A 54,611-nucleotide genomic window follows, 5' to 3' on the forward strand; every position below is an offset into this window, starting at 1 on the left:
GTCCCCCCTGTCCTGGGCGTGCTGGCGGTGTTCGCGGGGGGCCTCCCGGGCCTCTCCGCGGGGGCCGGGGCCGGGGCGCGGGGGGGGCGGGCCCCCCCGGGGGGGGGGGGCGGGGGGGCCCGGCCGGCGGGGGATCAGCGGGTGAAGGTCACCCGGTGTTCCTTCAGGGCGCCGCAGTTGGAGCCGTACACCTGTACGTAGGTGTTGGCGATGCTGCCGCCCCAGTCGACGCAGTGGCCCTTGCCGTAGACGTAGGTCGGCCCGGCGTACGACGTGAACACGCCCTCGTCGTAGTGGCTCTCCTCGGTGTCCGGGACGAAGATCCAGGCCGACATGTTCACGGCCGTGCCCGGGTTGTTGCGGATGGTCGCGACGCAGTTCTGGCCGTTGGCGGCGTTGTAGGTCAGGTAGACCGTCCCCAGTGAGCCGACGGCCGCCGAGTTGACCGTCTTGTAGCCGCTGCCACAGACCTTCTGCGGCGTGGTGTTGGGTGCGGCGGAGGCCGGCGCGGCCAGGGCGGTCATGGTCCCCAGTGACAACGCCGCCACGGCGGACGCGGACAGGATGGAACGGGCGAATCTCATATTTCCCCCTTGCAACTCTTCGAGGTGGTTGCTCCTGCCTGGTGTGACCCGCCGGGGGTGCAAAGGGTTGTGCCCCATGTGCCGGGAAAAACAAGCCAGTTGGTGTCCTGGCATCGGGCGCGCCGGTGCCGGGCGGCCGAGGATGCCCGGATTCCGCCCGGTTCACTCACCGGTCACCCGCACCACACGGGAGATCCAGAGGATCTGTGCAGGGGCGACACACAGGCTGCACACGGACCGTTCGAAGTCTCGTTAGCGTTACGGCTCGATCCCACGTGCGAACGTGACCAGGCGCGGCTCGCGAGCCGCAGGAACAGCCAGATCGGGAACACCACACATGGACTACTGCTCCTCGTGCCGCCGGCACCTCAACGGCGCCCTGGTCTGCCCGGGGTGCGGCGCCTACGCCCCGGACATCGACCCCACCGCCGGCGGCGGCCGCACCGGCCCGGCCTCCGCGACCGCGGGCGCACCGGCCGTACGGGAGTACCCCGCCGCCACCGGCACCTGGCACGACGGCACCCTGTGGGACGAGACCCCGGCGGGCACCCCGGAGGTTCCCCGCGCCGGGAACGGCAGCGACGAGTCCCCCGGCACCGGCCCGGCCGACGCGCGCGAGACCCCGGACCCCGCCCTGCCCGACGGGTACGCGGCACTCCCGCAGGGGCGCGCGGCCCGGCGGCGCCGGCTGGCCCGCTGGAAGAAGAACCAGCGCCGGGCCGTGATCGCCACCGCCGTCGCGCTCGTCGGCGGCGGCCTCACCGTCACCGCCATGAACGGCAACGCGACGCCCGGAGTGCGGGCGGCCACCGCCCCCGAGGACACCCCCATGGGCGGCGCCGAGGGCGAGGCGCCGGCGGACACCGGGCCCGCGGCGGGCCGGCACACCGCCCCGCGCACCTCGCCCACCACCCCGCCGCACACCGGCCGCGTCTCGCGCCACCAGCAGCCCCGTGCGGCCGATCCCCGCACCACGCCGGCGGGCACCCGGGCGGACACGGCCGCCACGCCGCGCGAGCTGCCGCTGACGACCCCGCCGCGCCGCACCACCGCCCCGAGCGCCGCCGACCCGGCCGGCGGCTCCACGGGCTCCTCCGGCTCCGCCGGGCCGGGCGCCACCGAGCCGACGGCACCCCCCGCCGCCGGCTCCGGCGCCCAGCAGCCGGCGCCCCCGGCGAGCGACCCGCCCGCGACGAGCCCCGCCTCGCCCACGGCACCGCCGTCCGACCCGCAGCCGGACGAGCTGTGCCTCCTCGTCATCTGCCTCGGCTGACTCCCCGCCACCCGCCGCTCTCGGGCGCCCAACTCGCCTTGCGCGTAAGCTGATTGGAGTCCGTGCGGGATGCGTCCCGACGGATCACGGCGGGAACTCGCGTGCGGCGCGGGGCGTCCCCGGCGCGGGCCGCGCCGCCTCCGCACGAAGCGGAATCCGCCCGTACAATCCTGGCGACCAAATCGGGGGCGTCATCAGCGGGGGAGTCCGCGTGGAAACCATCATCGTGCAGTTGCCCGGTCCGTCGCAGTGGGGCGAGGACGACCCGGGCAGTCCCGAACTGATCCACCTGGGACCGGGGGACGTCGCGGACTTCGGCCGCGGGGGATCGGGGGTGCGCATCGTGCTGACCGACCCCGGCATCTCGCGCCGGGCCGGGCAACTGGAAGCGGCCGGGGACTACTGGCGGCTGTCCAACTTCAGCCGCAGCGTGTCCTACGTGGTGGAGAACCTGGAGGGTGCCGGTGAGTACATCACCGTCGCGCCGGGGCGGCTCGGCGCACCCGTGCCCTTCGAGTTCTCCCGGGTGGTGCTCCCGGCCCTGTCCGGCACCGCCACCTTCAAGGTGTTCGCGCCCCAGCACGCCTACCTCGGGGAGCAGTCGATGCCGGGCGGCGGCGAACAGACCGTCCACCCCTTCGCCCTGGACCCCACGTCGAAGTACTTCCTCGTCCTGGTGGCTCTGTGCGAGCCCCGGCTGCGCGACCCCTCCGACTCGGCGCTGCCCGGCGTGGGGCAGATCGTGGAGCGGCTGCGGCCCCTGGAGTCCTGCCGGGACCTGACCCGCTCCGCCGTCAACTACCACATCGACTACCTCGCCTTCGCCAAACTCCGCCTCGACCTCGGCGAGGACACCGCGACCGGCGCCAAGCGCACCCGGCTCGCCTCCGTCGCCCTGCGCTTCGGCCTGGTCCGCGAAGAGCACCTCGCCCTGCTGCCGCCGCGCAACGCCGGCCGCCTCACCCCGCAGGAGGCCGGCACATGACCTCCGGACGGGACACCCACGAGGACGACCTGGAGACACCCCGGCCCCGCCTTCCGGAGGGCTTTTGCATCCAGGACTGGACCGTGGGCGCGGTCATCGGCTCCGGCGGCTGGGGAACCGTCTACGAGGCCCGTGCGGTCGCCGACGGCACGCCCGTGGCGGTGAAGGTGCTGCCGACCGGTTCGCTCGGCCCCGGGCAGCGCGCCGCGCTCGGCGAACTGGTGGCCCGCGAGGTCCGCTTCAGCGCGGAGGCCGACCACCCGCACCTGGTGCGCACCCACGCCGTGTGCACCGTGGAGGCACCGGAACTGCCCGCCCTGGACGGGGCGATCGCGCTCGTCATGGACCGGGCCGAGGCCAGCCTCAAGGACGTCCTCGACGCGGCCGTCACGGGCGGGCCCATCGACGACGCCGCCCGCGTCCTGCGCGGCGTCGCCGCCGGACTCGCCCACATGCACGCCGCCGGCTGGGTGCACGGAGACCTCAAACCCGCCAACGTCCTGCTGGGCGCGGACGGCCAGGTGTGGCTGGCGGACTTCGGGCTGGCCGCCGAACTCGACGGCACCCACGCCCACCTGCCGCCGCTCGGCACGCTGGACCACCTGCCGCCCGAGTGGTGGTCCCAGCGCACCGGCACCGAGGGCGCCGTCGTCAGGCCCACCGCCGACATCTGGGCCTTCGGCGTGCTCGCCCACCAGGTCCTCACCGGCGGCCTGCACCCCTTCCCGGGCGCCACCGCCCGGGCCCGCTCCCTCGCCGCCCAGAGCTACGCCCGCGGCACCGCGCCCCTGCGGCTCGACGCCGGTCTCGACGAGGACCTGCGGCGGCTGATCGCCGACTGCCTGGCCCCCGACCACACCGCCCGCCTCCCGCACACGGCTCCCAGCGTCGCCGGCCGCGTCGAGCAGATCACCGGCGGCCCGGCGCGCCGCCGAAGACGCCTGGTGCCGGCCGTCGCGGCCGGGCTCGCGATCGCGACCGCCGCCGCACTGGGCGCGGTCGCCCTGCTGGGCGCGGACGGCGAGGACCGCGCCGGCGGCACCCCCGCCCCCACCCCCACGGCCACCGGCCCGAGCACCCTTCCGCCCGGGGAGATCCCCGCGGACTCCGACGTGCCCGAGGCGCTGCGGCCCGTCATCACCCGCGCCGCGCACCGCTGCACCGACGAGGAGATCACCCCCGTCCTGCTCGCCGCGATGATCAAGGCCGAGAGCGGCTTCGACCCGAAGGCCTCCCGTCCGGAGAGCGACGAGTACGGCATCGCCATGTGGACGCCGGGGGTGTTCAACGCGTGGGCCGTGGACGGGGACGAGGACGGCGACAAGGACCACATGTCGCCGCCGGACGCGATCTCCACCATGAGCGGCTACGTGTGCTGGCTCGACCAGCGCTTCAAGCAGGCCGGGCTGCCGAAGAAGGACCTGCCCGCCCTGGTCGCGGCCGGCTACCGCACCAGCGACCGCACCGTCATCGAGGAGGGCGGCGTCCCCGAGCGGGTCCGGCCGCACGTCGACAAGGTGCTCGGCTACCTCGCCGAGTACCAGCGCTGAGACACGAAGACGCGAGCGGGGGGCGGAGCCTCGGCCCCGCCCCCCGCTCGTCCCCCGTTCCCGTCGCGGACCGCTACTCGGCACACTCCGGGACGTTCGGCAGCCGGTTGTCCGGCGAACTGATGTAGATGTTGGAGATGTAGCCCTTGTACTGGGGAAGGTAGGCCCACCAGTCGTTGGAGTAGGGCGGCACGTTGACCACCTGGCCGCGCACCTGGCAGCCCACCAGCACCTCGACCCCGGCCGGCAACTGGGTGATCCGGTCGTGACCGGTGGTCGGGCCCTTGCGGACGTTCACGAACTCGCTCCAGGTGCCGAACCACGTCCCCGCGGGCCGCACCCCGCCCGGCACGTTCAGCGAGCGGGTCAGCCGTCCGATGTCGGTGTACGCCTTCCCGTAGGACGTGCCGACCGGGTGGGTGGTCAGCACGGCCACGATCGACCGGTCGTCGGCTCCCACCGTGCCGGTGCTGTGCAGGGCGGGACGGCTGAGATCCAGCTCCGCCGCACCCCGCGCGGCGGGCCTCGCGGCCTCCCCGGCCCCCTCGCCCGTCGCGGCCCGGGCGGCGCCCGCCGCGCCCTGCGGACCGCAGGTGCCGTCCGCGTACTTGCCGGCCCAGCCCTGCTTCACCGCCCACGGCCGGTCGAACGCCCCGGCGATGCCGAAGTGCTGGTCGAACTTGTCGGAGGCGCAGCGCGTGGAGGCCCGCAGGTTGTCCATGATGAAGGTGCGCACGGGCGCGGGCGCCTTCTCCAGGATGTACCGGTAGATCGTCACCGTGTCCCGGGCCGACACGGCGGTGTAGCCCCAGTAGCCCGGGTAGCCGGCGGGCGGCCCCTGGGTGTCGCGCAGGTCGAGCCGGTCGGGGTGGGCCATCCGGTCGATGATCGCCGAGCCGCCGTAGGTCGACCAGTAGTAGTTCGCGGCGGCGTCGTTGCTGCTGCGCAGCATCGGCTCCAGGCGGGCCCGGTCGGCCGCCGGGATGGTGTAGTCGGGCCCGCGGTCCCACAGGAAGTCCAGGGCCAGCAGCAGTTTCACCACCGAGGCCGACCGGAACTGCGCGCTCTCGTTGACCTGTTCGGTGAAGGCGCCGGCGTGACGGTCGTAGACGGCGACGCCGGCCGTGACGCCCGGCGGGATCTGGGCGGCCGCCGCCCGGGTGGTGCCGGCGGGCTTCTCCGGTCGTGGCTGTGCCGTCGCGCCGCTCGTGAGCGACGCGACCGAGACGACGGCCGCGAGTGCGGCGCCGCCGCGCAGGAGCATGCGCATGGTTGCCCTTCCTGGTCTGCCGGTGGTCTGCCGGTGGTCCGCGGGGAACCTCGGCCCCGTGGCCGACACAGTAGGAGCCGCGGCGGCGGGGCGGTCCTGACGGATGTCAGGGGCCCTGCGACCCGCAGCGGCCCGCGGGACCGGGCAGCCGTGGCGTCCGCCCACCACTGCGAACGGGTCGCGAGACGGGCGGAGTTGGTCGTGGGCTCCCGGCGCAGGCTCACGTCGGTGGCCCAGACGCAGACGTCGGTCAGCGTCGGGTCGCCGCCGTCGGCGACGGCCGGGGCCGCCTGCGCGGAGGTGGCCAGACCGCCCACGGCGAGCGCGGTCGCGGCGAGGCCGAGCGCGGTGCGGCTGATCAGCCGCTTCATGTGTTGTCCCCCGCAGGACCAGTGGTTGACGGTGCGGGCGGTGCGCGTGGTGCGGGCGGCGTGCTCCGTGCGGTCCGTGCGGTCCGGCGTGGTCACGCGTGATGCCGTAGCCGGTGCCCGGGCCCCGGCGTCCGAGCACGGCGAGCGCTCCGGCGCCGACGAGCGCGGCCTCGGCGAAGAGACGAACGGACGTGACGAGAGCCCCCTGATGGTGTGTCCGACGCTCAGCACCGTAGGGAGATCCGCGCCGGAGGGCGTCGGGACACGGCTGAAAACCGCTCGACGACCGTGCTCGACCCTGTCTACGATCCACGGCGCGGCATCGCGTGCCGGTCACCGGCCGGGTGAGGCATGGAGGCGCCGTGGAGATGCCCGTGGAGGCATTGACCGTGTCAGTCGAGTTCAACCACACCATCGTCCTGTCCCGTGACCGGGAGAAGTCCGCCCGGTTCCTCGCGGAGATCCTCGGCCTGGAGGTCGGGGCACCGACCGGGGTGTTCCTGCCGGTGACCACCGCCAACGGCGTCACGCTGGACTTCCTCACCATCGACGCCGACATCCCCATGCAGCACTACGCGTTCCTCGTCTCCGAGGACGAGTTCGACGCGGCCCTCGCCCGCCTCGTCGAGGCCCGGATCCCGATCCAGGCCGATCCGCACGGCAACCACCCGCGCCGGATCAACCGCAACGACGGCGGCCGGGGCGTGTACTTCCTCGACCCGTCCGGCCACGGCCTGGAGATCATCACCCGCCCGTACGGCACCGATCCCGCCTCGCCGCTGAACGGGGTCACGGAGGACGTCGCCGGAGCGGTCTGAGCCGGCCTCGGGAGCCGGACGGCGGCTGAACCGCCGTTCAGCCGCCGTCCGGCTCCAGCGCCCCGGGGCACCGACTCCGCGGGACTCTCCCGGCCGTCAGGCGTCGACGCGCACCGCGCACGACCAGCCGTAGGGATCGGGCCCGATCCGCAACTGGTCCCACGCGACCGCGCGCGGGACCGCCCCGGTGATCTCCACGTCCGCGAGGGCGGTGACCGCCAGCCGGACGTCCAGACCGCCGTCGGCCTCGTCCGCCTCCACGTCGACCGGCACCTGGCCGTACGCCTCCAGCCGGTAGATGACCTCGTCCAGCAGCGCCGCGAGCAGATCGTCGTCGCTGGCCTCGCCCAGCCGCACCCGGTCCACGGCCGTGGGCCGCACCCCGGACAGGTCCGCGAAGCACTCCACCATCGCCAGGACGGCCTCCGCCAGACAGTGCTCCCGGCACGCGGCCCAGGCCTCGATCCGGATGTCGCCCGGGTGCGGCACCGCCCGGTGCCCGCTCGCGCCCGGCTGCCGTACCTGCCCGCCGTCTCCCGTGTGACCGCCCATGGACATCGCCTGCCCGAAGGTCGCCTTCCCATGCGGCGCGGTGCGGGCCGTGGGTCAGAGGGGCTCGTCCGCGAGGTAGGGCGGGGCCGGGTCGTACTGGAGGTAACGGCGCACCGCGCGCGCGTGGTCCCGGCCGTGCAGCCGCCCCACCAGCCACAGGGCGCTGTCGATACCGGCCGAGACGCCCTGGCTGGTGACCAGGGTGCCGTCGACCACGTAGCGGACGTCCCGGACCACCGTGACGTCGCCGCGCGCCTGGAGGGCGTCCTCGTGGCTCCGGTGCGTCGCCACCCGCCGTCCGCGGGCGGGCCCGGCCGCGTGCAGCAGGAACGCGCCGGTGCACACGCCGTGCACCCACGCGGCCCGCTCGGCCGTCCGCCCGATCCAGCCGGTCACCACCGGGTTGTGCACCTGCACCTCCCGGGCGCCGCGGCCGCCCGGCACGTGCAGCACGTCCAGCGGCGGATGGTCGTCGAGCGTGTGGTCGGGCAGGACGCGCAGCCCCTTGTTGCAGCGCACCGGGCCGGGGTGTTCGGCCAGGAGCACGGCCCGGTCGGCCCCGTCGCGCAGCCGTGCGGAGACGGTGAAGACCTCCCAGGGGCCGACGAAGTCCAGCTCCTCGGCTTCCTCGAAGACCAGCAGGCCGTAGGTCGTCATACGGGTCGTCCCTCCTCCGGAACGGGGTGGGCGCCGGCGGGTCCCGCCGTGGAGCGGAACCGGGCGCGGTAGTCCGACGGCGCGACGCCGAGCCGGCGGTGGAAGGTGCGGCGGAGTGTCTCGGCGCTGGCGAAGCCGCAGCCGCGGGCGATCGCCTCCACCGGTTCGTCCCCCTCGCTGAGCGCGCGCCGGGCCGCCTCGACCCGCACCCGTTCGACGTACGCGGCGGGCGGCACGCCCAGTTCGGCGGTGAAACGGCGCTGGAGGTGGCGCGGGCTCAGCCCGGCGCGCGCGGCGAGAGCGGCGATGTCGTGCCGGGCGCCCGGATCGGCGTGGACGGCGGCGACGGCGGCCCGCACCGGGTCCGTCGCGGGCTGCCGCGACCACAGCGCCACGCTGAACTGCGACTGGCCGCCGGGCCGGCGCAGGAACAGCACCAGCCGGCGCGCCACCGCGTGCGCGACGTCCCGGCCGCGGTCGTCCTCCACCAGGGCGAGCGCCAGATCCATCCCGGCGCTCACCCCGGCCGACGTCCACACCGGCCCGTCCCGGACGAAGACCGGGTCGCAGTCCACCCGCACCCCCGGATGCTCCCGGGCCAGCTGCTCCCCGCGGGCCCAGTGCGTGGTCACCCGGCGCCCTTCCAGCAGCCCCGCGGCCGCCAGCAGGAACACGCCGCTGCACACCGAGGCGACACGGCGGGCACCGGCCGCCGCGGCCGCCACCCAGGAGACCAGCTCCACGTCCCGGCAGGCCCGGTCCACACCACGGCCGCCGACCACCACGAGGGTGTCCGCCCCGGCCGGATCGAGGTCCGCCACGCCGTGCCCGGCGTGCACCAGCAGCCCGCTCGACGACGGCACCGGCCCCGCCCGGGGCCCGACGACCTGGCAGACGTAACCGCCCGCGCCGTCGAACACCTCGTGCGGGCCGGTGAGATCGAGCGGCTGGAAGCCGTCGAAGACGACGAAGACGACACGGGGATCGCTCACCCCTCCACGCTCCACCGGCCCGGATCACGGCGTCAACGACGGGCACCCCACACATCGCGCCATGGGACGTGCGCGCGCCGTGGCGTCCGCCGCTGCCGGGGTACCACGGAAGCCGGGGGAGAGGAGGCTCCCGATGGACTCCCAGACGGTCACCGTGCCCGTCGGCGGCGCGGCCCTCACCGGTGATCTCACCGTGCCGCCGGGCGCCCGCGCGGTCGTGCTGTTCGCGCACGGCAGCGGCAGCTCCCGGCACAGTCCGCGCAACCGCGAGGTCGCCGCCGGCCTGCGCACCGCCCGGCTCGGCACCCTGCTCATCGACCTGCTCACCGAGGAGGAGGAGCGGCACGACGCGCGTACCGCCGCCCTCCGCTTCGACATCCCGCTGCTGGGCCGGCGGCTGGTCGCCGCCGTCGACGAACTGGCCCGGTGGCCCGGCACCCGCGGCCTGCCCGTGGTCCTGTTCGGGGCCAGTACCGGCGCGGGCGCGGCCCTGCTCGCCGCCGCGGAACGGCCCGGCCGGGTGCAGGCGGTCGTCTCCCGCGGCGGGCGGCCCGACCTGGCGGGCGAGGCCCTGGCCGCCGTCCGCGCCCCGGTGCTGCTCATCGTGGGCGGCCAGGACCGGCACGTGCTGTGGCTGAACGAGGAGGCGGCCCGCCGGCTGCACGTCCCGCACACCCTCCACGTGGTGCCCGGCGCGACCCATCTGTTCGAGGAGCCGGGCGCACTGGACCAGGTCACCGAGACGGTCCGGCGATGGTGCGTCGAACAGCTGCGCACCGTGGCGGGCTGACGGCCGCCGACGCACCGCGCGCCGTCGGGTGCGCGCATCGTCCGGCGGGCCGCGGGTACGCGGGTGCCCGACCGGGCCGGGGGCCTCACCGTGCGGAAGCGGGGGTGACCGAGATGCGGTTCCGTGATCGCCGGCAGGCCGGCGTCGAACTGGCCGGGGCGCTGCGCGCCCGGCAGCAGGCGGGTGCCCTGCCGGATCCGGTGGTCCTGGCGCTGCCGCGCGGCGGCGTCGCCGTGGCCCGGGAGGTCGCCGCGGCCCTGCACGCCCCGCTCGACGTGCTCGTCGTCCGCAAGATCGGGGCCCCCTTCCAGGAGGAGCTCGGTGTCGGCGCGATGGCCGGTGACGAGGTGCCCCTGCTCGACGAGGACGCCCTGCGCCACCTGCGCATCGGTGAGACCGCCCTGGCCCCCGTCATCGAGCGGGAGCGCGCGGAACTGCGCCGCCGCGAACGGCTGTACCGGCAGGGCCGCCCCGCGCCGGACCTGCGGGGGCGGACCGTGATCGTGGTCGACGACGGCCTGGCCACCGGCTCCACCGCCCGGGCCGCGCTGCGCTCCGTACGCCGTCAAGACCCCGGGCGGGTGGTGCTGGCCGCGCCGGTGTGCTCCCGGGAGGCGGCAGAACTGATGCGCGCCGAGGCGGACGAGGTGGTCAGCCTCCACGTACCGGCCGCGTTCATGGCCGTGGGCCTGTGGTACGAGGACTTCGGCCAGCTGACGGACGAGGACGTCCTGGAGGCGCTCCACGTGCACTGAGGACGCCGGCCCACCTCTTGCGCCGGTCTTTCGCCGAGACCCTGCGGGGCAGGCCGGGCCGGGCCCGGTCAGACGACGCCGTCCGCGCGCAGCGCCGCCACCTCCTGCTCGGTGCGGCCGAGTTCGGCCAGGATCGCCGCGGTGTGCTCGCCCACGGCCGGTACGGGATCCATGCGCGCGGGCAGGCCGGCGAGGTCGGCCGGCGGGAGCAGGGCCTCCACCGTGGCGCCGGGCACGCCGATCTCGGTCCACCGGCCGCGGGCCGCCAGCACGGGGTGGTCCAGGAACGCGGCGACGTCGTTGACGCCCGCGCAGGCGATGCCGATCCGCTCCAGGTCCCGGAGGATCTCCCCGGACGGGGAGCGGGCGCAGCGGCCGGCGATGACGGCGTCGAGCTCCTCGCGGTGGGACACGCGGTCGGAGGCGGTGGCGAAGCGCGGATCGCCGACGAGCTCCGGCCGGCCGAGGAACCCGGCGCACAGGGCCGCCCACTCCCGCTCGTTCTGGATGGAGAACAGCACCTCCTTGCCGTCGGCGGCCGGATACGTCCCGTAGGGCGCGATGGTGGCGTGGGCGGTGCCCAGGCGCGGGGGCTGGGTGCCGCCGTGCCGGGTGTAGTAGGCGGGCTGGCCCATCCACTCGGCGAGCGCCTCGAACAGGGACACCTCCACGGGGTGTGCCTCTCCCGTGACGGCGCGGGTGTACAGGGCCGTGAGGACGCCGCTGTAGGCGTACATCCCCGCGGCGATGTCGGCCACGGAGATCCCCGTCCGGGCCGTCGCCTCCGGGGTTCCCGTCAGGGACACCAGTCCGGTCTGGCACTGCACGAGCAGGTCGTAGGCCTTGCGGTCGGCCCACGGGCCGGTCGTGCCCCAGCCGCTGATCGTGCACGGGATCAGCCGGGGGCGGCGGCTCGTGACGGCGGCGGCGTCCAGGCCGAGGCGGCCGGCGGCGCCGGGGGCGAGGTTGTGCACGAACACGTCCGCGCCGTCGAGGAGTTCGTGCAGGATCTCCCGGCCGCGCGGGTCCTTGAGGTCGAGGGTGAGGGACTCCTTCGAGCGGTTGATCCACACGAAGTAGCTGGAGTGGCCGTGCACGGTCGTGTCGTAGCGGCGGGCGAAGTCACCGTCGCCCGGGCGCTCCACCTTGATGACCCGGGCGCCGAGGTCGGCGAGCTGCCGGGTGGCGTAGGGCGCGGCCACGGCCTGCTCCACGCTGACCACCGTGACCCCGGACAGGGGATACCGCTGCACGCTCATGCCTCAGGCTCCTGAACCTCGTACGGGAGGACGCCCCGACAGTGAATCACTGCGGAAAAGCACGGCGCCGGACAGGGCGGCCCGGCTCGGCCGGCCGCCGACGAGGCCATCGGCCGGCGACCGCGGACGACGCGCGCGCCACCGCCCGCATCCCCCCGCCCGGCTGCCGCGCGGCAGGCCCGGCGGCACGCGCTCAGCCCCCGCCGAGGCCCTCAGCGCCCGGGGCCCCCACCCGCAGCGCGTCCATGACCAGGTCCAGCAGACGCGTCGCGCGGGGCTGCCAGTCGTCGTGCGGGTCGATCGTCCAGAGGCCGCCGATGGCGAGGAACAGGTCGTCCGCGGTGATGCCCGGGCGGATGCTGCCGGCCTTCTCGGCGGCGCGCAGCAGCAGTTCGGCCGCCTCGGTCACCGGCGTGTGCCCCGGCTTCTGCGGCTTGCCCGGCGCGCTCGTGGCCTGGCGGATCGCGTCGGCCAGGCCCGCCTTGGTCATCGCGAACCGGGCGAGGCGGTCCATCCACTCGCGCAGCGCCCGGTCCGGTTCCCGGCACTCGAGCAGGGGCGCCGCCGACTCGGCGACCTGCCGCATCTCGTGGCGGTAGATCTCCATGACGAGCGCCTCACGGCTCGGGAAGTGGCGGTAGAACGTCCCCTGCCCGACGCCCGCCTTCTTGGCGATGGCGCTCAGCGGCGTGTCCGCCGAGCGCGTCAGCTCGACCAGGGCCACCTCCAGGATGCGCTCGCGGTTGCGCTGCGCGTCCGAGCGCAGGGGAGCGTCCTTCTGCTGCCGCACTCGCCCTCCTCCCGATCGGTGGCTGAAACCCGTCCTTGTTAAGCGGACAGCTGTCCGTTACGTTTCCTGGTAGCGGACAACTGTCCGCTTGTCTCATCGTACCGGCGTGCCCGCCCCGCGGACATCCCGTACCGGCTCCGTCACGGCCGGTCCGCCCCCGCATCCTGCCCGGGCGGGAACCGGCGCCGCCACCCCTCCGCCCCCTCCGCCTGACCTCGCGATGTGAGAAAGAAGGCTTCCATGCCCCCATCGACGTCCAGCGACCTCACCCTGTCCGTCAACGGCGAGAAGTACACGCTGACCGTCGACCACCGCACCACCTTGCTCGACGCGCTGCGCGAACGACTGGACCTGACCGGCACCAAGAAGGGCTGCGACCAGGGACAGTGCGGCGCCTGCACCGTCCTCGTCGACGGCCGCCGCAGCGTGGCCTGCCTGCACCTGGCCGTCGCCGCCGAAGGACGCGAGATCACCACCATCGAGGGCGTGGCCCGGGGCGAGCAACTGCACCCCGTGCAGCAGGCGTTCCTCGACCTCGACGGCTTCCAGTGCGGCTACTGCACCCCGGGCCAGATCTGCTCGGCCATCGCCGTGATCGAGGAGCACGCGGCCGGCTGGCCGAGCGCGGTCACCGGCGACGTGCGCCCCGAGGCCGGGCCGCCCGCACTGACCCCCGAGGAGATACGGGAACGGATGAGCGGAAACCTGTGCCGCTGCGGCGCCTACGTGTCGATCGTCCAGGCCGTCGCCCGGGCCGCCGAGTCCGAGGGAGCGGCCGCATGAGGGAGTTCGGCTACCAGCGGGCCCACGACGTCGTGGGCGCGGTGGCGCTGCTCGACGGCGACCCCGACGCGCGCTTCCTGGGCGGCGGCACCAACCTGGTCGACCTGATGAAGACCGGCGTCGAACGGCCCGCCCGCCTCGTCGACGTCCGCGAACTGCCCCTGGACGACATCGAGCCGACCGCCGACGGCGGCCTGCGCATCGGCGCCACCGTCACCAACAGCGACCTGGCCGCCCACCCGGAGGTCCGGCGCCGCTACCCGGCCCTGGCGCAGGCCGTGCTGGCCGGGGCCTCCGGGCAGCTGCGCAACATGGCCACCGTCGGCGGCAACCTGCTCCAGCGCACCCGCTGCGGCTACTTCGCCGACGTCAGCTCCCCCTGCAACAAGCGCGAACCCGGCAGCGGTTGCCCCGCCCTCACCGGCGAGCACCACAACCACGCCGTCCTGGGCGCCTCCGACCACTGCGTGGCGACCCACCCCTCCGACATGGGCGTGGCGCTGGCCGCCTTCGACGCCGTCGTGTCCTACGAGACGGCGGACGGGCCGGGCCAGGCGGCGCTGGCCGACTTCTACCTGCCGGTGGGGGAGACCCCGCACCGGGAGACCGCCCTGCCGCCGGGCGCGCTGATCACCGGCGTCACCCTGCCGCCCGCCCCGGTGGCGGCCCACTCCCGCTACCGCAAGGTGCGCGAGCGGGCGTCGTACGCCTTCGCCATCGGGTCCGTCGCCGCCGCCCTGGACGTCCGGGACGGCCTCGTCCACGACGTGCGCCTGGCGTTCGGCGCCGTCGCCTCCCGCCCCTGGCGGGCCCGGGCGGCCGAGCGCGCCCTGACCGGCGCCCCCGCGCACGCCGACAGCTTCGCGGCCGCCGCGGACGCCGAACTGGCCGCCGCCCGGCCGCTGCCCCACAACGGATACAAGGTGATCCTGATGCGCAACCTCGTCGTGGCCGTCCTGAGCGAACTCGCCGAGGAGGCCGCCCGATGACGACCGCCACGAGGGGAGCCGTCGGCACCGCGCACACCCGCGTGGAGGGCCGCGACAAGGTGACCGGGGCGGCCCGCTACGCGGGCGAGATCCCCTTCGCCGACCTCGCGCACGGCTGGCTTGTGCTGTCCACCGTCGCCCGCGGCCGCATCCGCTCCCTCGACACCGAGGCCGTCCTCGCCATGCCCGGCGTCCTCACCGTCCTGCACCACCACAACGCCCCGCGCGTCACCACCGACTACGTCAGCCTGCTCGGCGTCCCGCCGGACCCGACCGTCGCCCTCTTCCAGCACGACCGGGTGGCCCACCGGGGCTGGCCGGTGGCGCTGGTCGTCGCCGAGACGTCCGAGCAGGCGCGGGAGGCCGCCGAAGCGCTCGTCGTCCACTACGACCCCGAACCGCACGACGTCGCCTTCTCCGCCGAGCGCGACGCCGAGGCCTACGCGGCCGACGGGCACCTGCCGGCCGTGGTGGAGAAGGGCGACCTGGAGGCGGGGCTCGCGGCGTCCGCCGTCGTGGTGGACGAGCGGTACACCACGCCCGAGGAGCACCACAACCCGATGGAGCCGCACGCGGCGACCGCCCGCTGGGAGGGCGGCCGGCTGGAGGTCGTCGACTCCAACCAGGGCACCAACTGGGTCGCCGGTGAACTCGCCGGACTGTTCTCCCTCGACCCGGCCGCCGTGCGGGTGCGCTCCGAGCACGTCGGCGGCGGCTTCGGCAGCAAGGGCGTGCGCGCCCACCAGGTGGCCGCCGTGATGGCGGCGACGGTGCTGCAGCGCCCTGTGCGGGTGGTGATGACCCGCCGGCAGATGTTCTCGCTGGCCGGGTACCGCAGCCCCACCGCGCAGCGGGTCAGGCTCGGCGCCGATCCGGACGGGCGGCTGCGGGCGCTGGAGCACCGCTCGCTCAACCTCACCTCGGCCGTGTACGAGTTCGTCGAGCCGAGCGCGGCGGCCGGACGGTCGATGTACGCCGCCGACGCCCACCACACGGCCAGCCGCGTCGTGCGGCTCGACGTGCCGTCGCCGACGTGGATGCGCGCACCCGGCGAGGCCCCGGGCTCTTTCGCGCTGGAGTCGGCGCTCGACGAGCTGGCCGAGCGGCTCGGCCTCGACCCGATCGAGCTGCGCCTGCGCAACGAACCCGCGGTGGGACCGGTCTCCGGGCTGCCCTTCGGCAGCCGCAACCTGATCGCCTGCTTCCGGGAGGGCGCCCGCCGGTTCGGCTGGGCCGGGCGCGACCCGCGGCCCGGGGTGCGCCGGGAGGGGCGCTGGCTGCTCGGCACGGGCACCGCGGCCGCCTCCTTCCCGACCACGGCCATGCCGTCCACCGCGGCCGTCACCGCCGAGGCCGACGGCACCTACACCGTGCGGATCAACGCGGCGGACATCGGCACCGGCGCCCGTACCGCGCTCACCCTGGTCGCCGCCGACGCGCTCGAGGTCCCCACGGACCGGATCCGGGTGCGGCTCGGCGACAGCGACCTCGGGCCGGCGATCATCGCGGGCGGCTCCATGGGCACCCGCTCCTGGGCATGGGCCGTCACGGCCGCCGCCGACGAGCTGCGCCGCGGCCTCGTGCCGGGCGCCGACATCCCGCCGGAGGGCATCACCGCGCGGTCGGACACGGCCGAGGCCGTCGCCGCCCTGGCGCAGAAGGAACGGCACTCCTTCGGGGCGCAGTTCGCCGAGGTCGCCGTGGACCCGGCCACCGGCGAGGTGCGCGTCCGCCGCATGCTGGGCATCTTCGCGGCCGGCCGCATCGTCAACCCGCTCACCGCCCGCAACCAGCTGCTCGGCGGCATGATCTGGGGCCTGTCCATGGCCCTGCACGAGGAGGCCGTGCGGGACCCGTCCAGCGGCGGCCTGTACGGCGCCGACCTCGCGGGCTACCACGTCGCCGCGCACGCCGACGTCCCGCACATCGAGGCCGACTGGGTCGACGACCCCGACCCGGACGACCCGGTCGGCATCAAGGGCCTCGGCGAGGTCGGCATCGTCGGCGCCGCGGCGGCGGTCGCCAACGCGGTGTGGCACGCGACGGGCGTCCGCCACCGCAGCCTGCCGATCCGCCCCGACCGCGTCCTGCTGGCGGGCGGCGATGCTTGATCTCGCCGGCCCGCTGCGGGAATGGATCGAGGAGGGCCGCGAGTTCGCCGTCGCCACGGTGGTCGCCGTCGGCGGCAGCGCCCCGCGCCCGCCGGGCGCCGCGCTGGCCGTCGCCGGCGACGGCACCGCGATCGGCTCGGTCTCCGGGGGCTGTGTGGAGGGCGCGGTGTACGAGCTGTGCGTCCAGGCCCTCGACGACGGCGAGACACGGGTGGAGCGGTTCGGCTACAGCGACGAGGACGCCTTCGCGGTCGGCCTGACCTGCGGCGGCACGATCGACATCATGATCACCCCGTTCACGGCGGACCGCCCGGACGAGTCGCCCGGGACGCCACCGGTACGGACGCCGTCGCCCGGGACGCCACCGGTACGGACGCCGTCAGCCGCGGCTGCGCCGGTGGGGACACCGCCGGTCGGGGTACCGCCGGCGCCGACCCCGCCGGCCGCGCTGCCGCTGGTGCCCCGGCCCCCGCGGGCCGCCACCGCGTTCGCCGCCGTGTCGGCCGCCGGGCGCGGCGAGCCCGTCGCGCTGGCCCGCGTGGTCCGCGGACCGGCGGAACTGCTCGGCGGCGCACTGCTCGTACGCCCCGACGGCGCGCCCGAGGGCGGTCTGGGCGGCCACCCGGCCCTGGACCGCACCCTGGCCGCCGAGGCCCGTGCCCTGCTGGAGTCCGGCCGCACCGGCACGGTCGAGCTGTCCGAGGACGGGTCGCACTGCCCGGGCGGTCTCACCCTGCTCGTGGAGTCGGCCGTACCGCCGCCGCGCATGATCGTCTTCGGCGCGATCGACTTCGCGTCGGCGCTGGTGGGCGCGGGCAAGTTCCTCGGCTACCACGTCACCGTCTGCGACGCGCGCCCGGTCTTCGCGACCCGGGCCCGCTTTCCGGACGCGGACGAGATCGTCGTGGACTGGCCCGACCGCTACCTGCGCGGCACCCCGACCGACCGGCGGACGGTGCTGTGCGTGCTCACCCATGACGCGAAGTTCGACGTGCCGCTGCTGAAGGAGGCACTGCGGCTGCCGGTCGCGTACGTCGGGGCCATGGGCTCGCGCCGCACGCACGAGGACCGCGCCCGGCGGTTGCGCGAGGAGGGCGTGAGCGCGTCGGAGCTGGCCCGGCTGAGGTCCCCGATCGGCCTCGACCTGGGTGCCCGGACGCCGGAGGAGACCGCGGTGTCCATCGCGGCGGAGATCATCGCCGCCCGCCACGGCGCCACGGGCACCCCCCTGACGGACACGGACCGGCCGATCCACACCCCCCGAGCGGCCTGACGGCCCCCGCGCCGCTCACCCTCAGGGGCGCGGGGAACTGCGCGACCGGCCACAACGGACCCGCGCCCGGCGTACCCGCTCAGACGGCCGCTCGGTGGACCGACCAGAGCGCCCCGGGCGGTTTACCGGCCCTCGGGGCGCTCACCTTCAGGGGCGCGGGGAACTGCGCGACCGGCCACGACGGACCCGCACTCGGCGTACCCGCTCAGACGGCCGCTCGGTGGACCGACCGGATCGCCCCGGGCGGTTTATCGACCCGCGGGCCGCCCGCCCTCAGGGGCGCGGGGAACTGCGCGACCAGCCACAACGGACCCGCACCCGGCGTACCCGCTCAGACGGCCGCTCGGTGGACCGACCAGAGCGCCCCGGGCGGTTTATCGACCCGCGGGCCGCTCACCCTCAGGGGCGCGGGGAACTGCGCGACCGGCCACAACGGACCCGCACCCGGCGTACCCGCTCAGACGGCCGCTCGGTGGACCGACCAGAGCGCCCCGGGCGGTTTATCGACCCCCGGGACGCTCACCCTCGGGGGCGCGGGGAACTGCGCGACCGGCCACGACGGACCCGCGCCCGGCGTGAATTCGACACGGCCCCGACCCTCGGCATGGCCCCGCGGCCGCCCGCGGGCACGCCGGAGGGGCCGCAGCCGAAACCGGCGGCGGCCCCTCCGCGGGCGACGACCCCGTCCCGCTCAGGCGGCAGCCGGCGCCGTCGCGTGGCCGTGCAGACGCGCGATGACCTCCGTCAGCTGCGCCGCGACCTCGGCGTCGTCCGACGGGTGCGTCTCCGCGAAGCGGGTCAGCGAGCCCGGGATGGACAGCTTGACGTCCTCGAGCACCTTGCCGCCGGCGATGCCCACGGCCTTGCGGGTCTCGTCGTGGGCCCAGACACCGCCGTACTGGCCGAACGCGGTGCCGACCACGACGACCGGCTTGCCGGTGAGCGCGCCGGCGCCGTACGGCCGGGACAGCCAGTCGATGGCGTTCTTCAGGACGGCCGGAATGGTGCCGTTGTACTCCGGCGTGAAGAGGATCAGGCCGTCCGCGGCGTTCGCCGCCTCACGCAGCCGCTCGGCGGCGGCCGGCACGCTGCCCTCGACGTCGATGTCCTCGTTGTAGAACGGGATGTCGGCGAGCCCCTCGAAGAGGTTCACCTCGGCACCCTCCGGGGCGAGCTTGACCGCGGCCTCGGCGAGCTGGCGGTTGTGCGAACCGGCGCGAAGGCTGCCGACGAGGGCGAGGATACGAACAGACATGCTGACTCCCACGTAGAGAAAACTGCAGTGAAACACTGCCGTCACAATCCGGACCGAGGTCCGTTTATTGTTGTAGCACCCTAACCGGACCGCGGTCCAGTTTTGTTCCCGATGCTTTACGCTGGCTGCATGTCCACCGTCCCGCCACCGTTCCCGACGCCCCAGGAGCCCGTCGACCACCCCGAGCTGCTCCAGCTCGGCACCGCCCTGGAGGCGGACGAGCCGTGCCTGCGCGCCGACGCCGCCCGCAACCGCGCCCGCCTGCTGGAGGCCGCCGCGCGGCTGGTCGCCGAGCGCGGCGCCGAGGGCGTCACGATGGAGGCGGTGGCCGCGGCGGCCTGCGTCGGCAAGGGCACGGTGTTCCGCCGGTTCGGCGACCGCACGGGCCTGCTGACGGCGCTGCTGGACCACTCCGAGAAGAAGTTCCAGGCCGCCTTCCTCGGCGGCCCGCCGCCGCTCGGCCCCGGCGCGCCGCCCGTGGAGCGGCTGCGGGCGTTCGGCCTCGCGATGCTGCGCCGCTCGACCGACGACCTGGAGCTTCAGCTGGCCGCGGAGCCCGGGGCGAACCGCCGTTACATCTCCCCGGCCCGCCGGGTGCTGCGCCACCACATCGAGGTGCTCCTGCGGCAGGCGGTCCCCGAGGCGGACTGCGAACTGCTCTCCCACGCGCTGCTGGGCCAGCTCGACCCGGCCCTGGTGCACCACCTGACCAAGCAGTGCGGGCTGCCCCTGGCCCGGCTGGAGGACGCGTGGATCGACCTGGTCGACCGGGTCACGGGGGCCGGCCGCCCGGACTGAGGGCCCGCCCCGGCCGTGAACGCTCACGGCGCCCTCACAACTCCCCCGCCGAAAGCGCGCGTTGAGGCTTCTGCCAAGATTCCGTCGTCATGGTGCAGATACCGAAAACGCCCGCGCCCCCCGCGCTGTCGCGCTCCGTGCCCACGAGCGCCGACGTGGCCCGTCTGGCCGGCGTCTCGCGCGCGACCGTCTCCTACGTCCTGAACAACACCAGCGCCGTACGGATCAGCGAGCCCACCCGCCGCCGCGTCCACGAGGCCGCGCGCGAACTCGGGTACGTCCCGCACGCGGCCGCCCGCAGCCTGCGCGCCGGGCACAGCCGCATGGTCCTGATCCCCGCGCCGACCTTCCCCGTCGGCCCGCTCTACAGCCGCTTCCTCAGCGATCTCCAGGGCGCCCTCGCCGCCCTGGACTACACGGTCGTACAGCACGGCACCGGGGGCCCGCACGGCGACGAGGCCGCCCGGGCCTGGGCCGAGCTGCGGCCGGTCGCCGTCCTCGTCCCCGGCTCCGGGCTCGGCCCCCGCGGCGTCGCGGTGCTCAAGCGCTCCGGCGCCCGGGCCGTGGTCACCCTCGGCCCCGAGACCATCGAGGGCGCCCACGCCCTGCTCATGGACCACGACGCCGTCGGCCACAGCGCGGGCGCCCACCTCTACGACCGCGGCCGCCGCCGCATCGGCGTGGTCGTCCCGCAGGAGCCCGGCCTCGACGCGTTCTCCGCGCCCCGGCTCGACGGCGTCCGCCAGTCCGTGCGCGGCACCGGCGCCACGGTCACCGAGCTGCCCCTCGCCTACGACGAACAGGCCGCGGCCCGCCTCGCCGCCCGCTGGCGCGACCTGGGCCTGGACGCCGTGTTCACCTACAACGACGAGTACGCGATGCTGCTGATGCGGGCCCTGCAGGACGAGGGCGTACGCATCCCCGAGGAGACCGCCGTGATCGGCGCGGACGACCTCATGCTGGGCCGGCTGCTGCGGCCGCGCCTGAGCACCGTGCACCTGGAGCTGCCCTCCGGCCGGGAACTCGCCGAACTCGTCGATCGCGCGGTGCGCGCCCCGGGTACCCGGCCCGAGACCCACAAGGCGCTGGGGGCGACGGTGCTGCACCGGGAGTCCAGCTGACCGGGCGCGACGCCGCTGCGGACGGCCGGTGACCGGGTCTCCGCGGCGCCGCCCGGCTAGGATGTTGCACGCTCAACAACATAGGGGCGTGCGGGCACGCGGACCGCGATGCACCCGAGCGCGACCGGGCCGCGCGCGCCGCCCCGTGACCGCCGAACCGGCCACGCACCCACGGGACGTCCCGCCCGTCAGCCGGTGACCGATCGATCGGAGAGCCGTCATGCCGTTGCTCGACGCCAGCACCTGGCAGCCCCGCACCCTCACGGGGCCCGGGTACACCGTCACCGAGCCCGCCACCGGCCAGGCCCTCGGCAGCCTCGCCCTGGCCCGCCCCGAGGACGTCGCGAGCGCCGCCGCGCGGGCCGCCGAGGCCCAGCGCGCCTGGGCGGCCGCCCCGCACTTCGCCCGGGCCGCCGTGCTCCGCAAGGCCGGTGACCTGTTCGCCGAGCACGCCGCGGAACTGCGTGACTGGCTCGTCCGCGAGTCCGGCTCCGTCCCCGGCAAGGCCGACTTCGAACTGCACGTCGCCGCCCAGGAGTGCTACGAGGCCGCCGCGCTCGCCTCCCGCCCGGCCGGACAGGTGCTCCCCAGCGAGGCGCCCCGGCTGTCGTACACCCGCCGTGTCCCGGCCGGGGTGGTGGGGGTCATCGCCCCGTTCAACGCGCCGCTGATCCTGTCCATCCGGTCCGTCGCGCCCGCCCTGGCGCTGGGCAACGCGGTGCTGCTCAAGCCCGATCCGCGCACGGCCGTCTGCGGCGGGCTGGCCCTCGCCGCGGTGTTCGCCGCCGCGGGCCTGCCCCAGGACCTGCTGCACGTACTGCCCGGCGGTCCCGACGCCGGCCAGGCCCTGGTCGCCGACCCGCGCGTGCCCATCGTCTCCTTCACCGGCTCCACCGCCGCCGGACGGGCCGTGGGCGAGGCCGCCGGGCGCCACCTGAAGCGGGCGCATCTGGAGCTGGGCGGGAACTCCGCCATGATCGTGCTGGAGGACGCCGACCTCGACGCGGTGATCTCCACGGCCGCCTGGGGCTCGTTCTTCCACCAGGGCCAGATCTGCATGACCACCGGACGCCACCTGGTGCACGCGTCCCTGTACGACGAGTACGTCGAGCGGCTGGCCGCCAAGGCGGACTCGCTCGCCGTGGGCGACCCCTACCGGGACCAGGTCCACCTCGGCCCCGTCATCGACGCGCACCAGCTCGCCAAGATCAGCGGTCTGGTCGACTCCAGCCGGGCCGCGGGCGCGAAGATCGCCGCCGGCGGCACCCACGAGGAGCTGTTCTACCGCCCGACGGTCCTGGCCCACGTCGACGACCGCACCCCGGCCTACACCGAGGAGGTCTTCGGCCCCGTGGCGCCCGTCCGCTCCTTCACCACGGCGGACGAGGCGGCGGCCCTGGCCGCGCAGAGCCCCTACGGACTGTCCCTGGGCATCGTCACCCGGGACCCGGCCCGCGGCCTGGACCTCGCCGAGCGCATCCCCACCGGCATCGTCCACATCAACGACCAGACGGTGAACGACGAGGCCGTGGCGCCCTTCGGCGGAGTGGCCGCCTCCGGCACCGGCGCCCGCTTCGGCGGCGAGGCCAACCTGGAGGCCTTCACCGAACTGCGCTGGACGACGGTACGCGGAGACGTGGCTCCGTACCCCTTCTAGGCACTGCCCCCGCGGGCCCGCGTCACCGCGGCCGTCACTCGGCGGACTGCCGCGGCTGCTGAGCCTGCTGCTCGGCGATCGCCTTGCGGACCTCGTCCATGTCCAGGTTCCGGGCCTGCCCGATGACGTCCGTCAGAGCGGCCTCGGGCAGCGCGCCCGGCTGGGCGAACACGGCGACCTGGTCCCGCACGATCATCAGCGTGGGGATCGACTGGATACCGAAGGCCGCGGCCAGCTCCGGCTGCGCCTCGGTGTCCACCTTGCCGAACACCAGGTCCGGGTTCTCCTCCGCCGCCTTCTCGTAGACCGGCGCGAACTGCCTGCACGGCCCGCACCAGGACGCCCAGAAGTCGATCAGGACGAACTCGTTGTCCGTGACCGTCTGGTCGAAGTTCTCCTTGGTGAGCTCCACGGTGCTGCTCATGGCGTACATCCCTCTTCCTGGGTGGGGTCAAGCCGTCGGCACAACACGGCCGGCCGGGCACGTATTCCGCGCCCCTACCCGTGTGGCCAGGGCGCACACCACCCACCAGACTGACCCCATGACGGAAACGGAAACCAACGCGTACGACGTCGTGGTGCTCGGGGCCGGGCCCGTGGGGGAGAACGTCGCCGACCGCACCCGCGCGGCCGGCCTGACCACCGCGGTCGTGGAGAGCGAACTGGTCGGCGGCGAGTGCTCCTACTGGGCGTGCATGCCCAGCAAGGCCCTGCTGCGGCCGGTCATCGCCCGCGCGGACGCCCGCCGCGTGCCGGGCCTGAGCCAGGCGGTGCAGGGCCCCCTCGACGCGGCCGCGGTCCTCGCCCACCGCGACTACTACACCTCGAACTGGACCGACGACGGACAGGTCGGCTGGCTCGACTCCATCGGCGCCGACCTCCACCGCGGCCACGGGCGGCTCACCGGCCCCCGCACGGTCACGGTCACCGGCCCGGACGGCGCCGAACGCGTCCTGACCGCGCGGCACGCGGTGGCGGTCTGCACCGGCAGCCGCGCCGCCCTGCCCCCGCTGCCCGGGCTCGACGCCGTCCAGCCGTGGACCAGCCGGGAGGCCACCAGCGCCAAGACCGTGCCCGGCCGGCTGATCGTCGTCGGCGGTGGCGTCGTCGCCACCGAGATGGCCACCGTCTGGCAGGCCCTCGGCTCGCGCGTCACCCTGCTGGCGCGGGGCAAGGGCCTGCTGCCCAGGATGGAGCCGTTCGCCGGGGAGCTGATCGCCGAGGCGCTCACCGAGGCGGGCGCCGACGTCCGCACCGGTACGTCGGTGGAGTCGGTGACGCGCGAGAACGGCACGGTCGTGGCGGTCACGGACGGCGGCGACCGCATCGAGGCCGACGAGATCCTCTTCGCCACCGGCCGCGCCCCGCGCACCGACGACATCGGCCTGGAGACGATCGGCCTCGACCCGGGCTCCTGGCTGCCGGTCGATGACAGCCTCCGGGTGACCGGCCACGACTGGCTCTACGCGGTCGGCGACGTCAACCACCGCGCCCTCCTCACCCACCAGGGCAAGTACCAGGCACGCATCGCGGGCGCCGCCATCGCCGCCCGGGCCACCGGCGAGGACCTCGCCGCCCAGCCCTGGGGCGCGCACGCCGCCACCGCCGACCACGCCGCCGTCCCGCAGGTCGTCTTCACCGACCCGGAGGCCGCGGCCGTCGGACTGTCCCTCGCCGAGGCCGAGCAGGCCGGACACCGGGTGAAGGCCGTCGACGTGGACCTGTCCTCCGTCGCCGGGGCCGGCCTGTACGCCGACGGCTACCGGGGCCGCGCCCGGATGGTGGTCGACGTCGAGGACGAGATCCTGCGCGGCGTGACCCTCGTCGGCCCCGGCGTCGGCGAACTCATCCACTCCGCGACGATCGCCGTCGCCGGGCAGGTCCCGATCGGCCGCCTCTGGCACGCCGTCCCCTCCTACCCGACGATCAGCGAGGTGTGGCTGCGCCTGCTGGAGGCGTACCGGGACAGCTGAGCCGGGGCCTCGACCCCGGCGCGGTGCGGGTCACCGGGCTCGGCGGGGAGCGGCACGCCCGCGGCGCGGCCCACCGGGCCGGCCCCGTGGGCCGCGCCGGTCTTCTCACCCGCCCCGGAAGGGAAGCGCCCGCCGAATGCCTCCCGGTTCCGCGGCGGCCGGCGTCACGGCAGCTCGAAGCCGAGTGCCCGCGCGGCCTCCTCCGGCGTCGGCTGAGCCCAGCGCTCCGTCACCGCCCGGTTCGACGACAGCGAACGCGGCTCGGCACGGTCCAGATACAGGACCCCGTCGAGATGGTCCGTCTCGTGCTGCACGATCCGCGCGGGCCAGCCCGTGAACACCTCGTCCAGCGCGTGCCCGCGTTCGTCCTGCCCGGTCAGCCGCACCCGGGCGGGCCGCGCCACCACCGCCTGCCAGCCGGGCACGCTCAGGCAGCCCTCGAAGAACGCGGCCCGCTCGTCGCCGACGGGTGTGCAGGCGGGGTTGACCAGCACCCGGAACGGCTGCGGCACCCGCCCCCGCGCGAGCCGCACCTCCTCCGGCACCGGCGCCGGATCCTCGATCACCGCGATCCGCAGCTCCACCCCCACCTGCGGCGCCGCGAGGCCGACCCCGGGCGCCGCGCGCATCGTGACCCGCAGCGCCTCGACGAACCGGGCCAGCAGGGCGGGCCCCAACTGGCCGTCGTACGGCTCGGTGCCGCGCCGCAGCACCGGATCACCCGCCGCCACGATGGGCAACGGGCCCTCACCGGTGAGGAGTTCCTCGACCCGTTCGGCCAGGGGTGCGGCTTCGCTCGGAGTTCCCATCGCGTCAGGATGACACGGACCGGCCGCCGCCGTGTGGCGCACGACACACCCGCACTCCGGGAACCGGACGGCCCCGCGCTCCGACTCCTGCACCGCAACGGCCCAGAAGACGTCCCCCGGAGAAGCCCGCCGATGACCACCGCTCCCTCGACCACCACGGACGAGGCCCCGCAGTCCGCCACCCCGGCCCCGCCGAGGAGCAGTTGGGCGCCCCTGCGCCCGCTGGTCCTCCGTCTGCACTTCTACGCCGGTGTGCTGGTGGCGCCGTTCCTCCTCGTCGCCGCCGTCACCGGCCTGCTGTACGCCGCCTCGTTCCAGGCCGAGAAGATCGTGTACGACCACGAACTCACCGTCCCCGTCGGCCGGGAGAAGCTGCCCGTCGGCGAGCAGGTCGCCGCCGCCCGCAAGGCCCACCCCGAGGGCACGGTCTCCGCCGTACGGCCCTCGCCCGAGGCCGGCGCGACGACCAGGGTGATGCTGTCCGGCGTCCCGGGCGTCGACGAGGACTACACGCTCGCCGTGTTCGTGGACCCGTACACCGCCGAGGTGCGCGGCGCCCTCGAACAGTACGGCTCGACCGGTGCGCTGCCCCTGCGCACCTGGATCGACAAGTTCCACCGGGACCTGCACCTGGGGGAGAGCGGGCGGCTGTACAGCGAACTGGCGGCCAGCTGGCTGTGGGTGATCTCGGTCGGCGGGCTGGTGCTGTGGTTCTCCCGCCGCCGGGCCCGGCGCAGGCTGCGGGGCACGACGGGGCGGCGCCGCACCCTCGGACTGCACGGCAGCGTCGGCGTCTGGGCGGCGGCCGGGTTCTTCTTCCTCTCGGCCACCGGTCTCACCTGGTCCGCCTACGCCGGTGCCACCATCGACGAACTGCGCACCTCTCTGGGCCAGGCCACCCCCTCGGTGTCGGCGGCGGGCGGCGAGCACTCCGGCCACGGCGCCGCCGCCGGGCGGGCCGGGGACGCCGCGCACGGCGTGGGCCTGGACAAGGTCCTGGCGGCGGCGCGGGCCGAGGGCCTGGGCGACCCGGTGGAGATCGTGCCGCCGGCCGACGCGGACTCGGCGTACGTCGTCCGGCAGGTGCAGCGCAGCTGGCCCACCAAGCAGGACGCCGTCGCGGTCGACCCGGCGAGCGGCGAGGTCACCGACGTCGTGCGGTTCGCGGACTTCCCGGTGCTCGCGAAGCTGACCCGCTGGGGCATCGACCTGCACACGGGCATCCTGTTCGGCCCGGTCAACCAGATCCTGCTCATGGGGCTCGCGCTCTGCCTCGTCCTGCTGATCGTCTGGGGCTACCGCATGTGGTGGCAGCGCGGCCGCGGCGGCGCCTTCGGGCGGCCGGTGCCGCGCGGCGCCTGGCAGCACGTGCCGCCGCAGCTCCTGGTGCCGCTGCTGGCGGGGGTGGCCGTCCTGGGATACTTCCTGCCGCTGTTCGGCATCCCGCTGGCGGTGTTCCTCGCCGTCGACATCCTGCTGGGCGAGATCGCCCACCGGCGGGGGCGGCGGACGTACGGGAGCGGAACCCCGGCGCGCTAGGTCGTCGCGCACGCGCGGGTGCCCGGCTCCCACGGAGGGAGCCGGGCACCCGTGGTGGTGTCCGTGCCGGTCAGAGCCCGGCGAAGTCACCGGCGAGCGCGGCGGCGACCCGCAGGTGCGGCTCGGCCTCCTCGTGCCGGCTCTGCCGCTGGAGCGTCCGGCCGAGCATCAGCCGGGCGTAGTGCTCGACCGGGTCCTGCTCGACGATCGTCCGCAACTCGGCCTCGGCACGGCGCAGTTGCGCCGAGTGGTAGTAGGAGCGGGCCAGCAGCAGCCGCGGCCCGGTCTGCTCGGGCGCCTCCTCGACCAGCCCGACGAGGACGCGCGCGGCGGCGGCGTAGTCCTGGGCGTCGAAGAACAGCTGCGCGCGCTCCCAGCGCTCCGCCGGAGTTCCGTGGTCGTAGTAGGCCGGCTCGTAGGTCGTGTTCACTGGTGACCTCCTTCGAGGACGTCAACCGAGCCTGTTGGTTCAATATTCCACTACTGGTCGGCGGTGCCTGTCAGGGCGGCGGGACGTCGTCGGCGCGGCCGGGTGACACGCTGACGCGGAGGCGTCCCCCGCACTAGGTTGAGCGCCATGAGCAATCTCGAGCGGGAGACGGCTCCCGCCGTGTACGGGGGCCGGGGCTTCGTGGTGGCGGAGCCGGTCCGTGAACTCCTCAGCCCCCGGAACGTCCGGCTCGGCGAGTCCAGCGAGGTCCGCCGGCTGCTGCCCAACCTGGGGCGCCGGATGGTCGGCGCCTGGTGCTTCGTCGACCACTACGGCCCGGACGACATCGCCGACGAGCCCGGCATGCAGGTGCCCCCGCACCCCCACATGGGGCTGCAGACGGTGAGCTGGCTGCACGAGGGGGAGGTGCTGCACCGCGACTCCACCGGCAGCCTCCAGACCATCCGGCCGCGCGAACTGGGCCTGATGACCTCGGGCCGGGCGATCAGCCACTCCGAGGAGAGCCCTCGCTCGCACGCCCGCTTCCTGCACGGCGCGCAGCTGTGGGTGGCCCTGCCCGACAGCCACCGCCACACCGAACCGCGCTTCGAGCACCATGCCGGCCTGCCGCTCGTCACGGCGCCCGGCCTGACCGCCACGCCGATCCTGGGCACCCCGGACGGCGTGACCTCGCCGGGCACGGCCTACACCCCGATCGTCGGTGCCGACCTGGCCCTGACCCGGGGCGCGGACGTGCGCCTGCCCCTGGAACCGGACTTCGAGTACGCGGTGCTCTCCATGTCCGGCGAGGCTCACGTCGACGGCGTCCCGGTGCTGCCCGGCTCGATGCTCTACCTGGGCTGCGGACGCCGCGAACTGCCCCTGCGGGCGGAGTCGGACGCGGGCCTGATGCTCCTCGGCGGTGAGCCGTTCGACGAGGAGCTGATCATGTTCTGGAACTGGATCGGCCGCTCCCAGGAGGAGATCGAACAGGCGCGCCAGGACTGGATGGAAGGCTCCCGGTTCGGTGAGGTGAAGGGGTACGACGGGGATCCGCTGCCCGCTCCCGAACTGCCGGCGGCACCGCTGCGGCGTCGGGGCAGGGTGCGCTGAGACGCGGACCGGGTCACTGATCGCCCGGCGCGGTGGCCCGCTGGTCCACCTCGACGTCCCGGCGCCGCACCCCGGCGAACCGGGTGGGTCTGAACGGCCGCAGGAGGTCCTGCTCCCGGCCGCTCGTGATCTCCGCCGCGGCCAGCCGTCCCAGCAGCGGCGCCAGCGTGATCCCGCTGTGCGACACGAGGCAGTAGACCCGGGAGCGGGCCGAGGCGGGGCCGGCGACGGTGTGACCGTCCGCCGGCAGGGAGCGCAGGCCGACGCGCAGGTCGATCCGCGGCGCCGGGCCGGGAGCGGGCAGCAGCGCGCGGAACCGGCGGGCGAGGGTGGCGGCGATCTCCCCGTCCGGGGACGGAGGGGCCGCCGGGTCGACGAGCGCGTTCACGTCGAGGGCCTGCACGACGGTCTGCCCGCCCGCCGCGGGGCGGAGGTTGAGGCCGGGGCCGTGGATCACGCAGCGCAGGCCGAGCGCCGGTGAGCGGACGTAGCCGAGCAGGCCCACCGGCTGCGATCCGCGGGCGGTGTCCGTCACCATCGGGACGGCGATCCCGACCCGTGCGGCCAGCCGCTCCGTCCAGCGGCCCGCCGCCAGGACGACCCGGTCGCCCCGGACGACTCCGCCTCCGGCGAGGGCCACGGACACTCCGCCCGGCCCGTCGTCGATGTCCACGACCTCACCCGGCGCGAACCGCGTGCCGTGCCGCTCGGCGTCCGACAGCAGGTTCGCCAGGAAGAGGTCCGGCAGCACGTAGCCCTCGCCGGGGAAGTGCGCGACGGCCGTGACGGTCGCCGGGACGCGCACGCCGCCGGCGATCCGCCCGGCTTCCTCCCGCGTGACCGGGTGCGCCGGGTAGCCGAGGGACCGCAGCCGGGCCACATCGCCCGCCAGCCGCTCCTCGCCCGCCTCGTCCGCCCAGACCAGCGCCCCGCTCGGGACGTAGGACCGCGGCCCCGGCAGCCGCTCGGCGAGCCTGGCGTGCTCCGCCATCCCGGCGACGTTCAGCCGGTGGTAGTCCAGGTCGTGCTTGCGGTGGGAGTTGACCCAGGCGAACGTCGTCGCGCTCGTGCCCGTCCCGGCCCCCCGGTGATCCAGCAGCAGGACCTCCGCGCCGGCGACGGACAGGTGCCTCGCGGCACTCACGCCCAGCACACCGGCACCGACGACGATGATCCTCATGGTCGTGCGTCTCCCTTCGTCGATCTTGCAATTCCGGGCGAACACCGCTGCCGCACGGGTCACTATGGGAGGACCGGTGTGAGGAGGCTGTGGTGCTCGGAAGGTGCGCGCGGTGGCTCGTGGGCGTGATGACCGTCGTCTGCATGGCGCTCGTCGGCCCCAGTGCGCCGAGCGGTGCCCTGCTCGGCGCGTCCCTGCCCGTGGGAGCCGTCAAGGACGTTGTACCGAACCGGGTCGCGACGTGGAACATCTGCAACCCGTGCGATGCGGGCAACGCCGACCGGGCCGCCGAGATCGCCGCGTACGCCCCGCAGGTCATCGGCATGCAGGAGGCCTGCGTCCGTGATGTCGAGGCCATCCGGGAGCACTTGAGGAACCTGCACGGGCTGGTCTACCACGTCGAGTACGGGTCGGTGCTGCGCAAGTGGGGCCGGTGCGGGGGAGCGCCGTGGAGCCCGGGCGCCTTCGGCCAGGCGATCCTCTCCGCGGCCCCGATGACCGACGCCGTCAACGTCGAGTACCCCGACGGCGGCTCCGAGGACCGCGGATACATGGCCGTGACCACCACCGTGGACGGTGAACGCGTGCGCGTCTTCAACACCCACCTCGCCCAGCGACGCCAGGAGTCGGTCCGGGCCGCACAGGTCCGGGTCCTGGCCGCGGCCGCCGCCCGGCACGAACGCGCCGTCCTCATCGGCGACTTCAACGCCGTCCCCGACGCCCCCGAACTCACCCCGCTGCAGCAGCTGGCGGTGGAGGCGGACACCCGGTGCCGCCCCGCCGCCGGCGGCTGCGAGCCGACCACCGACTGGCAGCTCAGGTTCGACTACGTCTTCCTGCGCGGCATCACCCCCCTCGGCCACCGGGTGCATCCCAGCCCGTACTCGGACCACCACCTGGTGTACGCCGACCTGGACACCGCGTAGCGCGAGCCCTCCGTCCGCCGGTGGGGCGGGGTGCAAGGGGCCTGCTCCCCGTGCGCCCGGGACGTGAAGCCCCGGTGAAAACCCTGTGGAAGCGCTGTCGTAGGTGCCGTTTATGCTGCTCCGGACGATCACGCGGGACCAGGGGAGGGCGCGGCATGTTCGGCAGGCTGTTCGGCAGGGGCCAGGAGAGACCCGCGGGGGATCCGCACGCCCTTCCCGTCCCGCGCAGGCGGAAGGACGGGACGTACCCGCTGCGCGCGCTCGGCGACGCCCGGGTGCTCGCCCTGGTGGAGGCGGCCGACGCGGGCGACTGGCAGGCCGTCAAGGCGGCGCTGGCCCCCTTCGACCTCGGCCGCGACCACCAGGTCCTGGGCGAACTCGCCGACCTGGACGGGGTGCAGGACTGGATCGTCCGGGCCGTGGAGGAGGACAAGGAGCACCGGGCGACCGCCCTGCTCATCTCCGGCACACGCCATGTGAGCTGGGGCTGGGAGGCCCGCACCGCCGCGCGCGCCGTGGACGTCACGCCGGAGCAGTGGCGGATCTTCCACGAGCGGCTCCGCATCGCCGAGGAGCACCTGCTGGAGGCCGCCGAGCTGCGCCCCGACTGGGTCACGCCGTGGCGCCGGCTCCTCACCTCGGGCCGCGGGATGTCGCTGGGCCCCGCCGTCACCGAGGCCCGGCTCGACGCGGCCCTGCGCCGCGACCCGCTGGACCTGGAGACGCATCTGGAGTGGCTGTCGCAGTTGCAGCCCCGCTGGGGCGGCGAACCGGGCCAGGCGCTGGCGTACGCCCAGGAGGTGTGCTCCCGCGCCCCGCACGGACACCGTCTCGGCTGTCTGATCGCCATGGCGTACATCGAGGAGTGGGTCGAGGCGGACCGCGGGGACCACCTCCAGACCGACGAGATCCGGGCGCAGTTGCGCGAGGCCGCCGACCACAGCATCCTCCACCCCGCGTACGTGTGGCGCCCGGGCTGGCAGCACGACTTCAACATGTTCGCCATGGCCCTGTCGCTGGCCGGTGAGCGGCACACCGTCCGGCGGGTCTTCCGGACCCTGGACGGCGCCTACACCGCGTGGCCGTGGACGTACTTCGCGGAACCCGAGAAGCAGTTCGCCCGCCACCACCGCAAGGCCTGAGCGGGCCCGGTCGCCGGGGTCGACCCCATGGCGGCGGCCGCAAGGCCCGCCCCGCCCCGCCCCGGTCACGCGGGCTGCCCCGCCACCACGGCGAGGACGGACCTCCGCCCCACGGCGAGGTCAGACCTCCGACCACGGGGGGGTCCGGCTCTCCGCCCACCGCCTGGTCAGGTCTCCGCCCCACCGCCAGGTCCGGCCCTCCGCCCCACCGCCAGGTCCGGCCCCACCGCAAGGCCCGCCCCACGAACTCCACCCCCCACCGAGCTCCTGGTACGGCTCTCCCGCCGCACGCGACTGCCCGGCGGGCCGCCGGCGCACCGCGCACCGGCCCGGAGCCCGAACGACCGCCGGACCCGTCCGGGTCCGCGCGGCGCCCCCCTCGTCACCCCGTCCGTCTCCCACCCCGGAACCGCCCGATGACTCTTCCCGACACCCCGGCGACCCCGGCCGGCGCCGACCGCACCTTCCAGGTGGATCTGCGCGGCCTCGTCGACCTCCTCTCCCACCACCTCTACTCCAGCCCCCGCGTCTATCTGCGCGAACTCCTGCAGAACGCGGTGGACGCGCTGACCGCCCGGCACACCCTCGAACCCGACGCCCCCACCGGCGCGTTCGGCGTGCGCCTGTACGCCGACGGCGCCGTGGTCCGCGTCGAGGACGACGGCGCCGGACTCACCGAGGCCGACGTCCACCGCTTCCTCGCCACCATCGGCCGCAGCAGCAAGCGCGCCGAGGGCATAGCCGAGCAGCGCGGCGACTTCATCGGCCAGTTCGGCATCGGCCTGCTCTCCTGCTTCCTGGTCGCCGACGAGATCCATGTCCTCAGCCGCTCCGCCCGCACCCCCGACGCCCCGGCCGTGGAGTGGCGCGGGCGCGGCGACGGCAGCTACACCGTCCGCACCCTGCCCGCCTCCGCCCGCCCCCGGCCCGGCACCACGGTCACGCTGACCCCCCGCGCCGACGCGGGCGAGTGGACCCGCCCGGCGCAGGTGCACGCCCTGGCCCGCCACTTCGGCTCCCTGCTGCGCCACCCGGTGACCTTCGACGACGGCACGGCCGGACCCGGCGCCCCGGGCACGTCCGTCAACCCCGAGCCCGCCCCCTGGGCGCGCACCCACCCCACGCCGGGAGCCCGCTCCCGCGCCCTGGCCGCGTACGGCGAGGAGGTCTTCGGCTTCACACCGCTGGACACCATCGAGCTGGACCTGCCGGCCGTCGGCCTGAAGGGCATCGCCTGCGTGCTGCCCGAGACGGTCCCGGCCGGACGCCGCCACGGCCACCGCGTGCACGTCAAGGGCATGCTGCTGTCCGAGCAGGCCGAGGAGATCCTGCCCGACTGGGCGTTCTTCGTCCGCTGCGTCGTCGACGCCGAGAGCCTGCGCCCGACGGCGTCCCGCGAGTCCCTGTACGAGGACGACACCCTCGCCGCCGTGCGCGACGCCCTCGCCGAGCGGCTGCGCGACTGGATCGCCCGGGCCGCCGCCAGCGACCCGGACCTGCTGCACCGCTTCCTCCAGGCCCACCACCTGGCCGTCAAGTCGCTCGCCGTGCACGACGACGAGATCCTGCGGATGCTGCTGCCCTGGCTGCCGTTCGAGACCACCGACGGGCACACCACCCTCGACGAGTTCGCGCGCACCCACCGCACGGTGCTCGTGACGTCGAGCGTGGAGGAGTTCCGGCAGGTCGCCGCCATCGCCTCGGCCGCCGGACTCGGCGTCGTCAACGGCGGATACACCTACGACCGCGAACTGGTCCACCGGCTCCCCGAGATCAGGCCCGAGGCCACCGTCGCCGACCTCGACCCGGCCACCCTCACCGCCCACCTCGACCCCGTCGACCGCGAGACGGAACTCGCCGCCGCGGCCTACCTCGCCCAGGCGCGCGACGCGCTCGCCGTCTTCGACTGCGACGTCGCGCTGCGCACCTTCCAGCCGGCTTCGGCGCCCGCGCTCCTCGTCGACAGCCGCGAGGCCCGGCACGAGCGCACCCGCTCCCGCCTCGCCCGGGAACAGGAGGGCGGCCTGTGGGGCGACATCCTCGGCGCCCTGCGCCAGGAGGCCCCGCGGGCCCAGCTGATCCTCAACCAGCTGAACCCGCTGGTGCGCACCGCCGTCACCATCGACGAGCCCGAGCTGGCCCGCACCAGCGCCGAAGCCCTCTACGGGCAGGCCGCGATGCTGTCCCGCCGCCCGCTCCGGCCCGCCGAGTCGAGCCTGATCAACCGCTCCTTCCTCGACCTTCTCGCCCACGCCCTGCGCAAGGACAGCTGACGATGCCGACCACGCCCCAGACCACCGACGAGCTGTACCAGGCGCTCCAGGACAACGACCAGCGCCCCTACGGCCGCACCCGGACCGTCACCGCCGAGGAACTCGTCGACGCCGCCGAGCAGTTCGACGAGCCCGTGCCGCTCGTCCACGCCCTGCTCGAACTCCAGGAGGCCTACACCTACGGCTCCGAGCCCCGGAAGTCCCCCGTCGTCTTCGCCCGGCTGCTCACCCTCTTCGACGAGCAGCCCGACGTCTTCGACGAGCGCCTGCGCCACCAGCTGTTCTGGCGGTTCAAGTGGGTGGCCCACGCCCTGCGCCAGCTGCCCGAGATACCACTGGCGAGCCTGCGCCAGTGGCTGACGGAGATGCGCGACCGGTACGAGAAGGAAGGACTCGGGCTCCAGCCCTACTACGGGCAGGCCTACCAGCTCGCCGCCCACGTCGGTGAGGACACCACCCTCGCCTACGAGCTGTGGGCGGCTCGCGCCCGCACCCGGCTCAGCGACTGCGAGGCCTGCGAGACGTGCCAGCGGGCCCTGTACCACCTCGCCGCGGGCGACGACGAACGGGCGCTGCGCGTCTGGGAGCCCGTCCTCGCCGGCAAGGAGTCCTGCCAGGAGGAACCGGCGCGTTCCGTCTCGCACGCCCTGCTGCCCCTGCTGCGCACCGGCCGCGCCGACCGGGCCCGCGAACTGCACCTGGCCGGCTACCGCGGCTGCCGCCGCAACCCCTCGATGTCGGCGGAGGTCGGCCGGCACCTGGAGTTCTGCGCGCTCACCGGCAACGAGGCGCGCGGCCTGGAACTGCTCGCCGAGAACCGCAACCTGTTCGACGAGGTCGACTCGCCGCTGGACCAGCTCGACTTCCTCACCGGCGTGGAGGTCCTCCTGCGGCGCGTCGAGTCGCTCGGCCACGGCGACCTGCCCGCCGCCGGATACGCGGGCCGCATCTGGACGGTCGCCGGCCTGCGCGCCGAGGCCGGCGGCCGCGCCGACGACCTCGCCGCCCGCTTCGACGCCCGCAACGGCACCACCACCCACGCCGACCGCCGCCGCACCCGGCTCGACCGCGCCCCTGTCCTGGACGCGCTCGAACTGACCCTGCGCACCCGCGCCCTGGACGAACTGGCCCCGGCCGCCCCGGCGGCCGCGCCCACCGCCCCCGCGGCCGACGCCGTCCCCGAGGCGCTGCCCGACCTCATCCGCAGGGCCCGCGAACTGGACGAGCTGGGGCACCCGGACGCCCGGGCCTGCTGGGCGAGGCTGCGCACCCGCGTCGCCGACCGCGCCTACGTCCATCCCGACGACGCGACCGTCGGACCGCTCGTCCGGCTGCGCGCGGACCTGCTGGACGACGAGGCGGGCCGCGCGGGGGAGCGGGACGAGTACGCCGACGCCGCCGCCCTGCACGAGGAGGCCGCGGCCCTGTACGAGGACGCCGGACGGCCGGGCGACGCGGCGATCTCCCGCGCCTGCGCCCTGCTCGCCACCGCCGAACTCCCCGCGGACGGCGACGGCGACGGCGCGAGCGAGGCCAAGGCCGCCGCGCTGACCGCCGCCCACGCGTCGATCGTGCGCCTGCACGAGCAGACCCCCGGCCTCAGCCCGCACCAGGAGGCCCGCCTGCTGCGGCTGCGCGTGACCGCGCTCGCCCTGCGCCTGCAGACCACGGGCGGCGACGAGCACGCCGCGCCCGTCCTCGCCGAGGCGGACCTGCTGCTGGCGTTCGCCGGCCGGCACGGCATCATCGGGCAGGTCTCCGGCGCCCTGCTGCTGCGGGCCAGCACGTTCGCCATGTCCGGCGACCTGCCCGCCGCCGTCACCGAGACCGACGCCCTCCTCGACCGGCTCAGGGCCCAGGGACCCGCCTGGCACCTGCCCCGCACGCTCAGCCTGCGCGGCCGGCTCCGGCTCGGCCTCGGGGACGCCGAGGGGGCGCACGCCGACCTCTCCGAGGGCCTGCGCCTGGCCGCCGAGTGGCCCGCCGACGCGATCGACACGGCCCGCCTCCACGGCGACCTGGCCGAGGCCTGCATGCGCCTGGGCCGCCCCGACGACGCCCTGCGGCACCTGACCCGCTCGGCGGAGCTGGAACTGCGGCGCGGCAGCCGGACGGACGCCTACTGCGCCTACAGCAACGCCGCCCAGCTCAGCCTCGACCTCGGCCGGGTCGAGGACTGCATCGCGCTGCTCGACTCGCTGCTCGCCGAACCGGCCGTCGCCGCCGGGGAACTGGACGAGCGGCTCGTCGCCCAACTGCGCCTGACCCGCGCCCGCGCGCTGCACGCGGGGGAGGACCTCAAGGCCGCCACGGCGGAGTTCGCCGCCCTCGCGGCCGAGTCGGCCGGCTGGGACGACGACCCCGGCAGCCACGCCATGATCGCCGCCGAGACGGCCGTACTCCTCGGCGAGTCCGGCGAGTTCGACCGGGCCCGGGAGGCCGCCGGCCAGGCGCTCGCCGCCCACGCCCGGGACCCGCGCTACGAACTGCTCAGCAACTGCCTGCGCGAACTCGCCCGGCTCCAGGCCCAGCAGCAGGGTCCCGAAGGTCTCGCCGGCGCCCGCGCCTTCCTCGCCGACGCCGGCCGCGTCGCCGACGAGGCCCGCGCCGCCGGGTACGAGGCGCACGGCCGTCCCCTGGACACGGCCCTGGCCTACGAGCACGGCCGGGTCAACGCCTACGCCGGTGCCCACGAGGAGTCGCTGGCCGCCCTGGAGCAGGCCCTCGCCCTGCTCGGCGAGCCCGGCACCGACGGCGACCGGGCCGGCGAATGGGCCGAGTGCGTGCGCCTGGCGGGCGCCGTTGAGGGCATCTACCTGGAGCGCCCCGCCCCCGCCCTCGCCCGCCTCGACGCGGCGGTCGCCCGGCTGACCGCCCTGGGACACACGGAGGAGACCGAGGCGCTGACCGCCCTGGCGGCCCGCCTGCGCGACGAGCGGTGACCCGGCGCCCGCGGTGCCGGTGGCGGTGGCACGCTCCCGGCCCGCGGGGACCGGCCTCTTGACGCGCCGTCGCCACGGCCCGACACTCCGTAGAGGAATCCTAGGGAATCGGTAGGGAAATCATGGGCGCAGCGGACCTCGGGAGCGACGCCGTCCGTCTCGTCCTGCGGTCACTGCCCCGGCTGACGTCACGCCGGCACATCGACCTGGTGCGGGTGTGCAGTGCGGCGAGTCGCACGCACGCGGCGCCCGTCCGCCGCGCGCCGACACCGTCGTCCGTCCGTGACCGAGCCCTCAGGGAGACGCATGTCCGCCACCTTCCCGACCGCCGAGCCGACCTTCCGGAGCAGGATCGGCCGTGACGCGCGCAGCGGCTACTACGCCGCGTCCCGCCGCTACCGGCTGCACCTCGTCCTGTCGTGTCCCCACTCCGTGCAGATCGCCGTCGCGCACGGCCTGCTCGGCCTCGACGACGCCGTCCCGGTGACGCTGCTGCCGGCCGTGCCCGACGCACCCGGCGGGGGACACCGGGCCCTGCGCCCGCTGTACGAGGCCAGCGCCCACCAGCACCCCGGGCCGGCCGCCGCGCCCGTGCTCAGCGACGGCTGGACCGGACGGATCGTCAGCACCCACGCCCCCGACATCCTGCGCGACCTCGCCCGGCGGTTCGGCGGCGACGGACCCGAGCTTCTTCCGTGCGGCGCCGAAGAGGCGGTCGAAGAGGTGGCCCTGCTCTGCGAGCGGGGCATCGCCGCGGCGGCCCAGCGCGCCGGGCGGTGGGACGGCGACCCCGCCGACCGCGCCACCGCGCTGGCCACGCTGCTGGACGCGCTGGACGAGCTGGAGCGGCGGCTCGACGGGCGGGAGTACCTCCTGGGCGACGGGCTCACCCTCGCCGACGTGCAGGCGTGGACCACCCTGCTGCAGCTGGACACCGTGCACCGCCACCACCTGGACGCCGCCGCGGTCCACCGGATCACCGGCCACCCCCGCCTGTGGGCCTACGCACGCCGGCTGGCCGCCCACCCCGCCTTCGGCTCCCGGATCGACCTGGAGGGCATCGCCCGCAGGCACCACGCCCACTGCCGGGGCCGCGAGGCCGCCGGCGCGGCCGTGCCGATCGTGGACTGGGCGGCGTACGCCTGACGGCCTGTCCGGGCGGCGGCCGCCGATGAGAGGGTGGCCCCATGCCCGCCTCGACGGCCGCGCGCCGTGCCCCGCTCGCCACCACCCTGGCCCTCGCCGGGGCCCTGGCCCTCACCGGATGCGGTGAGCTGCGCGCCCCGGACGCACGGCCCGGGGCCGCCCCCGGCGGGCCGCCCTCCTCCACCGCCCCGGGTGCTTCGCCGTACGTGGAACCCGGGGCCGGTGACGGCGCCCCGCACCACGGCGAGAACAACGCCCACCGCCGGCCGGGCGCGATGTCCCCCGGGCACGCGCGGGACGCCGAGCGGGAGGCGGACCGGATCAGGCCGGTGCTGCGGCGGCTGTGGGAGCAGCGGCGGTGGGACCCGGCCACCGTGAAGACGGCCCTGCTCCGGCTCGGCTACGAGGAGGAGCGCGTCGGCGCGGACGGCACCCGGCTCGGCGGCACCCTCACCGTCACGGCGATGCTCTCGCGCTACGAGGACGGCCGGTACGTCACGCCCGAGGGGGCGCGCGTCGCGCTGCGCGTCCACGACGACGCCTGCGTCACCGCGTTCGTGCAGCCGCCGAACGTCGACGCGCGGGCCAACGGCCCCTACCGGGAGACCGGCTGCTTCGCGCCGCCCGTCGGCCACTGAATCGCCGGTCGCGCGCCTCACCCGTCCGTACGCGCCGGGCAGGGCGCGTGCGGGAGGCGGCCGCCACGATGAGAGGCATGACCGACACCGACAGGACCGGGACCTCCACGGCCGGGACCTCCCCGGCCGGAACCTCCCCGGGCGGGGCCTCCGCGGCCGTGACCGGCAACGACCGGCCCGCACCGCACCCCGCGCCGGCCTCCGCCGTGACCGACCTGCGGCGTGTCGGGGCGAACCCGGACTACTGGTATCCGGTCGCACGCTCGCGCAGTGTGCGGCGCGGGCGGGTGCGGGCGACCTCCTTCGCCGGGGAGCGCATCGCGCTCTTCCGCGGACGCAGTGGCACCGTCCACGCGCTGGAGGACCGGTGCGCCCACCGGCAGGTGCCGCTGAGCATGGGCGTCGTGGAGGGCGAGACGCTGCGCTGCTGCTACCACGCCTGGGCCTACCGCGGCGACGGCCGCATCTCGCAGATCCCGTACCTGTCCAAGGGCGACCGCAGACCGCCGCGCGGCGTGCGCGGTTACCCCGTGCGCGAGGCGTACGGCCTGGTGTTCGTCTTCCCGGGCGACCCGGCCCGGGCGGCCGGGACACCGCTGCCCGAGCTGCCGGCCTTCGGCTCACCCCGCTATCTGACCCTGACCTACGCGCGGACCGTGCGCTGCCACTACTCGTTCATGCACGAGAACCTGCTCGACATGAACCACCAGTTCCTGCACCGGGGCGTCGTCGGCAGGCTCCACCCGCAACTGCTGGACCACCGCACCGACGCCCGGTCGGTGGAGGCCAGGTACCTGTTCACCCACACCGGCGGGAAGCGGAACCGGGGCGCCAGTCTGCTGGCCGCCGAGGGCATCGGCGGCGGCGACTCCCGCGACGTCATGACCATCCGCACCGAGTACCCCTACCAGACGCTCGACCTGGTCCCGGAGAACGCCGAACGCCCCGCCTTCCGCCTCTGGGTCGCCTATGTGCCCGAGGACGCCGAGCAGCGCAGGTGCCACACCTACGGGCTGCTCATGATCGAGAAACCGCGCGTCCCCGCCGCCCTGCACCTGGCCCGGCCGCTCATCCGGCGGTTCACCGAGCGGGTGTTCGCCGAGGACCGCATGGCCGTGGAGGCCGAGCAGCGGGCCTGGGACGAGCAAGGGGAGGACCGCAACCAGGAGGTGTTCTCCCTGATCCTGGACGTCCGCGAGGTACTGCGCAGCAACGGTGTCCCCCCCGGGGCCGGGCCCCGCGCCGCCGGCTGCGGCCTGGCGGGCGGGTGCGAGGGCCGGTGAGGCCCGCCGCTCACGGCCGGGGGTCGGTGCGGTGCCAGCGGGGCCGGGCGTCCGGACCGCGGCGGCCGGCCACGGAGGCGCAGCGCGGGCACTGGCGGCGCACCCGGTCCGCCGCGCCGCCGGACTCCGGGAAGGTGTCCGGCCAGCCGACATGAGGAAAGCGCAGGAGCCGGGACCGGCTCAGGGACAGCCCGCAGACGGTCTCGTTCCGGCCCGGCTCCCAGGCGTGCACCTCCCCGGCGGGCAGACGGCGCCGGCCCTCCTCCTCGTCGGTCCACTGCCCGGACGCCGCGACGGCGTACTGCTTGGCCCGTGCCACGGCGATCAGTCCGCCGTGCGTCCGACGCCCCGCCGCACCTGTTCCTCCAGGCGCCGGACCCGGAGCCAGTGCGGGGCGTCCGGCAGCCAGGTGTCCGGCCGGCCCACGTCCGAGGCCCGGCCGGAGACGTGCTCGGACTGGGCGGGCATCGTGCGGGAACGCTCGTACTCGGTCATCGCGGCACCCTCGGCTCGGGGACGTACAGCGCACCGCGTTCCCGGATCGCCCCGACCCAACCGCGCGATCCGCCGGGCCGCCCCGCCCGTGGCCGGGCCGCCACCGCCTCCGCCCGTGGCCGGGCCGCCACCGCCCCCGCCCATGGCCGGGCCGCCACCGCCTGGCCCTCACTCCGGGCCGTCACCGCCGGCCCGGCGCGGCGGCCCGGATGGCGAGCCGTGCCCGGTCGATCCTGCCGTCGTGCCGGAAGGCGGTGGGCAGCCGGGGGTGGAACATCACCGAGCCGATACGGCGGGCCTGCGGGTGGTCGGCGAGGGCCGCGCGCAGGGCGCCGACCACCGCGTCCCTGCGTGCCGTGCGCTCGGGTTCGACGCAGAGCACCGCCCGCTGCCTCCCGGCGGGGCCGACGCCCACCAGGGCGGTGCGGCGGACCCCGGCGGCGGTGTCGGCGACGGCCTCGATGTCCTCGGTGGTGAGCGTGAAGTCCTCGCCGGTGACGACGTCTTCCTCGCGGCCCAGGTACCACAGGCGGCCCTCGTCGTCGAGGCGCCCCAGGTCGCCGGTGCGGTACCAGAGGGTGCCGTCCGCCTCGGCCCGGGCGGCGCCCGCGGGCCGGGCGTGGTGGCCGGGGCCGGCCGCCGGCCCGGCCACGGAGATCTCGCCCAGGCCGGTGGCGTCGGCGTCCAGCACGCGCGCCTCGATGCCGGGCAGCGGCCGGCCCAGACACGTGCCCGCGTGCCCCGGCGGCGGCTGGATCCGCGGGGTGCCCGGCCGCCCGGCGTCGACGGCCGCGACGGGCAGGCACTCCCCGGTGCCGTGGACGGCGACGATCTCCGCCCCGGCGGGCAGGGCCTTGGCGAGGGCTTCGGTCAGGCGCGGGCGCAACGGCGCGCCGAAGGACAGCACGCGGCGCACCGAGGGCAGCGTCAGGCCGTGGCGGGCGCAGTGCCCGGCGATCAGGCCGAGGACCACCGGTGAACCGAGCAGCACGGTCGCCCGGTGGTGCAGCAGGGGGCCGACGAGGTGTGCCGGCGGCGTGCGCGCGGGGGCCAGGTGGTCGACCTGCGGAGCGACCGTGGTCACGCCGAGCAGCGGGCCCAGCGCGGCGAACGGCAGGAAGCAGGAGAGCAGGACGTCGTCCGCCTCGGCCCGCAGCACGGCGTCCAGGGCGGTGAGCTGCCCGGCGAGGGTGGCGGGCGCGTACTCCACGCCCTGGGGCCGCCCGGTGGAGCCGGACGTGAAGCCGATCATCGCCAGGTCCTCGGGCCGGGGCCCCGGCCCGCGCGGGGCCCAACCGGTGCCGGCCGGCCCGGCCGGCGGCAGGTGCCGCCCGAGGGGGTGCGCCTGCCCGGGCACGCCGCGGCCGGTGACCAGGGCCGTACGGACATGGCCGCGGCCCCACCCCAGGGCACGGCGCGCCGTGTGCGCCGGCGGCTGCCCGAGGAACACGCCGGGGACGATCTCGTCCAGGTGGCGCCGCACCCCGGCGTGCGGCTCGACCAGCACGGGAACGGCGCCGAGCGAGGTCAGGGCGTAGAGGCGGACGACGAGCTGGTAGGCGTCCCGGGTCGTCACCACGGCCTTGTCGCCGGAGCGCACCCCGGCCGCCCGCAGGGCGTCGGCGATCCGGCGGCAGCCGTCGAGGAGCTGGCCCGCCGTCACGTCCTCGGCGGAGACGGGTCCGCTGCAGCGGACGATGACGGGCGAACGCGGGTGCTCGCCGAGCCGGGCCAGCCGGGCGGAGACGCTGTCCGATGCGGTGGTCATCGCTGTCCTCGCAGGGGTTCGCGGAGCGGGAAGTCGCGGACGGGGCAGCCAAGTTCGTCCCCGGCGCCGTCCCCGGCCGGATGTCCGGTGCGGGGGATGCCGCGGACGACGGCGTGCGGGTGGCGGCGGGTCCACACGGCGGGGGTCCGCGCCGTGAGCACCGGATCGCGTCTGCCCGTGACGTCCGCCGGGAGACCGGGCGGCGTGGGGCAGGGGCCTGCGGCGGCGGGGATGCCGGCTCGGATCTCCGCCGTGACCCACAGCCGGGACGGCAGGCGGACGGCGACGGGTGTCAAGCGGGCACGCGGGACGATGAGCACCGCGCCACCGTAACGGCCGATTACGCACCGTGACGTGGCGTTCACTCGTGTGGCCGTGCGGTGTCACGCCCACGGGTGAAACGGACCCGGGCGGTGTTTCCCGTGCCCCGTCCGGCGAACACGGCCTCGTGGACGGGCAGTTCGTCGCCGTGGGCCGTCTCCCCGTCGGGGAGGAGACGGCCCGCGGCGTCACACCGTCTCGGCCTGCCCGGCCGTGTCGTCGAGGAAGCCGCCCGACTGGTGCTGCCACAGCTTGGCGTACGCGCCGCCCAGCGCGAGCAGCTCCTGGTGGCTGCCCTGCTCGACGATCCGGCCCCGGTCGAGGACGACGAGCTGGTCCATGGTGGCGACCGTGCTCAGCCGGTGCGCCACGACGAGCGCGGTCCGCCCCTCCATGAGCCGCCACAACGCCTCCTGGACGAGCAGTTCGCTCTCGGAGTCCAGGGCGCTGGTGGCCTCGTCGAGGAGCAGGATCGGCGCGTCGCGCAGGATCGCCCGGGCCAGGGCGACGCGCTGGCGCTGCCCGCCGGACAGCTTCACGCCCCGCTCACCCACCATGGTGTCGAAGCCGTCCGGCAGCGTGTCGGCGAACTCCGTGACGTGCGCCGCCTCGGCCGCCCGGCGGATCTCCTCCTCGGTCGCCTCCGGCCGGGCGAACGCGATGTTGTCCCGCAGGGTGCGGTGGAACATCGCCGGGTCCTGCGGGACGTAGGCGAGCTGCCCGCGCAGGTCGGCCTGGCGCAGCCGGCTGATGTCCTGGCCGCCGATCAGGATGCGGCCGCCGTCGATGTCCGTCATCCGCAGCAGCAGCCGGGTGAGCGTGGTCTTGCCGCCGCCCGACCGGCCCACCAGGCCGAGCTTCGACCCGCTCGGCACGTCCAGGTCGAGCCCGTCGAACAGCGGGCGCCCGCCCCGGTGGGCGAAGGTGACCTTCTCGAAGCGGACGTCGGCGCCCCGGGGGCGCAGCGGCTCCGGCTGCGGCGGGTCGAGCACCGTCGGCGGCGTCAGCAGCAGCTCGGTGAACTGCGCGGCCTCCGTCATCGAACTCTCCAGCCGACGGTAGATCTGGTTGAAGTCGAACATGATGCGGGTCGCGTTGGTGTAGTACGTGAAGGCGACCACGATCGCCTCCACCCCGTGCGCGCCCCCGGCGAGCGTCACCGCGAGCAGCAGGCCCACCGCGTTGGTCACCACGGACATCGGGGCGACGAGCGTGTCGATGCGCAGATTGCCGTAGTCCCACGAGCGCAGGGTGAGCCGGCGCGACGCGGCGACCCGGGAGCGGTGCTCGGCGGCCTCGCGCTCCTCGGCGGCGAAGGCCCGCACGGTGTCCATGTTCATCAGGCTGTCGGCGACATGGCCCGACACCCGGGCGATCGCCTCCTCGCGCTCGTCGACCAGCCGCTGCCGCCGGCGGATCAGCGGCACGACCAGCACCGCCGTCAGCGCGATCATGAACAGCAGGCCGACCACGAGCAGCGGCTCGTAGCGCCACAGCACCACCGCGCCGAACGTCAGCGGCACGAAGCTGCCCACGATCTGGAAGGTCAGCGTGTCCACGAACGGCTCGAAACGGGAGGCGAAGCTGAGGACCCGCTTGGTCAGCGAGCCGGCGAAGTTGTCGTGGAAGAACGCGGCGTCCTTGGCGAACAGCTCGTCCATCCCGATGACGTACAGATGCTCGATGCCCAGGGCGTCGAGACGGTTCAGGCAGTGCAGCGCGATCCGCCACAGCGCCTCCGCGACCAACAGCACACCGGCGAAGCCGAGCACGTACGGCAGCGCCGAGCCGGCCGTGACGTCCCGGTCGCCGGCGAGGTCGCCGACCAGCTTGGCGACGATCAGCGGCGCGATGTAGTAGATGCCGATGTTGCCCAGCGCCGAGAGCGACATGGCGGGAGCCGTCCACCGGCGCAGCCGGGACAACTCCCTCCCGTAGTACCGAAGTGCCAGAAGGACCGAGCGCTTGCCCGGCTGAACCCTGCGTGATCCAGGCGTTTCCATCCCACCCCTGTGTCGTCCTGCGGCCGCCCGTCCCGCGCGCGTGCGGGCAGGGGCCGTCACCGCAACGGATGTGTGGAGTTTCGGGTCGAGTCCGGAAGTGTCCCGCGGCCGCGACCGCGCAGTCCAAGCGTTTTCCGGCCGGGCGGTGGTGTGCGGGGAGCGCCAGGAGGCACGGCGGGCGGACACGGGGGCGAGGCCGCCCGCCCGCACCGGCCGCGCGAGCCCTCCGTCCCTCGGCGCGCGCCCGCGGTGGCCGAGCGCGAGCCCGCCACCCCCCGGGTCACACCGCGGGAGGGTCCGGGAGCAGGGTGAAGACGCGGTCCAGGCCGACGAGGGTGAGGACCCGCATCAGATTGGGCGGTACGGCGGCCAGCGCGATGTCGGCCCCGGCGGCCAGGGCGTGCTGGCGGGCGGCGAGCAGGGCGGTGATGCCGGAGGAGTCGCAGAACGTGAGGCCGGACAGGTCCATCACCAGGCACTGTCCGGGCTCCACGGTGAGCTGGTCGATGTGCCGGCGCAGCTCGGGGGTCCGGTCGAAGTCGAGGTCGCCCGCCACGCGCAGCACGGGGCCGGCCGGCGTGGGGTGAAGACCGATGGTCAGCGGATTCATGGCAGGCGGCTCGTCGAGGGGCGTACGGCGGGGGAGGGGGCCCCGAGGGCGAGCAGGGCGGTGTCGTCGTCGAGCCCGTCGCCGAAGCCCTCCAGCAGCCCGGTCAGCGCGCTGATCACCGCGGCGGGCGCGGCGGGCGCGAGGCCGGCGCCGAAGGCGAGCAGGGCGTCCTCCCCGTACCGGTCGTCGCCGCCGGGCCCGGTGCGGGCCTCGGTCAGACCGTCCGTGTACAGCACGAGCGTGTCGCCGGGGTGCAGGACGGTCGAGGCGGTGCCGATCGGCGCGTCGGTCAGCACCCCGACGAGCAGGCCGCCCGGGGTCGGCAGGTACGCGGCGCTGCCGTCGGAGCGCAGGACGAGAGCCGGCGGGTGTCCGCCGGAAGCGAGCCGCACCAGCGCCGGGCCGTGCTCGCCCGCCGGCTCGACGATGCCGAAGATGCACGTGCAGTACCGGGGGTTTCCGTCGCCCGTGTACCGCTCGTGCAGCACGGCGTTGAGCGTGGCCAGGGCCGACGCGGGCTCGGGGTCGTGGTGCGCCGCGGCCCGCAGGGTGTAGCGCGTCAGCGAGGTGAGGGAGGCGGCCTCCGGCCCCTTGCCGCACACGTCGCCGAGGAAGAACGCCCACCGGTCGCCGGCCACCGGGAACAGGTCGTAGAAGTCGCCGCCCAGCCGGTCCGGCGAGGCCGTGTGGTAATGGACGGCCGTCTCCAGGCCCGGCACGGCCGGCAGCGAGTCCGGCACCAGGGACTGCTGCAGGACGGCGAGCGCGGCGGCCAGCCGGGCCCGGTCGGCCTCGGCCTGCCGCCGGGCCGCCTCGGCCTCGGCCCGGGCCCGTTCCGCCTCGGCCCGGGCCCGTTCCGCCTCGGCCCGGGCCCGCTCGGCCTCCTCACGGCGGCGCAGCAGTTCCTCCTCGTAGGCACGGCGGTCGGAGGCGTCGAAGACCGTGGTGCGGATCAGCAGCGGCTCGCCCTCGGTGCCGCGCTTGACCACGGCGGACACCAGCACCGGCAGCCGGCCGCCGCCCTCGCGCCGCAGCTCCAGGGCGATCCCGCGCAGTTCGCCCTGCATGCGCAGCAGCGGCGCGAAGTGCGTCTCGTGGTACAGCCGGCCGCCGACGGTGAGCAGGTCCGCGAAACGCTTGCGCCCCACCACGGCCTCGCGGTCCAGCCCAAGCCAGTCCAGCAACGTCGCGTTGATCTTGGCGATGGTGCCGTCCATCAGCGTGGACAGATAGCCGCAGGGGGCCGACTCGTACAGGTCCTCGGCGCTGTCCTCCAGCAGGGCGGTGAAGGCCGCGTCCGTGCTCGTCCCGTCCCCGGCCCCGGTGGGCTCCGGCAGACCACCCGTGCGGCACATCACTTGAGGGACTCCAGGAAGTCGAGGATCGCCTCGGCGGTGGCCTCGGGCGCGCTCAGCTGCGGGCAGTGCCCGGTGGCGTCCAGCGTGACCAGACGGGAGGAGGGAATCGCCGCGTGGACGTACGCGCCGACCTCGCGGGGCGCGATGGCGTCCTGCTCGCACTCCAGCACCAGGGTCGGCACATCGACGCCCTTGAGGTCGTCGCGGCTGTCGGTCAGGAACGTCGTACGGGCGAAGACGCGGGCGATGTCCGGGTCGGTGGCGCAGAAGCTGTTGGTCAGTTCCCGGCCCAGCTCCGGGCGGTCCGGGTTGCCCATGATCACCGGGGCCATGGCGGAGGACCAGCCCAGGTAGTTGGCCTCCAGGGAGGCCAGCAGCTCGTCGATGTCCTCGGTGCTGAAGCCGCCGCGGTAGTCCCCGCTGTCGATGTAGCAGGGCGAGGGCGTCACCATCACCAGGGCCCCGATCCGCTCGGGCGCGGCCTGCGCGGCGAGCACGCCCACCATGGCGCTGACCGAGTGCCCCACGAACACCGCCTGCCGCAGCCCGAGCTCCTCGCAGACCTCCACGACGTCGCGGGCGTAGCCGTGCAGCGAGGAGTATCGCTCCTCGCTCCACGCCGCCAGGTCCGACTTGCCCGAGCCGACGTAGTCGAACAGCACCACGCGGTAGCGCTCGGCCAGCACCGGCGCCACCAGACGCCACATGTTCTGGTCACAGCCGAACCCGTGTGCCAGGAGAAGCACCGGGGCGTCCTCGGGACCGGTGACGTTCACGTGGTTCCTGCGGCGGATGTCCATACCGGCCATGCTCCCACCTCGTCCGGAAAGGATCGACGGCGGCCCTCGCAACAGGCGTTTTCAGCCGAGGAACAGCGGGAGGCGGCCGGCCAGCTCCCCGAGCGCGGCCCGCTCCGCCTCGGCCGGCGCCCGCCTCCCCGTGCCGATCAGCAGCGCGTCCACGTCGGAGAACGAGGCGGGGAAGGCGCCGCCCGCGATCCGCTCCAGCAGCTCGCGGGCCCGCGTGAGCGTCGCCGCCGGGGGCTGCCGGGGGTCCGGGAGGTGGGCGATCAGGTCCAGGTGGTGCAGCGTCCACTCCAGCACGTACACCGAGAGGTAGTCGGCCACCGTGAGGACCTCGTCGCGGGTGCCGACCCGGCCGGCCGGATCGGCGAGCCGGGCGGCGCGGCCGGCGGCGGAGCCCACGTCGTCCAGGTGGAACTTCAGCAGGTGCGGCTCCTGGTAGGCGGCGGCCAGCCGCACCGTCAGCGCGTCGAGCGGGTCCTCGCCGGTCGGCGGGGTGTCGGAGACCTCCCAGTAGGTCACCGCGTCCCGGGTCGGCTCCCGGTCGGACGGGGTGGCGAGGGTGATCAGGACGTCCTGCGCGTCGATGACCAGGTGGCACACCAGGTCCCGCACCAGCCAGCCGGCGCAGCCGGACGGCCGGGTGAAGTCCTCGTCGGTCAGGTCGGCGACGGCCGCGCGCAGCGCCGCCCAGGAGGTCGAGAAAGGATCCACCTCGGCAACGTAGTGAAGTGCCCGAAGGCGGGCAACCGTATTGCACGGCCGGCCCGCCCGCGCGGGTGCCGGAGCCCCCGTGCGACGGCTGAGGGCACACTCCGGCGGGCCGCCCCGCGCCGTGCCACAGCGCGGCGTGCCACCGAAGCGTGCGACCGGAAGAGTGGTGAGCATGGCGGTCACAGAGAGCCCCGGTACGGTCACCGCCGCCGACGCGGCCGTGCAGCACCCCGCCCCGGCCGGCCCCGGCGCGCAGGACCTGGCCCGGCCGGTCAACTCGCACAACGAGTGGGATCCGCTGGAGGAGATCATCGTCGGGCGTCTGGAGGGCGCGACGATCCCCTCCGGCCACCCGGTGGTCACCTGCAACGTGCCGCCCTGGGCCGGGCGCCTGCAGGGGCTCGCCGCGGGGCTGCGCTATCCGCGGCTGCTGGTCGAGCAGGCCCAGCAGGAGATCGACGCCTTCGTCGCCCTGCTGGAATCCCTCGGGGTCACGGTCCGCCGTCCGGACGCGGTCGACCACAAGCGCCGCTTCGGCACACCCGACTGGTCCTCACGCGGCTTCTGCAACACCTGCCCGCGGGACAGCATGCTGGTGATCGGTGACGAGATCATCGAGACGCCCATGGCCTGGCCGTGCCGCTACTTCGAGACGCACTCCTACCGGCCGATCCTCAAGGACTACTTCCGGCGCGGCGCGCGCTGGACGGCGGCGCCCAAACCGCAGCTGACGGACGAGCTGTTCGATCCGGACTTCCGGGTCCCGCAGGACGGCGAACCGATGCGGTACATCCTCACCGAGTTCGAGCCCGTCTTCGACGCGGCGGACTTCGTCCGGGCCGGGCGCGATCTGTTCGTGACGCGCAGCAACGTCACCAACGCGATGGGCATCGACTGGCTGCGCCGCCACCTCGGCCCCGAGTACCGCATCCACGAGATCCCCAGCCGCTGCCGTACGCCCATGCACATCGACACCACGTTCGTGCTGCTCGCCCCCGGCAAGGTGCTGATCAACCCCGAGTACATCGACCCCGACCACCTCCCCGACGTCCTCGACTCCTGGGACGTGCTGGTCGCGCCCGAACCGGACCCGATCGACGAGCGGCTGCTCAAGGTCACCTCGATGTGCGGCAAGTGGCTCAGCATGAACGTGCTCATGGTCGACGAGAAGCGGGTCATCGCCGAACGGCACCACACCGGCATGCTGCGCGCCCTGGAGCAGTGGGGCTTCGAGCCGATCCCCTGCGACCTGCTGCACTACGCACCCTTCGGCGGCTCGTTCCACTGCGCGACCCTGGACGTGCGGCGCCGCGGCACGCTCCAGTCCTACTTCGACTGACCGCGCCGGGACACCACGCCCGGGGCCCCGGCCGCCCCCGGCCGCCCGGTGGCCAGGGCGGCGAGTTCGGCGGGCGTGCGCGGCCCCGGGTCCGTGCCGGCCAGCAACCCCTGGGCGCGCAGCAGTTCGGCCGCGGCGGCGCCCCACGGCAGCCGCAGCCCCGCCGCGCGCAGCAGGTCCGTGCGGGCCAGCACCGTGGGCGCGGGGCCGGTGCGGACGCCGGACGGGGTGAGCAGCGCCGCGTCGTCGGCCCAGGCCAGCGCGAGATCCACGTCGTGGGTGGCCATCACCACCGTGGTGCCGGTGGCGCGGAGCCCGTCGAGCGTGGCGAGGAGCCGTTCCTGCCCGTCGGGGTCGAGTCCGGCCGTCGGCTCGTCGAGGATCAGGACCCGGGGCCGCATGGCGACCGCGCCCGCGATGGCCGTGCGCTTGCGCTGCCCGTAGGAGAGCAGGTGCGTGGGGCGGTCGGCCAGGGCGGTGATGTCCAGGGCGGCGAGCGCCTCCGCCACCCGCGCCCGCACCCGGGCGTGGTCCAGGCCGAGATTGAGCGGACCGAACGACACGTCCTGCTCGACCGAGGCGGCGAACAGCTGGTCGTCCGGGTCCTGCACCACCAGCTGCACGGTCGTGCGCAGCCGGGTCAGGCCCTTGCGGTCGTACGTCACCGGCTGCCCGTCGACCGTCAGCCGGCCCTCGTGCGGCCTCAGTCCGCCGCTCAGCAGGCGCATCAGGGTCGTCTTGCCGCTGCCGTTGCGGCCGAGCAGCGCCAGCGCGCGCCCCTCACGGATGTCGAAGTCGAGGCCGCTGAGCACGGGCGGGCCGTCCTCGTAGCCGAAGGACGCGCCGCGCAGGGCGACGAGGGCGGGCTCGCTCATGTCAGCGGCCTTTCCAGGACGAAGGTCAGGACGGTCAGCGCCACGAGCAGGGCACCACCGGCGGCCGTGAAGCGGGCGGAGACCCGGGCCTGCGGCACCAGCACGCGCAGGGTGCCGTCGTAGCCGCGCCCGGCGAGTCCGGCCTGCAGGCGGGCGGCACGGTCGAAGGCCCGCACGAACGCGGTGGCGCCCAGACCGGCCAGGGAGCGCCATTCCGCGGCCCGGCTGGTGTGGCCGAGCCGCGCGGCCTGGGCCTCCCGGACGCGGCGCACGGTGTCCAGCAGCAGGAAGCTCATCCGGTACGTCACCAGCGCCACGTCGACGACCGGCGCGGGCACCCCGGCCCGGACCAGCCGCGGCAGCAGATCGGACAGGGGGGTGGTGAAGGCGAACAGCAGCACGCCCAGGGAGGCCGCCGAGGTGCGCAGCAGCAACTCCCCGGCCCGCACGGGACCGTCACCGGCGAGGGAGACGAAACCGTCCGGGCCGCCGATCCGGACCAGCAGCGGGAGCGCGCCGGTGACGCAGAAGCCCAGCGGCACCCGGTAGGCCCGCCACAGCCGCCGGCCCGGCACGCCCGCCGGCCCCAGCAGCAGCGCCAGGGCCGTCACCAGCACCAGCGCCGCGCCCGGCCAGGGCGGCAGCGAGATCGCGAGCACGGTGAGACCGAGCCCGAGCACGGCCTTGTCCACGGGGTGGCGGCGGCGCCAGCGGCTGCTGTGCGCCGCCGCGTCGATCGGCAGCACCCGGGCTCAGTCCCGGCCGTCGGCGGGCTTCCCGGCCGCGCCGGCGGGCGCGCTCCCGGCTTCCCGCTCCAGCGCGCGCTGTTCGCCCTGGCGCCGTCCCCGGCGCAGGCCGAAGTAGTAGGCGAGGACACCGGCGCCGAGCGCGGCCTGGAGGGAGAACAGGGCCGACTCGATCTCCCCGGACGGCGGTTCGTACAGCGGGGAGAACCACGGCTCGTAGTCCGGCTCGATCTCGGTGATCGCGGTCTCGGCCTCGCCGTCGGCGCCCGCGAACGGCTCGTCCTTGTGGTCGCCGAGGCCGAGGGCCAGCGGCAGCACCGCCAGGGCGGCCACGACGAGCAGCAGCAGCAGGTTGATCCTCGTGTTCCGGCTCATCGCGCCACCGCCTCCGTCCGGGCCTCGCGCGCGCCGGACAGCACGCCCAGCCGGGACAGTTCACCCTTGCTGGACTGCACCAGCAGCCGCATCACGAGCACCGTCAGCAGCCCTTCGCTGACCGCGAGGGGGAGCTGGGTGACGGCGAAGATGGACCCGAACTTGCCGAGCGCGCCCAGGAATCCGCTGCCCGGGTCGGGGAAGGCGAGCGCCAGCTGCACGCTGGTGACGCAGTAGGTGGACAGGTCGGCGACGAACGCCCCGCAGAACACGGTCACCATGAGCGGCACGCCGTAGCGGCGCAGCAGCCGGTAGACGGCGTAGCCGGCCCAGGGCCCGACGATCGCCATGGAGAAGACGTTGGCGCCGAGCGTGGTGAGCCCGCCGTGCGCCAGCAGCAGCGCCTGGAACAGCAGGGTGATGGTGCCCAGCACCGCCATCACGGGCGGCCGGAACAGGATGGCCCCCAGACCGGTGCCCGTGGGGTGCGAGCAACTGCCGGTGACGGACGGCAGTTTCAGCGCCGACAGGACGAACGTGAAGGCACCGGAGGCTCCGAGGAGCAGGGTGCTCTCGGGGTGCTCGCGCACTTCACGGGTGAGTGACCGGACTCCGTGGACGACGAACGGCGCCGACGCGACGCCCCAGGCGGCCGCGTGCACCGGAGGCAGAAAACCCTCGGCTATGTGCATGGCTCAGCAGACCCTCTCCAGCACCTCGTGGATGGTTGACGCGCCTTGGCCGGTCTCCTGGCTGACGGGTACCACCGCCCGGACTCCGCCTTCCCGGGTCACGAGGACCCAGTGGCTGCCCGCGAGGGCCGGAGCCGGACTTCCCGATTCACAGTGGCGAGGGCCGCACCGGCATCACACCGGATTTCCCGTTCACCAAGGCGTGGTGACAATAAGGCCGCCGTAAGGGCGATGACAAGCCGCCCCAGGGGGCGCGCGAGGGGGCGCCCGCTCGCACACCGGCGCAGGCCCGCTCAGTCGTCTCCCTCGGCACCGTCGTCGTCCGCGTCCTCCCCGCCGTCCGCCGGGACCTGCGCAGGCCGCTGCCCCGGCTGCTCCACCTGTTCCACGCCGCCCGCGCCCGGCTCCCGTGCCGGGCTCGACGGGCCGGGCGTCGGCTCGGCCGGGCCCGGGGCGGCGGGCGCCTCGGGGGACGGGGTGACATCGCCCACGGTGCCGGCGGCCGGCGTCGCGCCGCTCCCCGCGGTGGACGTCACCGGTCCGGCGGAGGCCGCGGACCTCGGCTCCGCGGGGGCCGCCGGACTGCTCGCGGACGGGGAGGCGTCGGGTTCGGTGCCCTTCGTCGCGGTGTCCTCGGGCGCGAACCACACCATGCCGAGGTACATCGCCGCGAGGAACAGGGCCGCGGCGGCGGCCGTGACCGCCAGACGCGACCGGCCGTCCGAGCCGCCCCGCGCACGGTTGGCCGCCCCGCCCCGCGCCCGACTGCCCGTCCCGCCCAGGGCGCGGGTGCCCGGCCCGCCCTGCGGACCGCTGCCCGTCCCGCCGCGCGGCGCCGCGCGGCGGGCCCGCCCGCCCGGGGCGGTGCGCGACCCCGTGGGCAGCGCGTACGTGACCGGGGCGCCGGTCCCGGCCGGTGCGTGGGCCCCCGGGACCGGGGACGGCGCCGGGGAGGTCGCCGGGGACGCGGCCGCCGGCAGCGGCTCGGGCCGGCCCTGCCAGGCACCGCCGGCGAACCACTCGGCGGCCTGCTGGGCCGACGGCCGGTCCTCGGGCTGCTTGGCGAGCAGCCCCAGCAGGTAGTTCTCGAACGCCGGCGGCAGACCGGCGACGCCGAGCTCGCGGGGCGGCACGGGGGCGGCGTCGAGATGCTGGTGCAGGAGCGCGACGGCGGTGTCGGCCTCGAACGGCGGGCGGCCGCTGAGCAACTGGTAGAGCACGCAGCCCAGGGAGTACATGTCGGAGGCGGGGCCGGCCGGCTTGCCCAGGGCGCGCTCCGGCGCGAGGTAGAGGCCGGTGCCGACGATCTGCCCGGTCGCGGTGAGCGCGGCGCCGGGGTCGTCGAGGAAGCGGGCGATGCCGAAGTCGCCGATCTTCAGGGTGCCGTGGTGGTCCAGCAGGAGGTTGGCGGGCTTGATGTCGCGGTGCACGATGCCCTGCCCGTGCGCGGCGGCGAGCCCCGCGGCGGCCTGGGCGGCGAGGTCGGCCACCCGGCCGGCCGGGAGCGCGCCCGACGCGGCCAGCACCCCGGCGAGGCTGTCGCCCTCGACCAGCTCCATCACCAGGTACAGCCGGTTGTCGTACTCGCCGAAGTCGAGCACGCCGACCAGGTTCGGGTGGTTGAGACGCCCGGCGGTCTGGGCCTCCAGGCGGAACCGGGAGGCCGCCGTGGCGTCGGTGTCCTGGGGCAGCAGCAGCTTGACGGCCACCGCTCGGGCGAGCGTCTCGTCGTAGGCCCGCCAGACCTCCCCCATTCCACCGCGCCCGATCTCAACATCCAGCCGGTAGCGGCCCGCTAGCAGCACTCGTCCTCGTCTCATGCAGGTGGGAAGTTCGTTGCCGCGGCCCGAACTCCCCGTGGTCGCACGGGGATTGGTGGGGTGCCACAGCCGACCCAGGATACTGGCGCCGGATGATCATTGTGCTCAGCGGCGGTGACCACCCACGGTACGGCCCCTCAAGAGCCGGGGCGCGCGCGACGTATCCCTCCGCGCCGGCGCGGAGGCGCTGCGTGACCGCATCATCCGGGAAGCCACGCCGGACGACACATGTGCGCACGACAGGCAAGCGGCGCGCGGGCCCCTCACCCCTCGGCCGGGGTGAGCAGCACGAAGTCCGCGTTCGCCGGGTCCAGGCAGACGGCCAGGCGGCCCACGCCCTCCGCGTCCTCCGGCCCCATCTGCACGCTGCCGCCGTTCTCCTCGACCCTCGCCACGGCGGCGTCGCAGTCGTCCACGGCGAAGACGGGGTGCCAGTACGGCCGTCCGCCCGCGAGCGCGAGGGCCTCCCGGTCCACCTTCATCAGGCCGCCGTGCATGCGCTCCTCGGGGAGCCCCGCGGGGGTGATGAGGGTGTAGGTGCCTCCGCCGCCCGGCAGCGGCATGTCACCGAACTGCCAGCCGAAGAGGCCGCCGTAGAACTCCTTCGCGGCGGCGGCGTCACTCGTGTACAGCTCCGTCCACGACAGCGAACCCGGCTGGTCCAC

The 54,611-nt window shown here is 75.2% G+C and carries 51 protein-coding genes and 1 riboswitch (1 of these 52 cut by a window edge); of the genes, 24 read left to right on the forward strand and 27 right to left on the reverse strand.

Annotated elements, in window-relative coordinates:
- Nucleotides 1–134: 134 nt before the first annotated feature.
- A complete protein-coding gene (locus ACIGAN_RS14910; RefSeq protein ID WP_365097405.1) occupies nt 135–584 on the reverse strand; it encodes a spore-associated protein in 450 nt (149 codons plus the stop codon).
- Between the two features lie 337 nt (nt 585–921).
- Between ACIGAN_RS14910 and ACIGAN_RS14915 the strand changes: the two genes are divergently transcribed.
- From ACIGAN_RS14915 to ACIGAN_RS14925, 3 genes are all read left to right on the forward strand, one after another.
- Complete coding sequence (locus ACIGAN_RS14915; RefSeq protein ID WP_399857606.1) at nt 922–1,857, forward strand: SCO2400 family protein; 936 nt, start codon at nt 922–924, stop codon at nt 1,855–1,857.
- Nucleotides 1,858–2,068: 211 nt separating this feature from the next.
- A complete protein-coding gene (locus ACIGAN_RS14920) occupies nt 2,069–2,842 on the forward strand; it encodes a serine/threonine protein kinase (RefSeq protein ID WP_365097399.1) in 774 nt (257 codons plus the stop codon).
- Complete coding sequence (locus ACIGAN_RS14925; protein ID WP_399857609.1) at nt 2,839–4,392, forward strand: serine/threonine-protein kinase; 1,554 nt, start codon at nt 2,839–2,841, stop codon at nt 4,390–4,392. The genes ACIGAN_RS14920 and ACIGAN_RS14925 overlap by 4 nt, the downstream gene beginning before the upstream one ends.
- A gap of 73 nt (nt 4,393–4,465) precedes the next feature.
- Here ACIGAN_RS14925 and ACIGAN_RS14930 read toward each other — a convergent pair whose 3' ends face one another.
- Nucleotides 4,466–5,662: a hypothetical protein gene (locus ACIGAN_RS14930; protein WP_399857612.1), complete on the reverse strand. Its 1,197-nt coding sequence runs from the start codon at nt 5,660–5,662 to the stop codon at nt 4,466–4,468.
- A gap of 760 nt (nt 5,663–6,422) precedes the next feature.
- Between ACIGAN_RS14930 and ACIGAN_RS14935 the strand changes: the two genes are divergently transcribed.
- Nucleotides 6,423–6,851: a VOC family protein gene (locus ACIGAN_RS14935; protein WP_365741602.1), complete on the forward strand. Its 429-nt coding sequence runs from the start codon at nt 6,423–6,425 to the stop codon at nt 6,849–6,851.
- A gap of 96 nt (nt 6,852–6,947) precedes the next feature.
- Here the strand turns inward: ACIGAN_RS14935 and ACIGAN_RS14940 are convergent, their stop codons facing one another.
- The 3 genes from ACIGAN_RS14940 to ACIGAN_RS14950 are packed head-to-tail and all read right to left on the reverse strand — an operon-like array spanning nt 6,948 to nt 9,052.
- The gene (locus tag ACIGAN_RS14940) at nt 6,948–7,403 is read right to left on the reverse strand and encodes an archease (protein ID WP_365743758.1); all 456 of its coding nucleotides are present in this window, start codon (nt 7,401–7,403) and stop codon (nt 6,948–6,950) included.
- A 54-nt stretch (nt 7,404–7,457) separates the two neighbouring features.
- Nucleotides 7,458–8,060, reverse strand: a complete 603-nt coding sequence (locus ACIGAN_RS14945; RefSeq protein WP_399857616.1) for a DJ-1/PfpI family protein — start codon at nt 8,058–8,060, stop codon at nt 7,458–7,460.
- The gene (locus ACIGAN_RS14950) at nt 8,057–9,052 is read right to left on the reverse strand and encodes a GlxA family transcriptional regulator (RefSeq protein WP_399857618.1); all 996 of its coding nucleotides are present in this window, start codon (nt 9,050–9,052) and stop codon (nt 8,057–8,059) included. Before ACIGAN_RS14950 ends, ACIGAN_RS14945 begins: the two co-directional genes overlap by 4 nt.
- Nucleotides 9,053–9,185: 133 nt before the next feature.
- On the opposite strand from ACIGAN_RS14950, the gene ACIGAN_RS14955 reads away from it, so the two are divergent.
- Nucleotides 9,186–9,842 carry a dienelactone hydrolase family protein gene (locus ACIGAN_RS14955; protein WP_365743764.1) on the forward strand — a complete coding sequence of 219 codons (657 nt, stop codon included), beginning with the start codon at nt 9,186–9,188 and terminating at the stop codon, nt 9,840–9,842.
- Between the two features lie 113 nt (nt 9,843–9,955).
- Nucleotides 9,956–10,597: a phosphoribosyltransferase gene (locus ACIGAN_RS14960; RefSeq protein ID WP_399857620.1), complete on the forward strand. Its 642-nt coding sequence runs from the start codon at nt 9,956–9,958 to the stop codon at nt 10,595–10,597.
- A 68-nt stretch (nt 10,598–10,665) separates the two neighbouring features.
- Here ACIGAN_RS14960 and ACIGAN_RS14965 read toward each other — a convergent pair whose 3' ends face one another.
- Both ACIGAN_RS14965 and ACIGAN_RS14970 read right to left on the reverse strand, forming a co-directional pair.
- Nucleotides 10,666–11,856: a CaiB/BaiF CoA transferase family protein gene (locus ACIGAN_RS14965; protein ID WP_399857622.1), complete on the reverse strand. Its 1,191-nt coding sequence runs from the start codon at nt 11,854–11,856 to the stop codon at nt 10,666–10,668.
- A 193-nt stretch (nt 11,857–12,049) separates the two neighbouring features.
- Nucleotides 12,050–12,646 carry a TetR/AcrR family transcriptional regulator gene (locus tag ACIGAN_RS14970; protein ID WP_399857625.1) on the reverse strand — a complete coding sequence of 199 codons (597 nt, stop codon included), beginning with the start codon at nt 12,644–12,646 and terminating at the stop codon, nt 12,050–12,052.
- 240 nt (nt 12,647–12,886) lie between these two features.
- On the opposite strand from ACIGAN_RS14970, the gene ACIGAN_RS14975 reads away from it, so the two are divergent.
- From ACIGAN_RS14975 to ACIGAN_RS14990, 4 genes are read left to right on the forward strand one after another with little or no spacing between them, the layout of a single operon-like run.
- On the forward strand, nt 12,887–13,429 hold the full coding sequence (locus ACIGAN_RS14975; protein WP_365097374.1) for a 2Fe-2S iron-sulfur cluster-binding protein: 543 nt from the start codon (nt 12,887–12,889) through the stop codon (nt 13,427–13,429).
- Complete coding sequence (locus tag ACIGAN_RS14980) at nt 13,426–14,418, forward strand: FAD binding domain-containing protein (RefSeq protein WP_399857628.1); 993 nt, start codon at nt 13,426–13,428, stop codon at nt 14,416–14,418. The genes ACIGAN_RS14975 and ACIGAN_RS14980 overlap by 4 nt, the downstream gene beginning before the upstream one ends.
- Complete coding sequence (locus tag ACIGAN_RS14985; RefSeq protein ID WP_399857631.1) at nt 14,415–16,529, forward strand: xanthine dehydrogenase family protein molybdopterin-binding subunit; 2,115 nt, start codon at nt 14,415–14,417, stop codon at nt 16,527–16,529. The genes ACIGAN_RS14980 and ACIGAN_RS14985 overlap by 4 nt, the downstream gene beginning before the upstream one ends.
- On the forward strand, nt 16,522–17,802 hold the full coding sequence (locus ACIGAN_RS14990) for an XdhC family protein (protein ID WP_399857633.1): 1,281 nt from the start codon (nt 16,522–16,524) through the stop codon (nt 17,800–17,802). The genes ACIGAN_RS14985 and ACIGAN_RS14990 overlap by 8 nt, the downstream gene beginning before the upstream one ends.
- A 691-nt stretch (nt 17,803–18,493) precedes the next feature.
- Here ACIGAN_RS14990 and ACIGAN_RS14995 read toward each other — a convergent pair.
- The gene (locus tag ACIGAN_RS14995) at nt 18,494–19,057 is read right to left on the reverse strand and encodes an NAD(P)H-dependent oxidoreductase (RefSeq protein ID WP_365743777.1); all 564 of its coding nucleotides are present in this window, start codon (nt 19,055–19,057) and stop codon (nt 18,494–18,496) included.
- A gap of 129 nt (nt 19,058–19,186) precedes the next feature.
- Here ACIGAN_RS14995 and ACIGAN_RS15000 point away from each other — a divergent pair, with 129 nt between their 5' ends.
- The 3 genes from ACIGAN_RS15000 (at nt 19,187) to ACIGAN_RS15010 (ending at nt 22,633) form a co-directional block, all read left to right on the forward strand.
- On the forward strand, nt 19,187–19,855 hold the full coding sequence (locus tag ACIGAN_RS15000) for a TetR/AcrR family transcriptional regulator (protein ID WP_365743779.1): 669 nt from the start codon (nt 19,187–19,189) through the stop codon (nt 19,853–19,855).
- Nucleotides 19,856–19,944: 89 nt separating this feature from the next.
- Nucleotides 19,945–20,976 (forward strand): LacI family DNA-binding transcriptional regulator, encoded by a 1,032-nt coding sequence (locus ACIGAN_RS15005; RefSeq protein ID WP_399857637.1) that lies wholly within the window; start codon nt 19,945–19,947, stop codon nt 20,974–20,976.
- Nucleotides 20,977–21,196: 220 nt separating this feature from the next.
- Nucleotides 21,197–22,633 (forward strand): aldehyde dehydrogenase family protein, encoded by a 1,437-nt coding sequence (locus ACIGAN_RS15010; protein WP_399857639.1) that lies wholly within the window; start codon nt 21,197–21,199, stop codon nt 22,631–22,633.
- Nucleotides 22,634–22,667: 34 nt separating this feature from the next.
- On the opposite strand, the gene trxA is transcribed toward ACIGAN_RS15010, so the two are convergent.
- A complete protein-coding gene (trxA, locus tag ACIGAN_RS15015; protein WP_399857642.1) occupies nt 22,668–23,057 on the reverse strand; it encodes a thioredoxin in 390 nt (129 codons plus the stop codon).
- 118 nt (nt 23,058–23,175) lie between these two features.
- On the opposite strand from trxA, the gene ACIGAN_RS15020 reads away from it, so the two are divergent.
- Complete coding sequence (locus tag ACIGAN_RS15020; protein WP_399857644.1) at nt 23,176–24,606, forward strand: dihydrolipoyl dehydrogenase family protein; 1,431 nt, start codon at nt 23,176–23,178, stop codon at nt 24,604–24,606.
- A gap of 164 nt (nt 24,607–24,770) precedes the next feature.
- Here ACIGAN_RS15020 and ACIGAN_RS15025 read toward each other — a convergent pair whose 3' ends face one another.
- Nucleotides 24,771–25,415, reverse strand: a complete 645-nt coding sequence (locus ACIGAN_RS15025; RefSeq protein WP_399857645.1) for a peptide deformylase — start codon at nt 25,413–25,415, stop codon at nt 24,771–24,773.
- 132 nt (nt 25,416–25,547) lie between these two features.
- On the opposite strand from ACIGAN_RS15025, the gene ACIGAN_RS15030 reads away from it, so the two are divergent.
- The gene (locus ACIGAN_RS15030) at nt 25,548–26,954 is read left to right on the forward strand and encodes a PepSY-associated TM helix domain-containing protein (RefSeq protein WP_399857648.1); all 1,407 of its coding nucleotides are present in this window, start codon (nt 25,548–25,550) and stop codon (nt 26,952–26,954) included.
- 70 nt (nt 26,955–27,024) lie between these two features.
- Here the strand turns inward: ACIGAN_RS15030 and ACIGAN_RS15035 are convergent, their stop codons facing one another.
- Nucleotides 27,025–27,384 (reverse strand): tetratricopeptide repeat protein, encoded by a 360-nt coding sequence (locus ACIGAN_RS15035; RefSeq protein WP_365099182.1) that lies wholly within the window; start codon nt 27,382–27,384, stop codon nt 27,025–27,027.
- A 147-nt stretch (nt 27,385–27,531) separates the two neighbouring features.
- Here ACIGAN_RS15035 and ACIGAN_RS15040 point away from each other — a divergent pair, with 147 nt between their 5' ends.
- Nucleotides 27,532–28,497, forward strand: coding sequence for a pirin family protein (locus tag ACIGAN_RS15040; RefSeq protein ID WP_399857651.1), 966 nt, complete (start codon nt 27,532–27,534; stop codon nt 28,495–28,497).
- 13 nt (nt 28,498–28,510) lie between these two features.
- Here the strand turns inward: ACIGAN_RS15040 and ACIGAN_RS15045 are convergent, their stop codons facing one another.
- Nucleotides 28,511–29,677, reverse strand: coding sequence for an NAD(P)/FAD-dependent oxidoreductase (locus ACIGAN_RS15045; RefSeq protein WP_399857653.1), 1,167 nt, complete (start codon nt 29,675–29,677; stop codon nt 28,511–28,513).
- Nucleotides 29,678–29,805: 128 nt separating this feature from the next.
- Between ACIGAN_RS15045 and ACIGAN_RS15050 the strand changes: the two genes are divergently transcribed.
- The 7 genes from ACIGAN_RS15050 to ACIGAN_RS15080 all read left to right on the forward strand — a co-directional run bounded on the left by ACIGAN_RS15050 (nt 29,806) and on the right by ACIGAN_RS15080 (nt 40,027).
- A complete protein-coding gene (locus tag ACIGAN_RS15050) occupies nt 29,806–30,603 on the forward strand; it encodes an endonuclease/exonuclease/phosphatase family protein (RefSeq protein WP_399857911.1) in 798 nt (265 codons plus the stop codon).
- Nucleotides 30,604–30,758: 155 nt separating this feature from the next.
- A complete protein-coding gene (locus ACIGAN_RS15055; RefSeq protein WP_399857656.1) occupies nt 30,759–31,745 on the forward strand; it encodes a hypothetical protein in 987 nt (328 codons plus the stop codon).
- 416 nt (nt 31,746–32,161) lie between these two features.
- Complete coding sequence (locus ACIGAN_RS15060; protein ID WP_399857658.1) at nt 32,162–34,018, forward strand: HSP90 family protein; 1,857 nt, start codon at nt 32,162–32,164, stop codon at nt 34,016–34,018.
- Nucleotides 34,019–34,020: 2 nt separating this feature from the next.
- Nucleotides 34,021–36,960 carry a hypothetical protein gene (locus tag ACIGAN_RS15065; RefSeq protein WP_399857661.1) on the forward strand — a complete coding sequence of 980 codons (2,940 nt, stop codon included), beginning with the start codon at nt 34,021–34,023 and terminating at the stop codon, nt 36,958–36,960.
- 306 nt (nt 36,961–37,266) lie between these two features.
- On the forward strand, nt 37,267–38,106 hold the full coding sequence (locus ACIGAN_RS15070; RefSeq protein WP_365099176.1) for a glutathione S-transferase C-terminal domain-containing protein: 840 nt from the start codon (nt 37,267–37,269) through the stop codon (nt 38,104–38,106).
- Between the two features lie 41 nt (nt 38,107–38,147).
- Nucleotides 38,148–38,744 (forward strand): hypothetical protein, encoded by a 597-nt coding sequence (locus ACIGAN_RS15075; protein WP_399857664.1) that lies wholly within the window; start codon nt 38,148–38,150, stop codon nt 38,742–38,744.
- A gap of 77 nt (nt 38,745–38,821) precedes the next feature.
- The gene (locus ACIGAN_RS15080; RefSeq protein ID WP_399857667.1) at nt 38,822–40,027 is read left to right on the forward strand and encodes a Rieske 2Fe-2S domain-containing protein; all 1,206 of its coding nucleotides are present in this window, start codon (nt 38,822–38,824) and stop codon (nt 40,025–40,027) included.
- 10 nt (nt 40,028–40,037) lie between these two features.
- Here ACIGAN_RS15080 and ACIGAN_RS15085 read toward each other — a convergent pair whose 3' ends face one another.
- From ACIGAN_RS15085 to ACIGAN_RS15125, 9 genes are all read right to left on the reverse strand, one after another.
- A complete protein-coding gene (locus ACIGAN_RS15085) occupies nt 40,038–40,346 on the reverse strand; it encodes a hypothetical protein (RefSeq protein WP_399857670.1) in 309 nt (102 codons plus the stop codon).
- Between the two features lie 5 nt (nt 40,347–40,351).
- Nucleotides 40,352–40,522: a hypothetical protein gene (locus tag ACIGAN_RS15090; RefSeq protein ID WP_399857672.1), complete on the reverse strand. Its 171-nt coding sequence runs from the start codon at nt 40,520–40,522 to the stop codon at nt 40,352–40,354.
- Between the two features lie 181 nt (nt 40,523–40,703).
- Nucleotides 40,704–42,290 (reverse strand): AMP-binding protein, encoded by a 1,587-nt coding sequence (locus ACIGAN_RS15095; RefSeq protein WP_399857674.1) that lies wholly within the window; start codon nt 42,288–42,290, stop codon nt 40,704–40,706.
- On the reverse strand, nt 42,287–42,610 hold the full coding sequence (locus ACIGAN_RS15100) for a hypothetical protein (protein ID WP_365743805.1): 324 nt from the start codon (nt 42,608–42,610) through the stop codon (nt 42,287–42,289). Before ACIGAN_RS15100 ends, ACIGAN_RS15095 begins: the two co-directional genes overlap by 4 nt.
- A gap of 189 nt (nt 42,611–42,799) precedes the next feature.
- On the reverse strand, nt 42,800–44,614 hold the full coding sequence (locus ACIGAN_RS15105) for an ABC transporter ATP-binding protein (RefSeq protein ID WP_399857677.1): 1,815 nt from the start codon (nt 44,612–44,614) through the stop codon (nt 42,800–42,802).
- Nucleotides 44,615–44,894: 280 nt separating this feature from the next.
- A complete protein-coding gene (locus ACIGAN_RS15110) occupies nt 44,895–45,224 on the reverse strand; it encodes an STAS domain-containing protein (protein ID WP_365099170.1) in 330 nt (109 codons plus the stop codon).
- Nucleotides 45,221–46,579 carry a SpoIIE family protein phosphatase gene (locus ACIGAN_RS15115; RefSeq protein ID WP_399857680.1) on the reverse strand — a complete coding sequence of 453 codons (1,359 nt, stop codon included), beginning with the start codon at nt 46,577–46,579 and terminating at the stop codon, nt 45,221–45,223. Before ACIGAN_RS15115 ends, ACIGAN_RS15110 begins: the two co-directional genes overlap by 4 nt.
- The gene (locus ACIGAN_RS15120; protein ID WP_365743822.1) at nt 46,579–47,382 is read right to left on the reverse strand and encodes an alpha/beta fold hydrolase; all 804 of its coding nucleotides are present in this window, start codon (nt 47,380–47,382) and stop codon (nt 46,579–46,581) included. The genes ACIGAN_RS15115 and ACIGAN_RS15120 overlap by 1 nt, the downstream gene beginning before the upstream one ends.
- Before the next feature lie 60 nt (nt 47,383–47,442).
- On the reverse strand, nt 47,443–48,099 hold the full coding sequence (locus ACIGAN_RS15125; protein ID WP_365099168.1) for a maleylpyruvate isomerase N-terminal domain-containing protein: 657 nt from the start codon (nt 48,097–48,099) through the stop codon (nt 47,443–47,445).
- A gap of 172 nt (nt 48,100–48,271) precedes the next feature.
- Here ACIGAN_RS15125 and ACIGAN_RS15130 point away from each other — a divergent pair, with 172 nt between their 5' ends.
- Nucleotides 48,272–49,438 carry an amidinotransferase gene (locus ACIGAN_RS15130; RefSeq protein ID WP_399857683.1) on the forward strand — a complete coding sequence of 389 codons (1,167 nt, stop codon included), beginning with the start codon at nt 48,272–48,274 and terminating at the stop codon, nt 49,436–49,438.
- Here ACIGAN_RS15130 and ACIGAN_RS15135 read toward each other — a convergent pair.
- The 6 genes from ACIGAN_RS15135 to ACIGAN_RS15160 form a co-directional block, all read right to left on the reverse strand.
- Complete coding sequence (locus ACIGAN_RS15135) at nt 49,426–50,313, reverse strand: ATP-binding cassette domain-containing protein (protein WP_365743815.1); 888 nt, start codon at nt 50,311–50,313, stop codon at nt 49,426–49,428. The two genes, ACIGAN_RS15130 and ACIGAN_RS15135, sit on opposite strands and share 13 nt — an antisense overlap.
- Nucleotides 50,310–51,059, reverse strand: a complete 750-nt coding sequence (gene cbiQ / locus ACIGAN_RS15140; RefSeq protein WP_365098598.1) for a cobalt ECF transporter T component CbiQ — start codon at nt 51,057–51,059, stop codon at nt 50,310–50,312. The genes ACIGAN_RS15135 and cbiQ overlap by 4 nt, the downstream gene beginning before the upstream one ends.
- Before the next feature lie 6 nt (nt 51,060–51,065).
- Nucleotides 51,066–51,434, reverse strand: coding sequence for an energy-coupling factor ABC transporter substrate-binding protein (locus tag ACIGAN_RS15145; protein ID WP_399857687.1), 369 nt, complete (start codon nt 51,432–51,434; stop codon nt 51,066–51,068).
- Entirely contained in the window at nt 51,431–52,126 is a 696-nt protein-coding gene (locus tag ACIGAN_RS15150) for an energy-coupling factor ABC transporter permease (protein ID WP_365743818.1), read from the reverse strand. The genes ACIGAN_RS15145 and ACIGAN_RS15150 overlap by 4 nt, the downstream gene beginning before the upstream one ends.
- 29 nt (nt 52,127–52,155) lie before the next feature.
- A riboswitch (cobalamin riboswitch) is annotated at nt 52,156–52,341 on the reverse strand.
- Nucleotides 52,342–52,419: 78 nt separating this feature from the next.
- Nucleotides 52,420–53,946 (reverse strand): serine/threonine-protein kinase, encoded by a 1,527-nt coding sequence (locus ACIGAN_RS15155; protein WP_399857690.1) that lies wholly within the window; start codon nt 53,944–53,946, stop codon nt 52,420–52,422.
- Nucleotides 53,947–54,209: 263 nt separating this feature from the next.
- A protein-coding gene (locus ACIGAN_RS15160) for a VOC family protein (RefSeq protein WP_399857692.1) crosses the window boundary here: on the reverse strand, nt 54,210–54,611 show its 3' portion. 396 nt of this gene lie beyond the right edge of the window; 402 of the gene's 798 nt are visible here — the last part of the coding sequence; the start codon falls outside the window, past its right edge — the gene reads right to left on this strand; it ends in the stop codon at nt 54,210–54,212.

The organism is Streptomyces sp. NPDC085931, assembly GCF_044540565.1.
Classification (GTDB): Bacteria; Actinomycetota; Actinomycetes; order Streptomycetales; family Streptomycetaceae; genus Streptomyces.

What these genes read in the sequence shown, in the direction of transcription:
- ACIGAN_RS14910 (WP_365097405.1), bottom strand. Translation starts at nt 584, where the DNA reads ATGAGATTCGCCCGTTCCATCCTGTCCGCGTCCGCCGTGGCGGCGTTG.
- ACIGAN_RS15150 (WP_365743818.1), bottom strand. Translation starts at nt 52,126, where the DNA reads ATGCACATAGCCGAGGGTTTTCTGCCTCCGGTGCACGCGGCCGCCTGG.
- ACIGAN_RS14980 (WP_399857628.1), top strand. Translation starts at nt 13,426, where the DNA reads ATGAGGGAGTTCGGCTACCAGCGGGCCCACGACGTCGTGGGCGCGGTG.
- ACIGAN_RS15110 (WP_365099170.1), bottom strand. Translation starts at nt 45,224, where the DNA reads ATGAATCCGCTGACCATCGGTCTTCACCCCACGCCGGCCGGCCCCGTG.
- ACIGAN_RS15155 (WP_399857690.1), bottom strand. Translation starts at nt 53,946, where the DNA reads ATGAGACGAGGACGAGTGCTGCTAGCGGGCCGCTACCGGCTGGATGTT.
- ACIGAN_RS14940 (WP_365743758.1), bottom strand. Translation starts at nt 7,403, where the DNA reads ATGGGCGGTCACACGGGAGACGGCGGGCAGGTACGGCAGCCGGGCGCG.
- ACIGAN_RS15025 (WP_399857645.1), bottom strand. Translation starts at nt 25,415, where the DNA reads ATGGGAACTCCGAGCGAAGCCGCACCCCTGGCCGAACGGGTCGAGGAA.
- ACIGAN_RS15080 (WP_399857667.1), top strand. Translation starts at nt 38,822, where the DNA reads ATGACCGACACCGACAGGACCGGGACCTCCACGGCCGGGACCTCCCCG.
- ACIGAN_RS15135 (WP_365743815.1), bottom strand. Translation starts at nt 50,313, where the DNA reads ATGAGCGAGCCCGCCCTCGTCGCCCTGCGCGGCGCGTCCTTCGGCTAC.
- ACIGAN_RS15120 (WP_365743822.1), bottom strand. Translation starts at nt 47,382, where the DNA reads ATGGACATCCGCCGCAGGAACCACGTGAACGTCACCGGTCCCGAGGAC.
- ACIGAN_RS15060 (WP_399857658.1), top strand. Translation starts at nt 32,162, where the DNA reads ATGACTCTTCCCGACACCCCGGCGACCCCGGCCGGCGCCGACCGCACC.
- ACIGAN_RS15055 (WP_399857656.1), top strand. Translation starts at nt 30,759, where the DNA reads ATGTTCGGCAGGCTGTTCGGCAGGGGCCAGGAGAGACCCGCGGGGGAT.
- ACIGAN_RS15105 (WP_399857677.1), bottom strand. Translation starts at nt 44,614, where the DNA reads ATGGAAACGCCTGGATCACGCAGGGTTCAGCCGGGCAAGCGCTCGGTC.
- ACIGAN_RS14995 (WP_365743777.1), bottom strand. Translation starts at nt 19,057, where the DNA reads ATGTCTGTTCGTATCCTCGCCCTCGTCGGCAGCCTTCGCGCCGGTTCG.
- ACIGAN_RS15045 (WP_399857653.1), bottom strand. Translation starts at nt 29,677, where the DNA reads ATGAGGATCATCGTCGTCGGTGCCGGTGTGCTGGGCGTGAGTGCCGCG.
- ACIGAN_RS14915 (WP_399857606.1), top strand. Translation starts at nt 922, where the DNA reads ATGGACTACTGCTCCTCGTGCCGCCGGCACCTCAACGGCGCCCTGGTC.
- ACIGAN_RS15065 (WP_399857661.1), top strand. Translation starts at nt 34,021, where the DNA reads ATGCCGACCACGCCCCAGACCACCGACGAGCTGTACCAGGCGCTCCAG.
- ACIGAN_RS15145 (WP_399857687.1), bottom strand. Translation starts at nt 51,434, where the DNA reads ATGAGCCGGAACACGAGGATCAACCTGCTGCTGCTGCTCGTCGTGGCC.
- ACIGAN_RS14975 (WP_365097374.1), top strand. Translation starts at nt 12,887, where the DNA reads ATGCCCCCATCGACGTCCAGCGACCTCACCCTGTCCGTCAACGGCGAG.
- ACIGAN_RS14965 (WP_399857622.1), bottom strand. Translation starts at nt 11,856, where the DNA reads ATGAGCGTGCAGCGGTATCCCCTGTCCGGGGTCACGGTGGTCAGCGTG.
- ACIGAN_RS14990 (WP_399857633.1), top strand. Translation starts at nt 16,522, where the DNA reads ATGCTTGATCTCGCCGGCCCGCTGCGGGAATGGATCGAGGAGGGCCGC.
- ACIGAN_RS15075 (WP_399857664.1), top strand. Translation starts at nt 38,148, where the DNA reads ATGCCCGCCTCGACGGCCGCGCGCCGTGCCCCGCTCGCCACCACCCTG.
- ACIGAN_RS14930 (WP_399857612.1), bottom strand. Translation starts at nt 5,662, where the DNA reads ATGCGCATGCTCCTGCGCGGCGGCGCCGCACTCGCGGCCGTCGTCTCG.
- ACIGAN_RS15115 (WP_399857680.1), bottom strand. Translation starts at nt 46,579, where the DNA reads ATGTGCCGCACGGGTGGTCTGCCGGAGCCCACCGGGGCCGGGGACGGG.
- ACIGAN_RS14960 (WP_399857620.1), top strand. Translation starts at nt 9,956, where the DNA reads ATGCGGTTCCGTGATCGCCGGCAGGCCGGCGTCGAACTGGCCGGGGCG.
- ACIGAN_RS14955 (WP_365743764.1), top strand. Translation starts at nt 9,186, where the DNA reads ATGGACTCCCAGACGGTCACCGTGCCCGTCGGCGGCGCGGCCCTCACC.
- ACIGAN_RS14945 (WP_399857616.1), bottom strand. Translation starts at nt 8,060, where the DNA reads ATGACGACCTACGGCCTGCTGGTCTTCGAGGAAGCCGAGGAGCTGGAC.
- ACIGAN_RS14925 (WP_399857609.1), top strand. Translation starts at nt 2,839, where the DNA reads ATGACCTCCGGACGGGACACCCACGAGGACGACCTGGAGACACCCCGG.
- ACIGAN_RS15090 (WP_399857672.1), bottom strand. Translation starts at nt 40,522, where the DNA reads ATGACCGAGTACGAGCGTTCCCGCACGATGCCCGCCCAGTCCGAGCAC.
- ACIGAN_RS15020 (WP_399857644.1), top strand. Translation starts at nt 23,176, where the DNA reads ATGACGGAAACGGAAACCAACGCGTACGACGTCGTGGTGCTCGGGGCC.
- ACIGAN_RS15070 (WP_365099176.1), top strand. Translation starts at nt 37,267, where the DNA reads ATGTCCGCCACCTTCCCGACCGCCGAGCCGACCTTCCGGAGCAGGATC.
- ACIGAN_RS14985 (WP_399857631.1), top strand. Translation starts at nt 14,415, where the DNA reads ATGACGACCGCCACGAGGGGAGCCGTCGGCACCGCGCACACCCGCGTG.
- ACIGAN_RS15005 (WP_399857637.1), top strand. Translation starts at nt 19,945, where the DNA reads ATGGTGCAGATACCGAAAACGCCCGCGCCCCCCGCGCTGTCGCGCTCC.
- trxA (WP_399857642.1), bottom strand. Translation starts at nt 23,057, where the DNA reads ATGAGCAGCACCGTGGAGCTCACCAAGGAGAACTTCGACCAGACGGTC.
- ACIGAN_RS15130 (WP_399857683.1), top strand. Translation starts at nt 48,272, where the DNA reads ATGGCGGTCACAGAGAGCCCCGGTACGGTCACCGCCGCCGACGCGGCC.
- ACIGAN_RS15040 (WP_399857651.1), top strand. Translation starts at nt 27,532, where the DNA reads ATGAGCAATCTCGAGCGGGAGACGGCTCCCGCCGTGTACGGGGGCCGG.
- ACIGAN_RS15010 (WP_399857639.1), top strand. Translation starts at nt 21,197, where the DNA reads ATGCCGTTGCTCGACGCCAGCACCTGGCAGCCCCGCACCCTCACGGGG.
- ACIGAN_RS15000 (WP_365743779.1), top strand. Translation starts at nt 19,187, where the DNA reads ATGTCCACCGTCCCGCCACCGTTCCCGACGCCCCAGGAGCCCGTCGAC.
- ACIGAN_RS15030 (WP_399857648.1), top strand. Translation starts at nt 25,548, where the DNA reads ATGACCACCGCTCCCTCGACCACCACGGACGAGGCCCCGCAGTCCGCC.
- ACIGAN_RS15050 (WP_399857911.1), top strand. Translation starts at nt 29,806, where the DNA reads ATGACCGTCGTCTGCATGGCGCTCGTCGGCCCCAGTGCGCCGAGCGGT.
- ACIGAN_RS15095 (WP_399857674.1), bottom strand. Translation starts at nt 42,290, where the DNA reads ATGACCACCGCATCGGACAGCGTCTCCGCCCGGCTGGCCCGGCTCGGC.